The 57,671-nt window shown below is 74.0% G+C and carries 6 protein-coding genes and 1 pseudogene; all 7 read right to left on the reverse strand.

What is annotated here, in order from left to right:
* Positions 1-6,876, reverse strand: a 6,876-nt coding sequence (locus IE257_RS35535) for a type I polyketide synthase (RefSeq protein ID WP_189973979.1), incomplete at its 3' end; no start/stop codon positions are given.
* Positions 6,877-7,029: 153 nt separating this feature from the next.
* Complete coding sequence (locus IE257_RS35540) at positions 7,030-18,810, reverse strand: type I polyketide synthase (RefSeq protein ID WP_189973980.1); 11,781 nt, start codon at positions 18,808-18,810, stop codon at positions 7,030-7,032.
* A gap of 5 nt (positions 18,811-18,815) precedes the next feature.
* Positions 18,816-33,128 (reverse strand): annotated as a pseudogene (locus IE257_RS35545) (type I polyketide synthase); the annotation flags it as partial.
* 25 nt (positions 33,129-33,153) lie between these two features.
* A complete protein-coding gene (locus tag IE257_RS39050; protein WP_189973982.1) occupies positions 33,154-51,477 on the reverse strand; it encodes a type I polyketide synthase in 18,324 nt (6,107 codons plus the stop codon).
* A 252-nt stretch (positions 51,478-51,729) separates the two neighbouring features.
* Positions 51,730-52,923, reverse strand: coding sequence for a cytochrome P450 (locus IE257_RS35555; RefSeq protein ID WP_189973983.1), 1,194 nt, complete (start codon positions 52,921-52,923; stop codon positions 51,730-51,732).
* Between the two features lie 351 nt (positions 52,924-53,274).
* Positions 53,275-54,483 (reverse strand): cytochrome P450, encoded by a 1,209-nt coding sequence (locus IE257_RS35560; RefSeq protein WP_189973984.1) that lies wholly within the window; start codon positions 54,481-54,483, stop codon positions 53,275-53,277.
* Positions 54,484-54,725: 242 nt separating this feature from the next.
* A complete protein-coding gene (locus tag IE257_RS35565; RefSeq protein ID WP_268251454.1) occupies positions 54,726-57,530 on the reverse strand; it encodes a helix-turn-helix transcriptional regulator in 2,805 nt (934 codons plus the stop codon).
* Between the last annotated feature and the right edge of the window lie 141 nt (positions 57,531-57,671).

Raw genomic sequence — 57,671 nt, forward strand, 5'->3', positions numbered from 1 at the left:
CCGCGGGCTGATGTCCGCCAGCTCACGCAGCAGATCCTCATTGAGGACATCCACCTGCGCGGAGTGGGAGGCATAGTCCACCGCGATACGACGCGCCCGAACACCCTCCACCTCACACGAGGCCAGCAGCTCATCCAGTGCATCCGGCTCACCCGAGACCACCACCGAGGCGGGTCCGTTGACGGCCGCGACACCGATCCGGCCGTCGAACGAAGCGATCCGCTCCTCGACGTCCGCGACGGGCAGCGACACGGAGACCATGCCGCCCTTGCCGGAGAGCTTCTCCAGCACCAGACGCGACCGCACCGCGGCCACCCGGGCACCGTCCTCCAGGGACAGGCCACCCGCCACACACGCGGCCGCGACCTCGCCCTGGGAGTGCCCGATCACCGCGGCAGGCTCCACACCGAAGGAACGCCACACCGCAGCCAACGAGACCATCACCGCCCACAGCACCGGCTGGACCACATCCACCCGGCCCCACAGCGGATCATCCGCCTCACGGAACACCACATCCCGAAGCGACCAGTCCACCAACGGCGACAGCGCACGCTCACACGCCACCATCGACTCCGCGAACACCGCAGACGAATCCCACAACTCCCGGCCCATACCGACCCACTGCGAACCCTGACCCGGGAACACGAACACCACACCACTGGCCGAGGAGCTGCCACGGACCACGGTCGGTGCGTTGGTTCCCTCGGCGATGGACCGCAGGCCGTCTACGAGTTCGTCGCTGGTGCTTCCCACCACCACCGCGCGCTGATCGAACGCCGAGCGGGTCGTGGTCAGCGCATGCCCGACGCTCATCGGGGTCATGTCGGGGTTCTTGGCGAGGTGCGCGGCCAGCCGTGCGGCCTGGTCGCGCAGCGCGGCTTCGTTCCGGCCGGAGACCACCCACGGGACCGGCCCGCTCAGCGCGGGACGCCCCGCATCGGCGGCCGGCTCCGCCGGCTCCTCCTCGGGAGCCTGCTCCAGGATGACGTGCGCGTTGGTACCGCTGATGCCGAACGAGGACACGCCCGCACGACGCGGACGGCCCGTCTCCGGCCAGGCGCGGTTCTCCGTCAGGAGTTCCACGGCGCCGGCGGACCAGTCCACCTCCGGCGTCGGCTCCTGGACGTGGAGGGTCTTGGGCAGCAGTCCTTCGCGCAGGGCGAGCACGGACTTGATCACGCCGGCCACACCCGCCGCCGCGCCCGTGTGCCCGAAGTTGGACTTGACGGAGCCCAGCCACAGGGGCTGGTCGGCAGGGCGGTCCTGGCCGTAGGTGGCCAGCAGCGCCTGCGCCTCGATCGGGTCGCCCAGCGTCGTACCCGTACCGTGCGCCTCCACCATGTCCACGTCTGCCGCCGACAGTCCGGCGTTGGCCAGGGCCTGCCGGATCACCCGCTGCTGCGAAGGACCGTTCGGGGCACTCAGACCGTTCGAAGCACCGTCCTGGTTGATCGCACTGCCGCGCAGGACGGCCAGGACCTCGTGACCGTTGCGGCGCGCGTCCGAAAGGCGCTCGACCACGATCATGCCGACACCCTCGCCCCAGCCGGTGCCGTCCGCGTCCGAGGAGAACGCCTTGCACCGGCCGTCGCCGGCCATGCCGCCGAGATTGTCGAACTCGGCGAACGCGCCCGGCGTGGCCATGATCGTCACGCCGCCCGCCAGCGCCATGTCGCACTCGCCGTTGCGCAGGGACTGCGCGGCGAGGTGCAGGGCGACCAGCGAGGAGGAGCAGGCCGTGTCCACCGTGACGGCGGGACCCTCCAGCCCGAGCACGTACGAGACGCGGCCGGACATGATGCTGCCGAGGGCGCCGGTCATGCCGTAGCCGCTGTCGGCCTCGGCCGAGTTCATCAGGACCGTGGGGTAGTCCTGCGGCCCGCCGCCGACGAAGACACCGGTCGCACTGTTGCGCAGCGACCAGGGGTCGATCCCTGCGTGCTCGACGGCCTCCCACGAGGTCTCCAGCAGCAGCCGCTGCTGGGGGTCCATCGCGGCCGCCTCACGCGGCGAGATCCCGAAGAACGCGGCGTCGAACTCGCCCGCCTCGTGCAGGAATCCGGCCCGCCCGACTGCCGGCGCGCCCCAGCGCTCCCAGCCTCGGTCGGTGGGGAACTCCGTGAGCTCGTCTCGGTTCTCGACGACCAGCTGCCACAGGTCACCGGCCCCGCGCACCCCGCCGGGGTAGCGGCAGGCCATGCCCACGATGGCGAGCGGCTCGTCGTCGGCCGGGCGTCCGGCGGGTGCCACGGCGCCGATGGCCGCCGGGCCACCGGTCAGCTCGGTGTGGAGGTGCGTGGCGAGCTGGTTCGGGGTGGGGTAGTCGAAGACGAGGGTGGCGGGCAGCCGCAGGCCGGTGGCCCGGTTCAGCCGGTTGCGCAGGTCCATCGCCGTCAGCGAATCGAATCCGAGGTCCCGGAACGGGCGGCCCGCGGTGATTTCTGCGGTGGACCCGTGGGACAGCACCTGCGCGGCCTCGCCGCGCACCAGTTCCAGCAGCAGGGTCCGCTGTTCGGATTCGCCCATCTCGGCGAGGGTTTCCCGCAGGCCGACACCCGTCGGGTCCAGGACGTCCCCGCCCGCAGCGGTCCTGTCCAGGGCCTGCCCGACCTCGGGAATGTCCTCGATGAGCGGGCGTCGGCGGGCCATCGTGTAGCCCGGGGTGAACAGCTCCCAGTCCATGTCCGTGACGGTCAGCGAGGTCTCGTCCTGCTCCAGCGCCTGGCGCAGGGCCAGGGTCGCCTGGGCGGGGTCGAGCAGCCGCACGCCACGGCGCAGCAGCTGCTCGGCAGTGTCGCCTTCGGCCATCGCGGTGCCCTGCCAGCCGCCCCAGGAGACGGAGGTCGCGGTCAGACCGCGGCCCCGGCGCTCGCGGGCCAGACCGTCCAGGAACGCACCCGCGGCGGCATTGGCGCCGTTGCTCGCGCTGCCCCAGACCGCTGCACCGGAGGAGAACAGCACGAACGCGTCCAGCTCGACGCCCGGTTCGGATGTGATCTCGTCCAGGTGCCGCGCACCGCGGACCCGGGCGGAGAGGATCTCGTCGAAGTGTTCGGGGGTGGCCTGGACGAGTTCGGCGTAGCCGGATATGCCTGCGGTGTGGAACACGGCGGTGAGGGGGTGTTCGGCGGGAACGGCCTCGATGATCGCGGCGAGCGCGTCGCGGTCGGTGACGTCACACGCCACGACCGACACCTCGGCGCCCAGGCCACGCAGTTCCGCCGCCAGCTCGGCGGCGCCTTCGGCCGCCTCACCACGACGGCTCAGCAGCAGGAGGTGCTCCGCACCGTCCTTCGCCAGCCAACGCGCCAAATGGGCACCGATACCACCGGTACCACCCGTGACCAGGACCGTGCCCCGAGGGTTCCAGTCCTGCACCAGACCCGGGTTCGCCCCGAGAGGCGCACGGACCAGACGACGGGCGTACGCACCCGACGACCGGACCGCGACCTGGTCCTCACCCTCGCCCGCGGAAAGAACACCCGTGAACCCGGCGGCCACCCGCTCGTCCCACACCTCGGGAACGTCGACCAGACCACCCCACGTACCCGGCTGCTCCAGACCCACGATCTGACCCAGCGCCCACACCTGCGTCTGCGCCGGCCGGAGCACATCATCCGCACCCACCGCCGCGGCACCCCGCGTCAGCACCCACAGGGGCGCCGCCGCAGTGCTGTCCACATGCGCCTGCACCAGAGCCACGGTGCGCTCCGCACCGTTCTCCTCGTCCCAGCTCAGGAGGGAGACGACGCCCGCTGCGTCGGGAGTCTCCGCGAGCCGCGCGGCCAGCGCCGCACGGTCCGCATCCGCCCCGGCCACGAGAACGACCACCTCGGCCCCGGCCGCCACGAGGGCGTCCCCGACCTGCTCCACCGGAGCGTCATCACCCGGGGAGACGAGCAGCCAGGTCCCGGCCAGACGGCCGGACGACGGAACACTCACCGAACGCCACACCGTGCGGTATCGCCACGAGTCCAGAACGGAACGCTCCCGACGGCCCTTGCGCCACGCCGACAGCGCCGGAACCACCGGCTCCCACGCGTCGACCGCGCCACCGTCCACCAGCTCCGCCACACCCGCCGCGTCCGCGCGCTCGACCGCACCCCAGAACGCCGCGTCGACCGGGTCGACCGCCGTGCCCTGGCCGGGGATCACCGCGTCGTCGATCCAGTAGCGCTGGTGCTGGAAGGCGTAGGTCGGAAGGGACACCCGGTTGCCCGCGGTGAACAGCTGCTTCCAGTCGACCGGAGCACCCGCCACATAAGCCTCGGCCAGCGAGGTCAGGAAGCGCTCCGCGCCACCCTCCTCACGCCGCAGCGAACCCACCGTCACCAACGGACGATCCACCGCGTCACCGGTCTGGGCCACCGCCATCGTCAGCACCGGATGCGGACTCGACTCGATGAAGAGGGAGTTGCCCCTCTGGGCCAGCAGGCGGGTGACCGGTTCGAACTGCACCCGCTCCCGCAGGTTCCGTACCCAGTACCCGGCATCCAGACCAGCCGTGTCCATCCGCTCACCCGACACCGTCGAATAGAACGCGACGGGTGAGGACCGCGGGCTGATGTCGGCCAGCTCACGCAGGAGGTCTTCGTTGAGGGCGTCGACCTGGGCGGAGTGGGAGGCGTAGTCCACCGCGATACGACGGGCCCGAACACCCTCCGCCTCGCAGGAGGCCAGCAGCTCATCCAGGGCACCCGGCTCACCCGAGACCACCACCGAGGCGGGCCCGTTCACGGCAGCCACACCGATCCGGCCGTCGAAGGAAGCGATCCGCTCCTCGACGTCCGTGACGGGGAGGGACACCGAGACCATGCCGCCCTTCCCGGACAGCTTCTCCAGCACCAGACGCGACCGCACGGCCACGATCCGGGCGCCGTCCTCCAGGGAGAGGCCACCGGCGACGCACGCGGCCGCGACCTCGCCCTGGGAGTGCCCGATCACCGCGGCAGGCTCCACACCGAACGAACGCCACACCGCAGCCAACGAGACCATCACCGCCCACAGCACCGGCTGGACCACATCCACCCGGTCGAAGGACGGAGCGCCGGGCTCCTGGCGCAGCACCGCGAGCAGCGACCAGTCCACGAGGGGGCTCAGCGCCTCTTCGCACTCCGCAAGTCGGGCCCGGAAGACCGGCGAGGCGTCCGCCAGCTCGGCGGCCATGCCGAGCCACTGCGAGCCCTGGCCGGGGAAGACGAACACGGCACCGCCGGTGCTGGTGCGGCCGGACACCACACCGCTGCCCTCGCCGCCGTCCGCGACCGACCGCAGGCCCGCGACGAGCGCGTCCGGGGCGCCGCCCAGGACGACGGCCCGGTGCTCGAACGCCGAACGGGTGTCCGCCAGCGAAAGGCCCACGTCCACGGGGTCGAGGCCGGGGTTCTGGGCGAGGTGCGCGGCCAGCCGTGCGGCCTGGTCGCGCAGCGCGGCTTCGTTCCGGCCGGAGACCACCCACGGGACCGGCCCGCTCAGTGCGGGACGACCCGCATCGGCGGCCGGCTCCGCCGGCTCCTCCTCGGGAGCCTGCTCCAGGATGACGTGCGCGTTGGTACCGCTGATGCCGAACGACGACACACCCGCACGACGCGGACGGCCCGTCTCCGGCCAGGGACGGGCCTCGGTGAGCAACTCCACCGCGCCCGAGGACCAGTCCACCTCCGGCGTCGGCTCCTGGACGTGGAGGGTCTTGGGCAGGACGCCGTGCTGGAGGGCCAGCACGGCCTTGATCACGCCGGAGACGCCGGCGGCGGCCTGGGTGTGTCCGATGTTGGACTTCAGCGTTCCCAACCACAGGGGCTGGTCGGCAGGGCGGTCCTGGCCGTAGGTGGCCAGCAGGGCTTCGGCTTCGATGGGGTCGCCGAGCGTCGTGCCCGTGCCGTGCGCCTCCACCATGTCCACGTCGGCCGCCGACAGTCCGGCGTTGGCGAGGGCCTGCCGGATCACCCGCTGCTGCGAAGGACCGTTCGGGGCACTCAGACCGTTCGAAGCACCGTCCTGGTTCGCCGCCGATCCGCGGATGACAGCGAGGATCGGGTTGCCGTCCCGGCGGGCGTCCGAGAGGCGCTGGAGCGCGAGGACACCGGCGCCCTCTCCCCAGCCGGTGCCGTCGGCGTCGGCGGAGAACGCCTTGCAGCGGCCGTCGCCGGCGGAACCGCCGGTCGCCGCGAACTCGGCGAAGATCGAGGGGGTGACGAGCACCAGCACGCCACCGGCCAGCGCCAGGTCGCACTCGCCGGTGCGCAGGGACTTGATGGCGAGGTGCAGGGCGACCAGCGAGGACGAGCAGGCCGTGTCCACGGTGACCGCGGGACCTTCCAGCCCCAGGGCGTAGGAGATCCGGCCGGACAGCACGCTGCCCGGGGCGCCGGTCAGTGCGTAGCCGCCCGCGCCCTCGGCCGAGTTCATCACCAGGGCGCCGTATTCCTGGGGGGCGCCGCCGACGAAGACGCCGGTGCGGCTGCCCTTCAGTGAGGCGGGGTCGATCCCGGCCCGCTCGAGCGCCTCCCACGACGTCTCCAGCAGCAGCCGCTGCTGGGGGTCCATGGCCTTGGCCTCGCGGGGCGAGATGCGGAAGAAGTCCGGGTCGAAGTTGCCGGCGTCGTGCAGGAAGGCGCCGGTGCGGGCGGTGGGTACGTCCCAGCGTTCCCAGCCGCGGTCGGCGGGGAAGCCGGTCATGGCGTCGCGGCCTTCGGTGATCAGCTGCCAGAGGCCCTCGACGTCGTGGACGCCTCCGGGGTAGCGGCAACCGATACCGACGATCGCGAGGGGTTCCGCGGACGCCGTCGTGAGCCGCTGGTTCTGCTGCCGGAGACGCTCGTTCTCCAGCAGCGAGGCCCGCAGCGCGTCAACGACCTCCGAGATGGAACTGTCCATGTTCAACTCCCACTTGAATGTTGCGTCAACGCGCCGGGCACGGCTTTTTTCAGGCTATGGGGCCGGGGGGCGCACCCCGGCCCCAGACAAGGACCACGAGCACCCCTATTTCCTGGAGGTGCTCGTGGTCCTGGGCCCCTGTACTTCAGTCCGTCACGAGAGGCCGAACTCGTCGTCGAGCAGGGAGACGAGCTCCGCGGCGCTCACCGAGTCGAGGTCGATCTCGCCGTCCTCGTCCTCGTCCGCGGTGCTCTCCTCCAGCGTCGACAGGAGGACCCGCAGGCGGGTCGCCATGGCTCCCCTGTCGCCGTCCCCGGGCTTCAGGGCGCGCACGGCGCTCTCCAGCCCCTTCAGGGCGAGCAGGGCCGGGTCGGCCTCGGCGACGGCCCCCAGGTCGAGGCCGGCCAGCAGGTGTGCGGCGAGCGCCCTCGTGTTGGGGTGGTCGAAGACGAGGGTCGCGGAGAGCCGTACGCCGGTGATCGCCGTGAGCCGGTTGCGCAGGTCGACCGCCATGAGGGAGTCGAAGCCGAGGCTCTTGAACGCCTTGGTGACCGGCACCGCGTCCGCCGAGGGCAGGGCGATGACGGAGGCCACCTCGGTGCGTACGAGGGTCTCCAGGGCGGCGACGCGGTCGTCCTGGGCGAGGCGCCCGAGGCGTTCGCGCAGCGCCGAGGGTCCGGCGACGGGTACCCCTGTGTGGCGGCGGGGCTGCGGAGCCAGGGCCCTGAGCGCCTCCGGCAGGGCGGCGCGGTCGGCCGAGGAGAGCCCGGCGGGCTCGAAGTGGAACGGCAGCAGGACCGGTTCTCCGGCGGCGTGTGCCGCGTCGAACAGTTCCATGCCCTCGGCCGGGGTGAGCGGAGTCATGCCGGCCCGGGCGATGCGCCGAAGGTCGGCCTCTTCGAGCTGGGCGGTCATGCCGCCGCTGCTCTCCCAGGGGCCCCAGGCCAGCGCGAGCGCGGGCAGGCCGTCGGCCCGCCGCTGCCTGCACAGGGCGTCCAGGTAGGCGTTGGCCGCGGCGTACGCGGCCTGTCCGCCGCCGCCCAGCGCACCCGCGAGGGAGGAGCAGACCGCGAAGGCGCGCAGGTCGAAGGAGGCGGTGAGATCGTGCAGGTTCACCGCGGCATCGACCTTGGGGGTCAGGACCCGGTCCACCTGGTCGCCGGTGAGCGAGCCGAGCAGGCCGTCGTCCACGACACCGGCCGCGTGCACCACCCCTACCAGGGGTGCGTCCGCGGGGATCGTGCCGAGGACGGTGGCCAGGGCGTCCCGGTCGGCGGCGTCGCAGGCGACCACCCGTACATGGGCGCCCTCCGCCGTCAGTTCGCGCTGGAGGTCGACCGCTCCCGGCGCGGCCGAGCCGCTGCGGGAGGTGAGCACGAGGTGGCGGACACCGTGCACGCGGACGAGGTGCCTGGCCAGCAATGCGCCGATCATGCCGGTGGCACCGGTGATCAGGGTCGTGCCGTCGGCCGGCCACTGATCGGCGCGGGGCACGCTGTCCACGCCGTGCCGGACCACCCGCGGGACGAGGACGACCCCGTCGCGGATCGCGAACTGCGCCGCGTCGGTGGTGTCGACCCTGGTCAGCGCCTGCGCCTGGGCGAGGTCCGGGAGGGTGCTGCCGGCGTCGAGGTCGACCAGGAAGAGCCGGCCGGGGTGTTCGAGCTGGGCGCTGCGCGCGAGGCCCCACACCGGGCTGTGGGCCAGGTCGCGTACGCCTTCGTCGGGCAGTGCCTCGACGGCGCCCCGGGTGCACAGCACCAGGGTCGACTTGTCGAACAGCTCCTCCTCGGTCCAGGTGCGGACGAGGTCGAGCGCGGTGTGGACGGCGGTGCGGGCCGCGGCGGCGTCCGGATCCGCGGCGGGGGAGGCACAGGTGACCAGGACGTTGTCCGGTACCGGCGCGCCGTCGGCGAGGGCCTGCCGCAGCGCGGCGAGGTCAGGGTAGTGGTCGGCCTCGGCCGACTCCTGTCCCACCACGGCCCAGTGCAGGGCCGGAGCGCCGATCGGTGCCCCGGCCGGGGCGGCGGTCCAGTCCGCCCGGTAGAGGGACGACGTGGCGGTGGTGCCCAGCTGGCTGCGGGAGACCGTGCGGAGGCTGAGGCCGCCGACGGTCGCCAGGGGGCTGCCGTCGCCGGTCCACAGGCTCGCCGCCACCTCGTCGGTGCCGTCGCCTGCCGTGAGCCTGACCCGGCAGCTGCCGGATCCCTGCTGGTGGGCGGAGACCTCGCGCCAGGAGAACGGCAGGAAGGGGCCGTTGGAGTCCTGCGCGGAGGGCAGGAACGCGAGGGTGTGCAGGGCCGCGTCCAGGAGTGCGGGGTGCGCCCCGAACGCCTGGGCGTCGTCGGTCGCCTGCGGGGGCAGGGTGATCTCGGCGTAGACGTCGCCGTCCAGCCGCCAGGCGGCGGTCAGGCCCTGGAAGACGGGGCCGTAGGAGGTCCCGGAGGCGGCCAGGGCGGGGTAGAAGCCGGTCAGGTCGAGCGGCTGGGCCCCCTCGGGAGGCCAGACGGAGAGCCGTTCCGCTTCCCGGGCCCCGACGGGGCCGGCGGCGAGGTGTCCTTCCGCGTGCCTGGTCCATGCGGCCCCGGTGGCGGGGCGGGAGTAGACGGCGACGGGACGGTGTCCCGCCTCGGTGGCCTCGCCGACGGCGACCTGCACGGCGACGCTGCCGTGTTCGGGCAGGATCAGCGGGCTGAGCACGACGAGTTCCTCGACGTGGCCGGCTTCGAGCCGGTCGCCCGCCCAGAGGGCGAGCTCCAGGAAGCCGGTGCCGGGGAAGAGCGCGGAGTCCAGGATCCGGTGGTCGGCCAGCCAGGGCTGGGCGGTCAGGGAGATCTCGCCGGTGAACAGGACGTCGCCGCCGGAGGCCTGGCTGACCATGGCGCCCAGCAGGGGGTGCCCGGTGGTCTCGAGGCCGGCCGAGGACACGTCGCCGCGTTCGGTGCCGGACGAGGAGGGCCAGTAGGCCGTCCGCTGGAAGGCGTACGTCGGCAGGTCCGCGGGCCGGGCACCGGTCCCTTCGAAGACGGCGTTCCAGTCGACGGTGACGCCGTGCACGTGGGCCGCGGCCAGGGCCGTCAGGAGTGTCTGCGGTTCGGGCCTGTCCCGGCGCAGCAGTGAGGTGCGTACTCCCTCCTCGGGGAGGCCGGGGCAGTCCTCCGCCATCGTGGTGAGGGTGGCGTCCGGCCCGAGTTCCAGGAGGCCGGTGACGCCCGCGTCGGCGAGGGCGCCGATGCCGTCGGCGAAGCGGACGGTGTGCCGGGCGTGCCGCACCCAGTAGCGGGGGTCGGCGATCTCGTCGGCACCGAGGACGGCCCCGGTGAGGTTGGAGACGACGGGGATCTTCGGCGGGGCGAAGGTCAGCCCGTCGACCAGCTCGGCGAACTCCTCGAGCATCGGCTCCATCAGCGGGGAGTGGAAGGCGTGGCTGACGCTGAGCGCGCGGATCCGGCGGCCCACCCCGGCGAAGTGCGCGGTGAGGGCCGTGATGCCTTCGGCCGCGCCGGAGAGCACCACCGAGCGGGGGCCGTTGACGGCCGCGATGTCCACGGTGTGCGCCCGGTCGCCCAGGACTGCCGTGATGGCCGCGGCGGCCTCCTGCTCCTCGGCCTGTACCGCGAGCATGGCGCCGCCCGCGGGGAGCGCCTGCATGAGGCGGCCCCGGGCGGTGACGAGCCGGGACGCGTCGGCGAGGCTCAGGACGCCCGCCACGTGGGCGGCGCTGATCTCGCCGACGGAGTGGCCGAGGAGGTAGTCGGGGACCACGCCCCAGGACTCCAGGAGCCGGAACAGGGCCACTTCGAGGGCGAAGAGCGCGGGCTGGGTGACCGCGGTCCGGTCGAGTTCGTCCCGGCCGCCGCCGAACACGGTTTCGCGCAGCGGCCTGCCGAGCAGCGGGTCGACGTGCGCGCAGACCTCGTCGAAGGCACGGGCGAACGCGGGGAAGGCCGCGTACAGTTCCTGCCCCATGCCCGGCCGCTGGGAGCCCTGGCCCGGGAACAGGACGGCGAGGGCGCCCTCCCCCGCCGTGCCGCGCAGCACCTCCTGCGGGGTGTCGCCCGTCGCGAACGCGGCGAGCGCGGACATGGCCTCCTCGCGGTCGGTGGTCATGACCGCCGCCCGGAATTCGAGGGCGGCGCGACCGGTCGCCAGGGAGTGGGCGACGTCGGTGGTGGGTGCCTCGTGCCGGTCCCGGAGCCAGGTGACCAGCCGGTCGGCCTGGGCGCGCAGGGCGTTCTCGTCGTGCGCGGACAGCAGCAGCGGGGTGACCGGAAGCGGTGCGGTCGCCGGAGCGGCCTCGGGCTCGGGCTCGGGCTCGGGCTCGACAGCCTGCTCGAGGATGACGTGGGCGTTGGTGCCGCTGACGCCGAACGAGGAGACACCGGCGCGGCGGGGGCGGCCGGTCTCCGGCCACGGGCGGGTCTCGGTCAGCAGTTCCACGGCGCCCGAGGTCCAGTCGACGTTCGTGCTCGGCTCGTCGATGTGGAGGGTCCTGGGCAGCACGCCGTGGCGCAGTGCCTGCACCGTCTTGATGACGCCGCCGATGCCGGAGGCGGCCTGGCTGTGCCCGATGTTGGACTTCAGGGAGCCGAGCAGCAGCGGCTGGTCGCCGGTCCGCTCGCGCCCGTAGGTGGCGAGGATGGCCTGGGCCTCGATCGGGTCGCCGAGGGTGGTACCCGTGCCGTGCGCCTCGACCGCGTCGATGTCCGCGGCGGTGAGTCCGGCGCGCTCCAGGGCGTGCCGGATGACCCGCTGCTGGGAGGGGCCGTTGGGGGCGGTCAGGCCGTTGGAGGCGCCGTCCTGGTTGATGGCGGAGCCGCGCAGCACCGCGAGGACCGGGTGCCCGTTGCGGCGGGCGTCGGAGAGCCGTTCGACGAGGACCATGCCGACGCCCTCGGCCCAGCCGGTGCCGTCCGCCGCGTCGGCGAAGGCCCTGCAGCGGCCGTCGGGCGACAGACCGCCCTGCTTGGCGAAGTCGTCGAAGAGGAACGGGCTGGTCATCACGGCGATGCCGCCGGCCAGGGCGAGGTCGCAGTCACCGTCGCGCAGGGACTGGGCGGCGGTGTGCAGGGCGACCAGGGAGGAGGAGCAGGCGGTGTCGACGGTGATCGCCGGTCCCTCCAGGCCCAGGACGTAGGACACCCGGCCGGAGACCACGCTGGTGGCCGTGCCGGTCACGCCGTATCCGGCCAGCGCCTGCGAGCCGCGGGGGAAGAGGCTGGTGTAGCCGGAGGATGCCGCGCCGACGAAGACGCCGGTACGGGTGCCGCGCAGCGTGTCGGGGGCGATCCCGGCGCGCTCCAGCGCCTCCCAGGACGTCTCCAGCAGCAGGCGCTGCTGCGGGTCCATCGTGAGTGCTTCCCGGGGGGAGATCCCGAAGAACGCGGCGTCGAACTCCGCGACGCGTTCGAGGAATCCGCCCTGCTGCGGCACGGAGGCGTCGGCGGGCGCCTCGGTGGTCCAGCCGCGGTCGGCGGGGAAGCCTGCGATGGCGTCCCGCTCGTCGTGGACGAGGTCCCACAGCTGCTCGGGCGTGGTGACGCCGCCGGGGTAGCGGCAGGCCATGCCGACGATCACGAGGGGTTCGTCGTCCGTGCGGGCCGCGGCCGGGGCGCGGGTCGGCGCCGCCGGAGCCGTCGGGGCCGCGGGCTCGTCCAGGTCGCCGAGGAGTTCGCCGGCGATGTAGTCGGCGAGTTCGGCGGGGGTCGGGTGGTCGAAGACCACGGTGACGGGCAGCCGGAAGCCGACGACGTTGGTCAGCCGGTTGCGGAACTCGACGGCGGTCAGCGAGTCGAAGCCGAGTTCGCGGAACTGCGTGGTCGAGCCGACCGTGTCCGCGTCGGAGTGGCCGAGGACGGTCGCGACGTGCGACCGGACCAGCTGGAGGAGGGTCCGCGTGCGCTCGGTCCCGGTGAGCGGGACCAGACGCTCGCGCAGCGAGCCGCCCTCGGTCTCCGCTGCGCGGCGGCCGGCCCGGCGGGCCGGGGTCGGCACCAGGGCCCGCATGATGGGCGCCACCCGGCCGGAGGTCCCGGCGAGCGCCGCAGGGTTCAGCTTGATGGGTGCCAGCTGGGCCCGGTCGGTGCGGCAGGCGGTGTCGAACACCGCCAGGCCTTCCGCGGAGGTCATCGGCACGACGCCGCCGCGGCTCATGCGCTCCATGTCGCGCTCGTCGAGGTGGCCGGACATCTCGCTGCGCTGCTGCCAGAAGCCCCAGGCGAGGGAGATTCCCGGCAGGCCCTGTGCCTGCCGGTGGGCGGCCAGCGCGTCGAGGATCACGTTGGCGGCGGCGTAGTTGCCCTGTCCGGGGGCACCCATGGTGCCCGCCATCGAGGAGAACAGCACGAAGGCGCTGAGGTCGAGGTTCCGGGTCAGCTCGTGGAGGTTGAGCGCTCCGGTCACCTTGGGCCGCAGCACGGCCGCGGTCCGCTCGGCGGTCAGGGATTCGACGAGGCCGTCGTCCAGGGCCGCGGCGGTGTGCAGGACGGCGGCCAGCGGCCGGTCCGCGGGGATGCCGGCGAGCAGGGCGGCGAGTGCGTCCCGGTCGGCGACGTCGCAGGCGGCGACGGTCACCCGGGCGCCGGCGGCGGTCAGCTCCTCGGCGAGTTCCCGGGCGCCCGGGGCGTCCGGACCGCGCCGGCTGGTCAGCAGCAGGCTGGTCACGCCGTGCTCGACGACCAGGTGGCGGGCGAGCAGACCGCCCAGCGTGCCGGTGCCTCCGGTGATCAGGACGGTTCCCTCGGTGGGCCAGGGGGCGCCGGGGATGGTGAGGACGGCCTTGCCCACCAGGGTGGCCTGGCTCAGGGCCCGGAAAGCGGTCCGGATGTTGCGGACGTCCCACAGGTTGATCTTCGGGGGCAGCAGGGTGCCGCTCTCGAACAGGCCGACGAGGGTCTCCAGCATCTCGTGGATGCGGTCGAGCCCGGCCTCGGGCAGGTCGTACGCCTGGTAGGCGACGCCCGGGTAGGCCTCGGCGACCTGCGCGGGGTCGCGCTTGTCGGTCTTGCCCATTTCGAGGAAGCGGCCGCCGCGCGGCAGCAGCCGCAGGCCCGCGTCCACGAAGTCACCGGCGAGGCAGTCCAGGACCACGTCCATGCCGCGTCCCTCGGTGGACTCCATGAACCACTGCTCGAAGTCGAGTGTGCGGGAGTTCGCGAGGTGCGCGGTGTCCAGGCCCTGGTCGCGCAGGGTCTGCCACTTGCCGGGGCTCGCCGTGGCGTACACCTCGGCGCCGAGGTGCCGGGCCAGCTGGATCGCGGCGCTGCCGACGCCGCCGGCGGCGGCGTGGATGAGGACGGACTGTCCGGCCTCGAGACCGCCGAGGTCCACGAGCCCGTAGTAGGCGGTCATGTAGGTGACGGCGACGGAGGCGGCCTCTTCGAAGGACCAGCCGGTGGGCATCCGGTGCATGGTGCGTTCGTCGGCGACGGTCACGGGTCCGAAGACGTCGTCGGCGAGGCCGAAGACCCGTTCACCGACCCGGTGGTGGGTGACCTCGGCACCGACACCGGTGATCACACCGGCGACCTCGCCGCCCATCCCGGTCAGTCCGGGTACCAGGTCGAGGGCGACGACGACGTCCTTGAAGTTGATGCCCGCGGCGCGGACGGCGATGCGCACCTGGCGCGGGCCGAGCGGTTCGAGGGCCCGCGGGTAGGGAACCGCCTCGAGGCCCTCGATGGTGCCGGGCCGGGTGTTCTCGATGCGCCAGGCGGCCGTGTCTGCGGGCGGCAGGACACTCGTGCCCGGATCCCAGCGGGACAGGCTCGGGGTGCGCACCACGCCGTCGCGCAGGGCGAGCTGCTCCTCGCGGGTGGCGAGCGCGGCGCCGAGCCGGGCGCGGGATTCCGGAGCGTCGTCGAGGTCGACGAGGCCGAACCGTCCGGGGTGTTCGTTCTGCGCCGAGCGCACGAGTCCCCAGACACCGGCGGCGGCCAGGTCGTCCACGTCCTCGCCGGTCGCGGTGGCCACGGCTCCGCCGGTCAGGACGACGAGCCGGGTGTCCGCCAGGCGTTCGTCGGCGATCCAGGCCTGCAGGAGGGCGAGGGCCTCCACGACCGGGGCGCCGACCCCCTCGTGGGTGCCGTCGCCGCGGACCGGCCACAGCACGGTGTCCGGGGCTCCGTCGGCGGCGAGGTGCGCGAGGATCTCCTCGACGCCGCCGAGGACCGGGGTGCCGGGCAGTGCGTCGGCGATCCCCAGGGGGTCGGTACCGAGGACGAGGCAGCGGGGTGCCGGCTCCTCGGCCCGGACGGTCCTCCAGTCGAGCTGGTAGAGCGCGTCCGAGCGGACGGTGCGCAGGGCCGCCGCGGTCATCCGGCGGACGACGAGGGAGTTCACGGAGGCGACCGGCTCGCCTGTCTCGTCTGCGAGGAGGACGGTGAACTCGTCCTCGCCGCGACGGGTGATCCGTACGCGCAGACGGGCGCAGCCGGTCGTGTGGAGCTGTACGCCGGCCCAGGAGAACGGCATGCCGACTCCCCCGCCGTCGTCGCCGTCCCAGGTGAACATCGAGTGCAGGGCGGCGTCGAAGAGCGCCGGGTGCAGGCCGAACCGTTCGGCCTGGGCCCGCTGGTCGGCGGGCAGTGCGACCTCGGCGTACACCGCGCCGTCGAGGTGCCAGACCTGGCTCAGGCCTCGGAACTCGGGGCCGTACTGGTAACCGGCTTCGGCCATGCGGTCGTACATGCCGGTGATGTCGACGGATTCGGCGCCCTCCGGGGGCCAGGTGCCGGTCAGCGTGCCGGTCCCGTCGTCCGTCCCGGTCTCCGCGGCGAGCAGCCCGGAGGCGTGCCGGGTCCAGACGACGTCGGCGAGGGCGTCCTCGGGGCGGGAGTAGACGCTGACGACGCGTGCGCCGGTCTCGTCGGCGGCCTCGACATGGGCCTGCACCACAACTGCACCCCTGTCGGGCACCACGAGCGGCGTGTGCAGGGTCAGTTCCTCGATCCGGCCGCAGCCGACCTGGTCGCCTGCGAGCACGGCCAGCTCGACGAAACCGGTGCCGGGGAAGATCACCCGGTCGGACACGCCGTGCGCGGCGAGCCAGGGCTGTGCGCGCAGCGACAGCCGTCCGGTCACGAGGGCGCCGTCGCCGTCGGCCATCCGCACCAGTGCGCCGAGCAGCGGGTGCTTGACGGGTGCGAGGCCGACGGAACCGACATCGCCGGTGGGGTCGGTGACCTCGGTCCAGTAGCGCGTGCGCTGGAAGGCGTACGTGGGCAGTTCCACGGTACGGGCGCCGGTTCCGGCGAACACGGCCTGCCAGTCCACGCGGACGCCGCCGAGGTGGGCCGCGGCGAGCGAGGTCAGCATGCGGCCGAGGCCGCCCTGGTCGCGGCGCAGAGTCTCCACCACCGCGCCGTCCGAGCCTGCGGCGTCCATGGTCTGTTCGATGCCCAGGCGCAGGACCGGGTGGCTGCTGGTCTCGATGAAGGCGCGGTGGCCCTCGGCGAGCAGGGTTCGGACCGTGGGCGCGAACAGCACCGGCTGCCGCATGTTCTCGTACCAGTAGTCCGCGTCCATGGTGGCGGTGTCCAGCAGGGTGCCGGTGACCGTCGAGTAGAGCGGGATGTCTCCCGTGCGGGGGCGCACCGGAGCCATCAGGTCACGCATCCGGTCGCGCAGCGGCTCGACCAGCGCGCAGTGCGACGGCACGGTGGCCGGGACGATCCGGGCGCGGATCCCTTCGGCGTCGCACTCGGCGACGAACTCGGACAGGGCGGCGTCCTCGCCGGCGACGGCCACCAGACGGGGGCCGTTGATGCCGGACAGGGCCAGCCGACCCGCCCAGCGGCCGAGACGGTCCTGTACCTCGTCGGCGGAGAGCGACACCGACGCCACCGCGCCCCTACCGACCAGCGTTTCGGCCATCAGCCGGCTGCGGAGGGCGATCACGCGGGCCGCGTCCTGCAGGGACAGCCCGCCGGCGACGTACGCGGCGGCGGCCTCACCCTGGGAGCTGCCGACCACGGCGTCCGGTTCGATTCCGTAGGAGCGCCACAGCGCCGCCAGCGAAACCATGACCGTGAACAGCACGGGCTGGACGACCTCGATGTGGTCCAGGGAGGCCGCGCCGGGCTCGCCGCGCAGGACGTCGAGGACCTTCCAGTCCACGAACTCCTCTATGGCCTGGGCGCATTCGTTCGCCTTGGCGGCGAAGACCGGCGAGGTGTCGAGAAGTTCGCGACCCATGCCGATCCACTGCGAGCCCTGGCCGGGGAAGACGAACACGGTCTTGCCCTCGACCGGGGAGCCGTACAGGACTCCCTCGGCGGGCCGGTCCTCGGCGAGCGCCTCCAGGGCCTCCAGGAGGCCGTCCCGGTCGGCGGCGAGGATCGCGGCCCGGTGCTCCAGGCCGGTACGGGTGGTGGCCAGCGAGTACGCCACGTCGGCGGCGGACGGCTCCGGGTGGGTGAGGAGGTGCGCGCGCAGGGTGCGCGCCTGCTCGCGCAGGGCGGTCTCTCCGCGCGCGGAGAGCACCCAGGGCAGCAGCGGCGGGGCGGCTGCGGAGGCGGGAGCCTCGTCGTCGCTGGTGCCGGCGGCGGGCTCGGGGGCCTGTTCGAGGATGACGTGCGCGTTGGTGCCGCTGATGCCGAAGGCGGAAACGGCTGCCCGGCGCGGCGCGTCGGACTCGGGCCAGGCCCGTGCCTCGGTGAGGATCTCGACGGCGCCCGCGGACCAGTCGACGTTCGGCGTGGGCGCGTCGACGTGCAGGGTCTTGGGCAGCAGGCCGTGCCGCAGCGCCTGCACCATCTTGATGACGCCGCCGACACCCGCGGCGGCGCCGCTGTGCCCGATGTTCGACTTCAGCGAGCCCAGCCACAGCGGCCGGTCGGCGGTCCGGGCCTGGCCGTAGGTGGCCAGCAGTGCGTCCGCCTCGATCGGGTCGCCCAGTGAGGTGCCGGTGCCGTGTGCCTCGACCACGTCGACCTCGGCGGGCGACACGCCCGCGTCGGCCAGGGCCTGGCGGATGACCCGCTGCTGGGACGGGCCGTGCGGAGCGGTCAGGCCGTTGGAGGCGCCGTCCTGGTTGACGGCGGAGCCCTTCAGCACCGCGAGCACCGGGTGGCCGTTGCGCAGGGCGTCGGAGAGCCGCTCCACCGCGACGACGCCGACGCCCTCGCTCCAGCCGGCGCCGTCGGCCGCCGCGGAGAAGGCCTTGGAGCGGCCGTCGGGGGCCAGCGCACGCTGCTGGGACAGGGCGACGTGGACCGCCGAGGTGGACAGCGTGGTGGCACCGCCGGCCAGGGCGAGGTCGCACTCGCCGTTGCGCAGGGCCTGCGCGGCGAGGTGCAGGGTCACCAGCGAGGAGGAGCAGGCGGTGTCCACGGTGACCGCCGGGCCCTCCAGGCCCAGGACGTACGAGATGCGGCCGGACAGCACGCTGTTGGACGTGCCGGTGGAGCCGTAGGTGTCCATTCCGTCCGGGGAGGCGGCCAGCAGCGAACCGTAGTCCTGCTGGTTGAGTCCGGCGAAGACGCCCGTGCGGCTGCCGCGCAGCGCGTGGATGTCGAGGCCGGCCCGCTCCAGGGCTTCCCAGGAGGTCTCCAGCAGCAGGCGCTGTTGCGGGTCCATCGCCTGCGCCTCGCGCGGGGAGATCCCGAAGAACGCGGCGTCGAAGCCCGCGATGTCCTGGACGAATCCGCCCTCGCGGACGTGGCAGGTGCCGGGGTGGTCGGGGTCGGGGTGGTAGAGGCCGTCCAGGTCCCAGCCCCGGTCGGCGGGGAACGGGCCGACCGCGTCGGTCTCCTCGCTCACCAGCCGCCACAGGTCGTCGGGGGAACTGACCCCACCGGGGTAGCGGCAGGCCATTCCGACGATCGCGATGGGCTCGCTGCCCCGCGCTTCCACGTCGGCCAACCGCTGCCGGGTGCGGTGCAATTCCGAGCTGACCCTCTTGAGGTAGTCCCGGAGCTGCTGCTCGTTGTTCATCCGGCTCAGTCCTTTCCGAATTCCGCGTTGATGAAGTCGAAGAGCTCTTCATCCGTCGCGGAATCGAGCTTGCTGGTGATGTCGCCCTCGGACGTTTCGTCCTCGCGGCCGTTCCAGGCGGCGGCCAGGCCGCGCAGCCGGGTGGCGATCTGTTCGCGGGTGGCGTTGTCCGGGGGTGAGGCCGCGAGTGCGGCCTCGAGGTGGTCGAGCTGGGTCAGTACCGGCAGCGGTGCCCCGGCGACCGACCGCAGGATCTTGTTCTGCAGGTGCTCGGCGAGCGCGTTCGCGGTCGGGTAGTCGAAGACCAGTGCGGCGGAGAGTTGGACGCCGGTGGCCGCGATCAGCCCGTTGCGCAGTTCCACGGCGGTGAGGGAGTCGAATCCGAGCTCCCGGAAGGGACGCCTGGGGTCGAGTGCGACGTCGGAGCCGTAGTCGAGGACGCGCGCCACCTGCTGCTGGATCAGCTCCAGCAGCATGCTCTGCCGACCGCTCTCGGACTGGGCGGCCAGCTGCTGGGCGAGGGTCTGGGCGGGCGCCGCGGCAGCGGCTCCGGAGGCCCGGCGCAGCGGGGTCCGGACGAGACTGCGGAACGGGGCCGGGAGGGACCCGTCGCCCGCCTTCTTCCGCAGGACGGCCAGGTCCAGGCGCATCGGCACCAGGGTGGCCGCGCCGGAGGCCCAGGCCCGGTCGAACAGGGCGGCGCCCTGCTCGGGGGTGAAGGCCAGGACGCCTGCCTGCGCCATGCGGCGCCGGTCGCCGTCGGACAGGTTGGCCGCCATGCCGGAGGTGGTCTCCCACAGGCCCCACGCCAGCGAGGTGGCGGGCAGGCCGGCCTCCCGGCGGCGGTGGGCGAGCGCGTCCAGGAACGCGTTGGCCGCAGCGTAGTTGGCCTGGCCTGCGCCTCCGAAGGTGCCGACGCCGGAGGAGAAGAGCACGAAGTGGGACAGGCCCAGGTCCGCGGTCAGCTCGTGCAGGTTGAGCGCCGCATCGGCCTTGGGCCGCAGTACGGTGTCCACCCGCTCGGGCGTCAGCGTGGTCAGTACGCCGTCGTCGACGACGCCGGCGATGTGCACCACGGCGGTGACGGGGTGCTCCGCCGGAACGTCCGCGAGGACGGCGGCCAGGGCCGCGCGGTCAGCGGCGTCGCAGGACACGAAGGTCGCCTCGGCGCCCGACTCGGCGAGCAGTGCCGCCAGTTCGGCGGCACGCGGGTCCTGCGGACCCTTCCTGCTGAGCAGCAGGAGCCGGCGTACGCCGTGTCCGGTGGCCAGGTGCCGCACGATCTCGGTGCCGATGCCGCCGGTCGCGCCGGTGACCAGCACCGTGCCGTGGCCGCCCGCCGGTGCGGCGGGGATGTCCGGCCGCTGTTCGGTGACCGGGGCCAGCCGGGGCACGAGCACGTCCCCGGCGCGGATCGCGAGCTGCGGCTCGACGGCGGCCGTCGCGTGTGCCACGGCCGCGGCGAGGAGGTCCGCGTCGTCGTCCCGGTCGCCCAGGTCGACGAGCACGAACCGCTCAGGGTGTTCGGCCTGGGCCGAGAGCAGCAGGCCCCGGGCCGCCGCCTGGGCCGGGTCCACGGAGGCACCGTCGTCGGTCGCCGCGGCGGCCCTGGTGACGAACACCGTGCGGGTTCCGGTCAGGCGGGCGTCCGCCAGGACGTCCATGGACAGGGCCAGCGTGCGGTGGGTCGTGTGCCGTACGGAATCGAGCAGTTCGCCGGGGGCCGTGTCGACGGTGAGGACGACCAGGTCGGGGCCGGCCGTGCGGTCGGAGGCCTCGGCCAGCGCGGCGAGGTCCGGGTAGGTCTGCACCTCTCCGCCCTGGGTGTTGGCGAGGGCCTTGGCCAGGTCGTGCGGGTCGTCGCCGACGACCGCCCAGACGGGGGTGGCCTGGCCGGGGTCCGTCTGCGGGGCGGGCGTCCAGGTCAGCCGGTAGAGCGAGTCCGTGCCGGGGATCCCTGCCGGGGCCACCGTCGCGGTGCCCTCCCGCACGGCGATCCGGTCGACCGTGAGGACGGGTGCGCCCTCGGGGTCGGTGAGCCGGACGGCGACCGTGTCGGTGCCGGTCCGGGTCAGCCGGACGCGCAGCGCGGTGGCGCCGGTGGCGTACCGGGACACGCCGTCGAAGTGGACGGGCTCCCCGGCCAGTTCGGTCACGAGACCGGTCAGAGCGGTCAGCAGCGCCGGGTGCAGTCCGAAGCGGTCGGCGTCGGCCGCCTCTTCGTCGGTCAGCACCAGTTCGGCGAACAGCTCGCCCTCACGGCGCCACACCGCGTCCTGGGCGTCCGGCTCGGCGTCGGCCGGCGGCCACACCTCCGGATCGGACCCGGTCGGGGCCGTTTCGCCGCCGAGCACGCCGGTGGCGATGCGCTCCCACTGCTCCTGCGGGCCGTCGGCGGGTCCGGTGTGGAGGGTGAAGGCGCGCCTGCCGTCCTCGTCGGGGCCGGCCACCGCGAGTTGCAGCGGCGCGCCCGGCCGGGCGACGGCGGTGCTCAGGTCCAGACCGGCGATCCGGTCGCAACCGAGCCGGTCGCCCGCCCACAGCACCAGGTCCAGGACCTCGCCGGCGGGAAGGTCCCGGTCGGCGGCGTCCCGGGGCAGGGCTCCACTGAAGAGGAACCCGCCCGTCTGGGGCAGCGGTGCGGCCGCGGTGAGCAGCGGGTGCCCGGTGCCGGCCAGCCCGGCGCCGGCCAGCGCGTCGGCTCCGCCGGTCGGGGCGTCGATCCAGTAGCGCCGGTGCTGGAAGGCGTAGGTGGGCAGTTCCACCCGGCGGGCGCCCGTGCCCTCGAAGAAGGCGGCCCAGTCGACCCGTCCGGTACGGACGTGCGTCCGGCCGAGTGCGGTGAGCAGGGTCCGTACCTGGTCCCGCTCCCTGCGCTGGGTGGCGATGCCGGCCGCCGTCGCGGCCGCCGACTCCTGGGCCATGGCGGTCAGTACGCCGTCGGGGCCCAGTTCCAGGAAGGTGGTCACGCCGTCGTCGAGCAGCGTGCGCACCCCGTCGGCGAAGCGGACGGCGTGCCGGACCTGGCGCACCCAGTAGGCGGGGTCGCGCAGTTCCTCGGCGGTGGCGGTGAGACCGGTGACGTTGGAGACGACGGGCAGGGCGGGCTCCCCGAAGGTCACCTGCGCCAGTTCCTGCTCGTACGCGGCGAGCATCGGCTCCATCAGCGGCGAGTGGAAGGCGTGGCTCACGGTGAGCCGCTTGGTGCGCAGCCCCGCCGCGGCCAGGCGGGTGTCCGCCTCGGTGACGGCGGCCTCGGTGCCGGAGAGCACCACGGAGGCGGGGCCGTTGACGGCGGCGACAGCCAGTTCCGTGGTCGCGCCGAGGAGTTCGGACACCTGCGCCTCGGAGGCGGCGACGGACAGCATCGCCCCTCCCTCGGGCAGTTCCTGCATCAGCCGGGCGCGGGCGGTGACCACCCGTGCCGCGTCTGCGGTCGACCAGACGCCGGCCGCGTGTGCGGCGACGAGCTCACCGATGGAGTGGCCGAGCAGCGCGTCGGGCCGGACGCCCCAGTGCGTGAGCAGTCGGAACAGGGCGCTCTCCACGGCGAACAGGGCCGTCTGCGTGTAGAGGGTCTGGTCGAGCAGCGCGGCCTCGGGCGAGCCGGGTTCCGCGAACACGACCGTGCGCAGTGGGCGGGGCAGGTGGCGGTCCAGCTCCGCGCACACCTCGTCGAAGGCTTCGGCGAAGTGCGGGAAGGCCGCGTACAGCTCGCGGCCCATGCCGGCGCGCTGGGATCCCTGTCCGGTGAACAGGAAGGCCAGTCCGCCGTCGGCGCGTTCCTCGGTGGCCGCCCCGGAGGACAGGTCGGCGAGGGCGCCGCGCAGTTCCTCCGTGTCGGCGGCGACGACGACGGCCGCGTGGTCCAGGACGGTGCGGGTCGTCGCCAGCGAGTAGGCGAGGTCGGTGACGGCGGCCGGGTCCTGGCCGAGTCGCTCGGCCAGGCGGGCGGCCTGGCCGCCGAGGGCCTCGCGGGTCCGCGCGGAGAGGACGACGGGGACGGGTGTTCCCGGCTCCGCGGTCCGCGGATCGCCCTCGACCACGGCGGTGTCGCCGTCCGGTGCCTGCTCCAGGATCACGTGGGCGTTGGTGCCGCTGATCCCGAAGGCGGAGACACCCGCCCGGCGCGGCTCGCCGGTCTCGGGCCAGTCCCGGGCCTCGGCGAGCAGTTCCACCGCTCCGGCCGTCCAGTCCACGTGCGGGCTGGGGGCGTCCACGTGCAGGCTGCGCGGGAGCACTCCGTGCCGCATCGCCTCGACCATCTTGATGACCCCGGCCACACCGGCTGCGGCCTGGCTGTGCCCGATGTTGGACTTCACCGAGCCGAGGTAGAGCGGCCGGTCCGCGGGCCGGTCCTGGCCGTAGGTGGCCAGCAGGGCCTGGGCCTCGATGGGGTCGCCGAGGGTGGTGCCGGTGCCGTGGGCCTCGATCGCGTCGACGGCCGAGGAGGGCAGGTCGGCGTTGACCAGCGCCTGGCGGATGACCCGCTGCTGGGCGGGGCCGTTGGGCGCGGTGATGCCGTTGGAGGCGCCGTCCTGGTTGACCGCGGAGCCGCGGACCACCGCGAGTACGGGGTGGCCGTTGCGGCGGGCGTCGGAGAGCCGCTCCAGGAGGAGCACTCCGGCGCCCTCGCCGAGGGAGAACCCGTCGGCGGCGGCCGCGAACGGCTTGCAGCGGCCGTTGGCGGCCAGTCCGCGCTGCCGGCTGAACGCGACGAACGAGGTCGGGTCGGGCATCACGGTGGCGCCGCCCGCCATCGCCAGGTCGCACTCGCCGTTGCGCAGGGCCTGGGCTGCGAGGTGCAGCGCGACCAGCGAGGAGGAGCAGGCGGTGTCGACGGTGAGCGCGGGGCCCTCGAATCCGAGGGAGTAGGAGATCCGGCCCGAGGCGACATTGGCCGAGGCGGTGACGAGGAAGCCCTCCATGCCGTCCGTGGAGCCGCGCAGGCGGGTGCCGTAGGCCTGGTCGGTCAGGCCCACGTACACGCCGGTGCGGCTGCCGCGCAGGGCGGCGGGGTCGATACCGGCGCGTTCCAGCGTCTCCCAGGAGGACTCCAGGAGCAGCCGGTGCTGCGGGTCCATGGCCTGAGCCTCACGCGGCGAGATGCCGAAGAAGCCCGGGTCGAAGTTGCCGGCGGTGTGCAGGAATCCGCCCTGATCGACGTAGCTGGCGCCGGCCCGGTCCGGGTCGGAGTCCATGAGCCGGTCCAAGGGCCAGCCGCGGTCGGTGGGGAAGGGCGTGATGAGGTCGGCCTCGTCGCGCACGGCCCGCCACAGGTCCTCGGCGGAGGCGATCCCGCCGGGGTAGCGGCAGGCCATCGAGACGATGGCGATCGGGTCGTCCTGGTCGACCCGCACGACGGTGGTCGCCGGGACTCCCTGTGCGACGGCGTCGCCGCCCATCCGCTGGGCCAGGAAGCCGGCCAGCTCGATGGCGTTGGGGTGGTCGAAGACCAGGGTGGCGGGCAGTTTCAGCCCGGTGACGGTGCTCAGCCGGTTGCGCAGCTCGACCGCGGTCAGCGAGTCGAAGCCGAGCTCCTTGAGCGCGCGGGCCGGGTCGACGGCCTGTGCGTCGTCGTGACCGAGGACGGCGGCGGCGTGCTCGCGCACCACCTCGCGCAGGGCGGCGGTGCGCTGCGGACCGGTGAGCCCGGCCAGCCTCTGGGCGAGCGGGGTGCCCGCTTCGTCCGGGGCGCTCTCTTCCGCGTCCGTCTCGGTCCGGGCCTCGGGCAGCTCGTCCAGCAGACGGCTGCGGCGTTCGAAGGTGAACTGCGGGACGAACCGTGCCCAGTCCACATCGACCAGCAGCACCGAGGACTCGCCCTGGGCGAGGACCTCGGCGAGGGCGGAAATGCCCAGGTCGGGGTCGATGAGCGGCAGCCCCTTGCGGGGAAGGGTCTCGAACACCGGGTCGTCGGCCATGCCGCCGCCGGCCCACGGGGCCCAGGCGATGGACAGGGTGGGCACGCCGGCGGCGCGGCGTGCTTCGGCGCGTGCGTCGAGCACCCCGTTCGCCGCTGCGTAGACGCCGTGGCCGCCGGCGCCCCAGGAGGCGCTGATGGAGGAGAAGTAGACGACCGCGTCGAGTTGTTCGGGGTCCAGTGCCGCTTCCAGGTTGGCGATGCCGGTGACCTTGGCGGCGAGCGCCTCGGCGAGGTCCTCGACCCCGGCGTCGGCCAGCGGGCCGAGGCCGCCGGCGCCCGCGGTGTGCACCACGGCGCCGATGCGGTCGCCGTCGCGCTGGGCGTGGGCGACCATCTCGGCCACCTGGGCGGGATCTCCGAGGTCACAGGAGATCAGGGTGACCCTGGTACCGGCCGCGGTCAGTTCGGCGGCCAGTTCGTCCGCGCCGGGTGCGCGGGCGCCGCTGCGGCTGGTGAGGACGATGTGCTCGGCGCCTTCGCGGGCCAGCCAGCGGGCGACCCGTCCGCCGAGGGCGCCGGTGCCGCCGGTCACCAGGACGGTGCCGCGCGGCTGCCAGCCCGCGCCGGGGGCGGCGGGGGCGGGGACGGCGCGGACGATCCTGCGACCGAAGGTGCCGGAGGGACGCAGTGCGATCTGGTCCTCGCCGTCCGTCCCGGTGAGGACGGCCACCAGACGGTCGGCCGTCCGCTCGTCGACGGTGTCCGGGAGGTCGACGACACCGCCCCAGGTGTGCGGGGACTCCAGCGCGGCGACCCGGCCGAGGGCCCAGAGTCCGGCCTGCTCGGGGCGGGCCGGTCCGGCGTCGTCGGCGGTGGCGACGGCTCCGTTGGTCAGGTACCACAGCGGGGCCTGGATGCCGTTGGTGCCGAGCGCGCGGAGCAGGGCGAGGCTGAGGGCCAGCCCGGCGGGCACGACGGCCTCCAGCGGGTGCGCCGAGGTGTCCGTGCCGGTGAGCGAGACGACTCCGGCCGGGGTGGCGTCGCCGAGCACGCCGCGGATCGCGGCGGCCAGCGCGGCCTCGTCGGATCCGGCGTCCACGGCCAGGACGAGGAGCTCGCCGGCCCGCTCGCGCAGGGCGCGGACGGTGTCGGTGACCACCGTGTCGTCCCCGGCGCCGGCCGGTACGACCAGGAGCCAGGTGCCGGGCAGTGCGGAGCCCTGCGCGTCGGGCAGCCGCTTCCACTCGATGCGGTAGCGCCAGGATTCGATCAGGGCCCGGTCCTTGCGGCCCTGCCGCCAGGCGGACAGGGCGGGCACGAGCTCGCGCAGCGGCTGTTCGTCGGCCAGGCCGAGGGTGCCGGCGAGGGCGGGCAGGTCCTGCGCCTCGACGGCCTGCCAGAACCGCTCGTCCTGCGGGTCCTGGGCGGCCGCCCGGGGCGCCGGCCAGTAACGGGTGCGCTGGAAGGGGTAGGTGGGGAGCTCCACCGGTGTGCCGTGGTGGCCTTCGAAGGCGGGGGCCCAGTCCACGGACGCCCCGGTGGTCCACAGCTCGGCCAGGGCGGTGCGCATGCGCGTCAGGCCGCCCTCGTCGCGGCGCAGTGTGCCGGTGACCACCGGTTCGACGCCGGCCAGTTCGGCGGTCTCGGTGAGCGCTCCGCCGAGCACCGGGTGCGGGCTGACCTCCACGAACGTGTGGTGGCCCTGCTCGACCAGCGCGGTGACGGCCGGTTCCAGCAGCACCGGCCGGCGCAGGTTGCGGTACCAGTAGCCGGCGTCGAGTCCGGCGGTGTCCTGCCACTGGGCGGTGACGGTGGAGAAGAACGGGACGGGTGCGGCGCCGGGGCGGACCGGGCCGAGTGCGGCCATGATCTCGTCCTCGATGCGTTCCACCTGCGCCGAGTGGGAGGCGTAGTCCACGTCGATGCGCCGGACGCGTACGTCCTGGGACCGGGCGTGCGCCATCAGTTCCTCGAGGGCGTCCGGCTCGCCGGAGACGACCATGGCGGAGGGACCGTTGACGGCCGCGAGGGACACGCGTCCCTCCCAGCGGGGCAGCCACTGCTCGATCTCGGTGCGCGGGACGGCGACCGACACCATGCCGCCGTCGCCGGCGAGGGCGCACAGCGCCTTGGCCCGCAGGGTGACGACGCGGGCCGCGTCGTCCAGGGACAGGGCCCCGGCCACGCAGGCGGCGGCGATCTCGCCCTGGGAGTGGCCGACCACGGCGGCCGGTACCACTCCGTAGGAGCGCCACAGTTCGGCCAGCGAGACCATCACGGCGAACAGCACGGGCTGGACGACCTCGACCCCGTCGAGCGCCGAGCCCGAGCGCACGGTCTCGGTGATGGAGAAGCCGGTGTACGGGGTGAGCGCGCGCTCGCACTCGGCCCAGCGGGCGGCGAAGGCCGGTGCGGTGTCCAGGAGTTCGGCGGCCATGCCCGGCCACTGCCCGCCCTGTCCGGGGAAGACGAAGACGGGGCCGCGGGCTGCGGGGCGTACCGCGCCGGTGACCGTTCCGTCGGCGGGTTCACCGGCCGCGGTCGCCCGCAGTCCGGCGGCGAGCTCTTCGTACCCGGCGCCGAGGACGACGGCACGGTGCTCGAAGTCGGAGCGGGAGGTGAGCAGCGCGTGCCCGACGGCGTCGGCCGGGACCTGCAGCTCCGCCAGCCGCTCGGCCAGCAGGGCCGCCCGGGCGCGCAGCGCCTCGGGGGTACGGGCGGACAGGAGCAACGGGGTCGCGTCTGCGTCCGGGGAGTCGGCGGGGGGCTCCGCGACCGCATCCTGCGGTCCCTGTTCCAGGATGACGTGCGCGTTGGTGCCGCTGACACCGAAGGACGAGACGGCGGCCCGGCGGGGGCGGCCGGTGTCCGGCCAGTCGCGGTTCTCGGTGAGCAGTTCCACGGCGCCGGCCGACCAGTCCACCTCGGGGGTGGGCTCGTCCACGTGCAGCGTCCGGGGCAGGACGCCGCGGCGCAGCGCCTGCACCATCTTGATCACGCCGCCGACGCCGGCGGCGGCGCCGCTGTGCCCGATGTTGGACTTCAGCGAGCCCAGCCACAGCGGGTGGCCGTCCTCGCGGTTCCGCCCGTACGTGGCCAGGAGGGCCTGGGCCTCGATCGGGTCGCCGAGCGTGGTGCCGGTGCCGTGGGCCTCCACGGCGTCGACGTCCGCGGCGGTCAGGCCGGCCGCGGAGAGCGCCTGGCGGATCACCCGCTGCTGGGCCGGACCACTGGGGGCGGCGAGGCCGTTGGAGGCGCCGTCGGAGTTGATCGCGCTGCCCCGGACGGTGGCGAGGACGCGGTGCCCGTTGCGGCGGGCGTCGGAGAGGCGCTCCACGAGGAGGACGCCGACGCCCTCGGCCCAGTTGGTGCCGTCGGCCGCGGCGGCGAAGGCCTTGCAGCGGCCGTCCGCGGCCAGGCCGTTCTGCTTGCCGAAGTCGATGAACGCGCCGGGGGTCGAGATCACCGAGACGCCGGTGGCCAGGGCGAGGTCGCACTCCCCCTTGTGCAGGGCTCCGATGGCCATGTGCAGGGCCACCAGCGAGGAGGAGCAGGCGGTGTCGACGGTGACGGCCGGTCCGTGCAGGCCGAGGGTGTAGGCGACGCGGCCGGACACGACGCTGGCCGCGGTTCCGGTGGAGAGGTAGCCGTCGGCCTCGGGCGCCCCGGCCAACACCTGGCCGTAGTCGGAGCCCGCGGCACCGGCGAAGACGCCGGTCCGGCTGCCGCGCAGGGTGGCGGGGTCGATTCCCGCGCCTTCCAGTGCTTCCCAGGACACTTCCAGCAGCAGCCGCTGCTGGGGGTCCATCGCCAGCGCCTCGCGCGGGGATATGCCGAAGAAGGACGCGTCGAAGTCCGCGGCGTCGGAGAGGAATCCGCCCTTCATGGACAGGTCGGAGCGGCGCAGCCCGGCCAGGTCCCAGCCGCGGTCGGCGGGGAAGTCGCCGACGCCTTCCCGGCCGGAGTGGACCAGGTCCCACAGGTCCTCGGGGTCGTGCACGTCGCCGGGGTAGCGGCAGGCCATGCCGACGATGACGACGGGGTCGTCGTCGTGGCGCACCACGGCCGCGGTCTCTTCCTCCTCCTGGCCCACTCCGGAGAGTTCGGCGCGGAGGTACGCGGCGACGGCTTCCGGGGTGGGGTGGTCGAAGACCAGCGTCGCGGACAGCCGCAGGCCGGTCTCGGCGGCGACACGGTCCCGGAACCGTACGGCGGCCAGGGACTCGAAGCCCAGGTCGCGGAAGGGGAGCAGCGGGTCGATGGCATCGCCGGAGGCGTGGCCGAGGACGGATGCGGCGTGCGCGCGGACCAGGCCGAGCAGGTCGAGCCCACCGTCCGACTGGCGGGCCTCGCCCGCAGCGGCGGCCGGGGCGGGCAGCGCGCGGACGGCGGGCAGGTCGGCCACCAACGGGCGCGGGCCCCGTCCGGTGAAGACCGGGTGGAAGAGGGTCCAGTCGACGTCGGCGATCGCGCAGAGGGGCTCGTCCGCGTCCAGGGCCTGGGCCAGGGCGGACAGCGCCCGTTCCGGAGCCAGGGGAAGCAGCCCGGGGAGGGTGGGGAGATCCTCCGTGCCGGATGTCTCCCAGGGGCCCCATCCGACACACGTGGCAGGCCGGCCGGCGAGCACGCGGCGTTCGGCGACCGACTCGAGGGCGGCGTGCGCGAGGGTGTGCACGGCGTCCTCGGTCCCGCCCCAGGTACCGGCGACGGTGGACAGCAGGACGAAGGCGTCGAGCTCCGTGCCGTCGAGCAGTTCCTCCAGCCGCGTCACGGGCAGCAGCCGGTCCTCGACGGCTCGCGCCAGCGCGGCGGGGTCGGCGTCCTCCACGGTGGACAGACCGGCGGGGTCGATGCCGCTGAGGTGCACGACACCGGTCACTCCGAGCGGCGTGACCGGGTCGGCCGGACCGGCGGGGTCCCACTCGATGAGCGTGTACAGGTGTTCCGATCCGGCCGCGGGCAGCGGTGTGCCGGGGCGGTGCGCCAGGACGACGGTGTGTTCGCCGCCCTCGGCCAGGGTCTCCAGCAGCTCGGGCGTCACGCCCGCGATGTCACCGGTCACGAGGACGGTCCCACCGGGAAGCCGGGTGCGGCTGCGGCGGGGCGGCAGGGCGGGCAGCAGCCGGCGGGCGAACACCCCGCCCGGGCGGACGGCCAGCTCGTCCGCGTCGCCGGGGGCGGCGAGGACCGCGGCGAGGAGGCGTGCGGAACGCGCGTCAAGCTCTGCCGGGAGGTCGACGACTCCCCCGGCTCCGTGCGAAAGCCGGCCCAGGCCCCACAACGGTGCCTGGTCGGCTCCGGGCGCGGGCTCGGTGTCGACGGAGACCGCGGCGCGGGTGGCCGTCCACAGGGGGGCGGTGATGCCCGCGTCCGCGACGGCCTGCCGGAGGGTGAGAGCGGCCTCGAGGGCCTCGGCACCCGTACCCGAGGGCAGGGTGAGGATTCCTCCGAGGGGCTGGCCCTCGGGAAGGGCGGCCCGGATCCGCTCGGCGAGGGCGGTCCGGTCCTCGCCGGCCCGGTGGGCCGGCAGCGTCGCCGTCGCACCGAGCGCCTCGGCCACCAGGGTGGCGTCGGAACCCTCGGGCGCGAGGACCAGCCAGGGGTGGCGGGGGCGCGCACCGGTGTCGAAGCCGGTGTGGGGGGCCCACCCGACGCGGTACCTGAGGACGTCGGGTGTCGCGGCGGAGGTTTGGGTGCGGGGAGTGACGGGGGTGGCGGGCAGCCAGTAGTGCTCGCGCTGGAAGGCGTAGGTGGGGAGGTCGGTACGGCGGGTGCCGCCCCGGGCCGCCAGCATCGCGCCCCAGTCGACGCCCACACCGTGGACGTGCAGTTCGGCCAGGGCGGTCAGCAGGGTGTCGGCCTCGGAGCGCTGGCTCTGGAGCACCGGCACCATGGCGACCTCGCGGCCGGTTTCCTGGAGGCAGTCGCGGGCCATGGCGGTCAATGCACCGCCGGGGCCGAGTTCGAGGGTGGCGGTGACGCCCTGGGCGTCGAGCCAGCGGACGCCGTCCTGGAAGCGAACCGTCTCGCGGATCTGCCGGGCCCAGTACTCGGGCCAGCTGATCTCCTCGGGCGAGAAGGGCGCACCGGTCAGGTTGGACACCATGGGGATGTGGGGCCGGTGGTACTCCAGGCCTTCGGCGATCCGGCGCAGCTCCTCCGTCATCACTTCCATGTGGGCGGAGTGCCCGGCCTGGCTGATGCGCAGCATGCGGGTGCGGTACCCCCGCTCCTCGCACACGGCGCGGACGCGTTCGACCGGCTCAGCGTCCCCGGAGAGGACCACGGCACGCGGCCCGTTGACGGCGGCGAGGCTGACCCGGTCGCCGACGCCGACCTCCGCGACGACTGCGGTCAGTTCCTCCTCGGTCATCTGTACGGCGGCCATGGCGCCGTCGGTGCGCAGGGTCTGCAGCAATCGGCCGCGGGCGGCGACGAGCGTGCAGGCGTCCTCCAGCGAGAGCACGCCCGCGCAGTGGGCGGCGGCCAGCTCGCCGGTGGAGTGGCCGAGGACGAAGTCGGGGGTCACGCCGGCGTGCTCGACGAGCCGGAACAGGGCTACTTCCAGGGCGAACACGGCAGCGAGGGTGTACCCGGCCTGCTGGATCAGCGGTTGACCGTCCTCGACCCGGCCGCCGACGATGTCGGCGAGCGAGTAGGGCAGTTGCGGGTCGAGCGAGGCCCGCACCTCGTCGAAGGCCCGGGCGAACACGGGGAAGGTGTCGTACAGCTCCTGACCGACTCCCACGCGCTGGGATCCCTGGCCGGTGAAGAGGAAGGCGAGGGGGCCGCTCGGCGCACAGCGGCCGCGTACGACGCGGGGATGGACCTCCCCGGCGCCGAGGGCGGCAAGCGCGGCCACCAGTTCCTCATGGCCGTCGCCGAGCAGCACCGCGCGGTGCGTGAGCTGGGCGCGGGTGGTGGCGAGGGACTGGGCGGTGTCCAGGGCCGGCACGGGGCGCGTGTCCTGGGTGTGGCGGTGCAGGCGTCGCGCCTGGGCCTTCAGGCCGTCGGCGGTCGCCGCCGACAGCACCCAGGGAACGGGAGCGCCGGACGAGGGGTCCGCGGGGGCGTCCGCGTCAACGGGCTCGGCCGCGGCCGTGTCGTGTTCGAGGATGACGTGCGCGTTCGTTCCGCTGATGCCGAAGGAGGACACGGCCGACCGGCGCGGCCGGCCGGTCTGCGGCCACTGCTGCTCTTGCGTCAGTACCCGGACGGCGCCGGACTCCCAGTCGACCTGGGGGGTCAGCTCGTCCACGTGCAGGGTGGGCGGGAGTACGCCGTGGCGCATCGCCTGCACCATCTTGATGACACCGGCCAGGCCGCCTGCGGCCTGGGTGTGGCCGATGTTGGACTTGATGGATCCCAGCCAGACCGGTTCGTCGCCGGGGCGGTCCTGGCCGTAGGTGGCAAGGAGCGCCTGGGCCTCGATGGGGTCGCCGAGACGGGTGCCGGTGCCGTGGGCCTCGACCGCGTCGACCTGTCCGGTGCTGAGCTGGGCGTCCGCGAGCGCCTTGCGGATGACCCGGCGCTGGGCGGGACCGTTGGGGGCGGCCAGGCCGTTGGAGGCACCGTCCTGGTTGACGGCGGTGCCACGGACCGTGGCCAGGATCGGCAGCCCCTGCTCCCGGGCGGTGGACAGCGGCTGGAGCATGAGCATGGCGACGCCCTCGCCCCAGCCCGTGCCGTCGGCGGACGAGGCGAACGCCTTGCAGCGGCCGTCGCCGGACATGCCTCCCTGTTCGGCCACCTCGGCGAACAGGTTGGGCTCGGCCATCACCGCGGCGCCGCCGACCAGGGCGAAGGAGCACTCACCGGAGCGCAGGGCGCGCACGGCGAGGTGCAGGGCGACCAGGGAGGAGGAGCAGGCGGTGTCGATGGTCATCGCGGGCCCCTGCAGGCCGAGCGAGTACGAGATCCGGCCGGAGGCGACGCTGCTGGTCGTTCCGGTCAGAACGAGTCCCTTGACCTCGTCGAACAGTTCACTGTCACGCGGCCCGTACTTCTGGTCGGCCATGCCGATGAAGACGCCGCCTTCTGTGCCCCGCCGGGCGGTGGGGTCGAGTCCCGCCCGCTCCAGGGCTTCCCAGGCGGTCTCCAGCAGCAGCCGCTGCTGCGGGTCCATCGCCAGCGCCTCGCGCGGGGAGATGCCGAACAGTCCGGCGTCGAACGCACCGGGGTCGGTGAGGAAGCCGCCCGCCAGCCGGAAGTTCCCGCGGAGTTGGTCGGTCCGCCAGCCACGGTCCGTGGGGAACCCCGCGATGGCGTCGCCGCCGCCGTGGACGAACTCCCACAGGTCCTCGGGGGAGGCGATGCCGCCCGGGAACCGGCAGGCCATCGAAACGACGGCGATGGGCTCGCAGGCGTCTGCTTCCAGCTCCTGTACGCGCTGTCGGGTCCGCTTCAGGTCTGCGGTGACCCGCTTGAGATAGTCGACGATCTTGTCGTCAGTCGCCACTGGGATCAACTCCATGGTCTTAGGCGAGATCGCCGAATTCGCTGTCGATGAACGCGAGTACTTCTGCCGCGGTGGCCGTTTCCAGCGAGGAGTCCCCGCTGTCGGTACTGGCCGGGGCCGAACCGGCCTCAAGCTTTCGGAGGATGCGGCGCAACCGGTTGACCACCTCGTCGTGCCTGCCGTCGCCGAGGTCCGGCCCGATCGTCTCCACGCCCGTTTCGAGGCGTTCGAGCTCGCCCATGACCTGGAGCACCGGGTCATGCCGCGGCGGCGCGGCGAGTTCGAGCAGGTGCTCGGTGAGCGCGGCCGGCGTCGGGTGGTCGAAGACCAAGGTCGCCGGGACGGTCAAGGAGGTGGCCGTGCGCAGGTGGTTGCGGAGCTCCACCGCGGTGAGCGAGTCGAAGCCGAGCGCCTTGAACGCCTGGTCGGAGTCGATCTCGTCGGCAGAGCCGTGGCCGAGGACGGCCGCGGTGTGCTCGCGCACCAGGTCCAGGACGAGCCGGTGCCGCTCCGCGGGGGACAGCGGGGCCAGCCGCTCCGTGAGTGACGCCGGGGCTGCCTCGGCCACCCTGCGCGTCACCGCACCCGTGGCCGCCGAGCGCCGCACCCGCACGAGTTCGCGCAGCACGGCCGGAACCGGCCGGTCCGCGTGGTGTGCCCGCAGCCCGGCCAGGTCGAGCTTGACGGGGACGAGCGCCGGGATGCCGCTGAGTACACCGGTGTCGAAGAGGGCGAGGCCCTCCTCGCTGCCGAGCGGGGCGACGCCCGTACGGCTCATGCGCTGGAGGTCGCGCTCGTCGAGGCGTCCGGTCATGCCGCTGGCCACACCCCACAGGCCCCAGGCGAGGCTCGTGGCCGGCAGGCCCTGCGCGTGCCGGTACTCGGCCAGCGAGTCCAGGAAGGCGTTGGCGGCCGCGTAGTTGCCCTGGCCCGCCGCGCCGAGCGTGGCCGACGCGGAGGAGAACAGGGCGAACATCCGGGGTGCCAGGCGCTCGGTGAGACGGTGCAGGTTCCAGGCACCGTCCACCTTCGGGTGCAGTACGGCGTTCAGCCGCTGCGGGTCCAGGGCGGACACGACCCCGTCGTCGGTGACGCCGGCGGCGTGCACGACGCCGGCCAGGCGGTGTTCCGCGGTGATCGAGTCCAGGAGCAGTCCGAGGGCTTCCTCGTCGCCCGTGTCGCAGGCCGCGACCCGTACGCCGGCGCCCAGTTCGGCCAGTTCGGTGCGCAGCCGCTCCACGGCGGGAGTGTCCGTGCCCCGCCGGCCGGCCAGCGTCACGTGGCGCAGGCCGTGTTCCGTGACGAGGTGCCGGGCCAGCAGGGTGCCGAGGGTGCCGGTGCCGCCGGTGATCAGTACGGTCTCGCCCGCCTCGAAGGAGGTGGTGGGGAGGGTCAGTACCGCCTTGCCGGTGATGGTGGCCTGGCTCAACGCGCGGAAGGCACTCCCCGCGTCCCGGATGTCCCATGTGGTGATCGGAAGCGGAGTGAGCGAACCGCGGTCGAAGAGGTCGGCGAGGTGGGCGAGGATCTCGGCGATGCGGTCCGGGCCCGCGTCACCGAGGTCGAAGGCCCGGTAGCGCACGCCGGGGTGCTCGTGGGCGATCCGCTCGGGGTCGCGGGGATCGGTCTTGCCCATCTCCACGAAGCGGCCGCCGCGCGGCATCAGGCCGAGGGAGGCGTCGATGAACTCTCCCGCGAGCGCGTTCAGTACGACGTCCACACCGGCGCCGTCCGTCGCCGCCCGGAAGCTGTCGGCGAAGTCCAGCGTCCGCGAGGACGCGATGTGCGCGCGGTCCAGTCCGCTGCCGAGCAGGGTGTCCCACTTGGGTTCGCTGGCGGTGCCGAACACCTCGGCACCCAGGTGCCGGGCCAGTTGCACCGCCGCCATGCCCACGCCGCCGGCGGCGGCGTGGACGAGTACGGACTCGCCGGCGCTCAGCCCGGCCAGGTCGACCAGGCCGTAGTAGGCCGTCAGGAAGGCGACCGGCGTCGCGGCCGCGGATTCGAAGGACCATCCCTCCGGCATCCGCACGAGCACCCGCCGGTCGGCGACCGCGGTGGGTCCGAACGCACCGGCGACCATGCCCATCACGCGGTCGCCCGGCGCCAGCCCGCTCACGCCGGGTCCTGTCTCCAGGACCACGCCGGCGCACTCCGTTCCGAGCTCGGCCCGACCCGGGTACATGTCCAGGGCGATCAGCACGTCCCGGAAGTTCACGCCTGCCGCACGGACCGCGATGCGCACCATGCCCTCGGCGAGCGGGGTCTCGGCCTCGTCGCAGGGCACCAGGGCCAGGTTGTCCAGCGTGCCGCGCCCGGTGCTGTCCAGCCGCCAGGGGCCGGTGGGCACCGTCAGGGAGGCGCCCGTGGAGGGACGTGTGAGCCTGCGGGCGTACAGCACGCCCCGGCGTACGGCCACCTCGGGCTCTTCCCGGTGCACCGCCTCGGCGACGTGTGCCGGATTCGGCGCGGCGTCGTCGAGGTCCATCAGGAGGACGCGGTCGGGGTTCTCCGTCTGGGCCGAGCGGACCAGGCCGGACACCGTCGCGTGGGCGAGCCGGACCGGACCGGGGGCACCCGGCACGGCAGCGGCGTGGCGGGTGGCGATCACCAGTCGGCTGTCGGCCAGCCGGTCGTCGGCCATCCACCGCTGGAGCAGGTCGAGGGCCCACTCGGCGGAGCGGCGCGCCGCTCCGGCGGCGTCGGCGCCGTCCGTGCCCTCCTCCGGGCACCGGGCGAGCACCGGGCCGGGCTCCTGCGTGCCGTCCGCGAGCGCCGCGGTGAGTGCCGCGAGGTCGGGGTGGTGGCGCCAGGGGCCGTCCAGCGGTTCGCCGAGCAGCACGCAGTCCGCCGGTTCCGGCGCGTCGAGGGAGCCGTCCAACGGCACCCAGCCGGTGGCGAACAGCGCGTCGCCCGCCATGGGCGCCGTCGCTCCGCCGCCCAGCCGCTCCGGAGAGACGGAGCGCATGACCAGCGAGTCGATGGACACGACCGGGTGGCCGTCCGCGTCGGCGGCGTGCAGGGTGATGGTGCCGTCGTCGGAGCGGACGAGCCGGACCCGCAGCAGGTCGGCGCCGACCGCGTGGACCCGTACGCCGCCCCAGGAGAAGGGCAGGCGGGCCGATCCCGGCTCGTCCTCGGCCCGGGCGGCCGGGCCCAGTGCGTGCAGGGCCGCGTCCAGCAGGGCCGGGTGGACACCGAAGCCCCGGGCGTGGCCGCCGTCGCCGGGCAGGCGCACCTCGGCGAATACCTCTTCGCCGCGCCGCCAGGTCCCGTACAGCCCCTGGAAGAGCGGGCCGTAGTCGAAGCCGGCCTCGACGAGTCCGTCGTAGAAGCCGTCCAGGTCGACGGGCTCGGCGTCGGCCGGCGGCCAGACGCCGAGGCCGCCGTGCGGGGTGAACGCGGCGTCGGCCGGGGCGAGCAGGCCCTCGGCGTGCCGTGTCCAGGCGGACTCGTCCTCCTTGGTGTCCGGCTGCGTGTACACGGCGACCGGGCGGCAGCCGGTGGCGTCGGGCGCCTCCAGGACGAGCCGCAGCCGTACGGCCGCATTTTCGGCCAGCGCCAGCGGCGCCGCCAGCGTCAGCTCCCGCAGCTCGCCGCAGCCGACCCGCTCGCCCGCCCAGCAGGCGAGGTCGACGAAGGCGGTGCCCGGCACGAGCACGGTGCCCAGCACCGTGTGCTCGCCCAGCCAGGCGTGCGTGGTCAGGGACAGGCGGCCGGTGGCCAGCACCTCGTCGCCCTGCGGGGAGGGGAGCCAGGCCGTCAGCAGCGGGTGGCCGGCCTCGGCCAGACCGGCCGCCGCCAGGTCACCGGCGGGCCGGTCCGGGAGCGGCCAGAAGTGCTTGCCCTGGAAGGCGTAGGTCGGCAGTTCCACCGTCCGCGCGTCGTGTCCGGTGAACGCGGCCGTCCAGTCCACGTCGGTGCCGTTCACCGACACCGTCGCCAGCGCGTGCAGCAGCGAGGCGGCTTCGGGCCGGTCGGCCCGCAGCACGGGGACGCAGACGGCGGCGCTCGCACCCGCCTCGTCGAGGATCTCCTCGGCCATGGCGGTCAGCGCGCCGCCCGGGCCGAGTTCCAGGAAGGTTCCCGTACCGGCTCCGCGTGCGGTCGCGACGCCGTCGGCGAAGCGGACGGCTTCGCGGACGTGCCGGACCCAGTAGTCCGGGGTGGTCAGCTCGTCGCCCGCGATCGCGCCCGTCAGGTTCGACACGACGGGGACGGCCGGCGCCCGGAACTCCACCGCTGCCAGCACCTCGGCGAATTCGGCCAGCATCGGCTCCATCCGGGCCGAGTGGAAGGCGTGGCTCACCGTCAGGCGCTTGGTGCGCCTGCCCTCTTCGGCGAAGGTCCGGGCCAGTGCGGCCACCGGCTCCTCGTCGCCGGACAGCACGACCGAGCGGGGGCCGTTGACCGCGGCGACGGACACTCCCTGCGGCAGTTCGGGCAGCTCGCCGTCGGCCGCCTGCACCGCCAGCATCGCGCCGCCCGTGGGCAGCGCCTGCATCAGCCGGCCGCGCGCGGCGACGATCCGGCAGGCGTCCGGCAGGCTCCACACCCCGGCCACGTAGGCCGCGGTGAGCTCGCCGATCGAGTGCCCGAGCAGGATGTCCGGCCGCACGCCCCACGAGCGCACGAGCTCGGTCAGGGCGACCTCCAGCGCGAACAGCCCGGCCTGGGTGTGGACCGTCTCGGCCAGTGCGGCTCCGTCGGTGAACACGACCTCCTTCACCGGACGGTCCAGCAGCAGGTCGAGCTGGGCGCAGACCTCGTCGAACGCCGTGGCGAACACCGGGAAGGCCTCGTACAGTTCCCGGCCCATCCCCTCGCGCTGGGAGCCCTGCCCGGAGAAGAGGAACGCCGTCCCGCCCTCGGTGGCGGTGCCCCGCACCACGCCGGCGCCGGAGGTGCCGTCGGCGAGCGCCGTCAGGGCGGCCACGAAGCCGTCGCGGTCCTCGGCGCTCACCACCGCGCGGTGCTCCAGCTCCGCCCGCGTCGCCGCCAGGGAGAAGCCGATGTCACCCACCGGCAGGTCCGTGGCGTTCACGTACGCGGCCAGCCGCCGGGCCTGGGCCCTCAGTCCGTCCTCGGAGCGGGCGGAGACGGACCACGGCACCGGGCCGGTGGTCTGCGGCGTCTGCTCGGGCCGCGGGAGTTCCGCGGTGGCCGGAGCCTGTTCCAGGATCACGTGCGCGTTGGTGCCGCTGATGCCGAACGCCGACACGCCCGCCCGGCGGGGCCCGTCCGTACGGGGCCAGGACCGGCCTTCGGTGAGCAGTTCCACCGCGCCCGAGGACCAGTCGACCTCGGGGGTCGGCTCGTCCACGTGCAGCGTGGTCGGCAGCATGCCGTGCCGGAGCGCCAGCACCGACTTGATCACACCGGCCACGCCCGCGGCGGCCTGCGTGTGACCGATGTTCGACTTCACCGAGCCGAGGTACAGCGGCCGGCCCTCGGCCCGGCCCTGGCCGTAGGTGGCCAGCAGCGCCTGCGCCTCGATCGGGTCGCCCAGCGAGGTGCCCGTGCCGTGCGCCTCCACCAGGTCCACATCGGTGACGGACACGTTCGCGTCCGCCAGCGCCTGCCGGATCACCCGCTGCTGCGAGGGGCCGTTGGGCGCGCTCAGGCCGTTGGAGGCTCCGTCGGAGTTGACCGCCGAGCCGCGCACGACGGCCAGCACCTCGTGGCCCCGGCGGCGCGCCTCGGAAAGCCGTGCCAGGACCAGGACGCCGACGCCCTCGCCCCAGCCGGTGCCGTCCGCGCCCGCCGCGAAGGCCTTGCAGCGTCCGTCCGGGGCGAGACCGCCCTGCCGGGCGAACGCGTCGAAGGCATTGGGGGTGGCCATGACGGCCACGCCTCCGGCGAGGGCCAGCTCGCATTCGCCGTTGCGCAGGGACTGCGCCGCCAGGTGGAGTGCCACCAGCGAGGACGAGCAGGCCGTGTCCACGGTCAGGGCCGGGCCCTCCAGGCCCAGGGTGTAGGCGATCCGGCCGGAGAGCACGCTGCCGACCGCTCCGGTCAGCGCGTAGTCCTGCCCGCCCTCCATGGAGGTGAGCAGGGTGCCGTAGTCGTGCGATCCCGCGCCCACGAAGACACCGGTGCGGCTGCCGCGCAGGGACCGTGCGTCCGCGCCGGTCCGCTCCAGCGCCTCCCAGGAGGTCTCCAGCAGCAGGCGCTGCTGCGGGTCCATCGCCAGGGCCTCGCGGGGCGAGATCCCGAAGAAGGCCGCGTCGAACCGGGCCGCATCCGGGAGGAAGCCGCCGGTCTGGGAGAACGCCGCGTCGGCGGGGACGTCCCAGTTGCGGTCGGTGGGGAAGTCCCCGATCCCGTCCTTGCCGGCCGCGACCAGGTCCCAGAGCCCTTCGGGAGAGTTCGCCCCGCCGGGGAACCGGCAGGCCATCCCGACGATCACCACGGGGTCGCTCTCGGGGGCGGCGGACGGCGCGGACACCGTCTCTGCTGCCCGGTCCTCGCCCAGCAGCAGGGTCCGCAGCTCGGCCGCGGCCGCGAGCGGCGTGGGGTGGTCGAAGACGAGGGTGGCGGGCAGCCGTACCCCGGTGGCCGACGCGAGCCGGTTGCGCAGGTCCACGGCGGTCAGCGAATCGAACCCGAGGTCCTTGAACGGCTTCGCCGGCGCGACGGCCTCGGCTCCCGCGTGCCCCAGGGCCAGTCCCGCCGAGGTCCGCACGAGGTCCAGCAGGACGCGGTCGCGCTCTCCGTCGGTCAGCCCGGCGAGCCTCTCCGCCAGCGGGGACCCGCCGGCGGCCGGTTCCGCGGCGACGGCACGGGCCGCCTCCGGGATCTCGTCGAGCAGGGGCCGCCGCCGGGCCGCGGTGAAGGTCTCGGTGAAGCGCCCCCAGTCCATGTCGGTGACGGTCAGGGCGGTTTCGTCGTGGTCGAGTGCCTGCTGGAGCGCTCCGATCGCCCGGTCCGGGTCCATCGAGAGCACTCCGCCGCGAGCCAGTTCCCGCGCCAGGTCGTCGTCGACCATGCCGCCGCCGGCCCAGCTGCCCCAGGCCACCGAGGTGGCGACGAGGCCGCGCCTGCGGCGGTCGGCCGCGAGCGCGTCGGCGTAGGCGTTGGCGGCCGCGTAGGCGGCCTGTCCGGCACTGCCCCAGACCGCGGCTCCGGAGGAGAACAGCACGAAGGCGTCGAGGTCGTGACCGGCCAGCAGTTCGTCCAGGTGGCGAGCGCCGTCGGCCTTCGCGGCCACGACCTCCGCCCACTGGGCGAGGGTGGTGTCCGTCAGCGCGGCCACACGGTTGACGCCCGCGGTGTGCACCACGGCGGTGACGGGGAATCCGTCCGGGACGCAGGCCAGTGCCTCGGCCAGCCCGTCGCGTTCGGCGACGTCGCAGGCGGCGACGGTGACGTCGGCCCCCAGCTCGCGCAGCTCGGCGACCAGGTCGTCCGCACCGTCGGCGGCCATCCCCCTCCTGCTGGTCAGCAGGAGGTGTCCGGCGCCCTCCCGGGCCAGCCAGCGGGCGACCCGGGCGCCGAGGGCACCGGTGCCACCCGTCACCACGACGGTGCCGTCCGGGCGGGGCCGCCAGCGGCGGTTCGGCTTCGCGCGGTCCAGCGGGGCGCGCACCAGCCTGCGGACGTAGAGTCCGGCGGCGCGCAACGCGTACTCCTGCTCGTCGCCGCTCGCGTCGAGCACGGTGCGCAGCAGTCCGGCGGCCCGCTCGTCGAGTACGGACGGCAGGTCGACGAGTCCGCCCCAGGCGTCGGGGCTCTCCAGCCCGGCGACCCGGCCCAGGCCCCAGAACTGGGCCTGGTGCGGTGCGGACACCTGGTCCGACCGCCCGGTGCCGACGGCGCCGCGGGTCAGGCACCACAGCGGTGCGCCGATACCGGCGTCCCGCAGCGCGTTCAGCAGGGCCAGGGTCCCGGCGACGCCCGCGGGGACCGCGGGGTGCTCGGGGTGCGGCCGGGCGTCGAGTCCCAGCAGGGACACCACGCCGGTCCATGCGGTGCCCTCCGAGGCACGCAGTACGTCCGGGGAGAGCGACGGGCCCGACGGCACGACGGTGACGTGCTCGCCGAGGGCCGAGCGTGCCCAGCGGGCCTCCTCGCCGTCCGGGTCCGCGGTCACCAGCAGCCAGGTACCGGACGGGGCCGGCGCGGCGGCAGGTGCCACCGGCGTCCAGGAGACGCGGTAGCGCCAGCTGTCCGCCAGCGCGGAGTCCTTGCGCCTGCGGCGCCAGCCGGAGAGGGCCGGGAGCAGCGACTGGAGCGACTGGCCGTCCTGGACGTCGAGTTCGGCCGCCACGGCGTCCACGTCGCCGCGTTCGACGGCCTGCCACAGCGCGGCGTCGTCGTCCGCCCCGCCCCGACCGGCCGCCGTGGCGACGGAATCGGGCCAGAACCGGCTGCGCCGGAAGGGATAGGTCGGCAGTTCGGCGCGGGGGCCGCCGGTGGCGCCGAGCACTGCGGTCCAGTCGACGCGGGTGCCGCGTACGAAGGCCTCGGCCAGTGAGGTGGCGAAGCGGTCGGGTCCGCCCTGGTCCCGACGCAGGGTGCCGACGGCGGCGGCGGTGGCGCCGACCGCGTCGATGGCGTCCTGCACGGCGGGAACGAGCACCGGGTGCGGGCTGACCTCCACGAACACGTCGTGGCCCTGGGCGAGGAGGTCCTCGACGACCGGCCCGAACAGCACCGGGCGGCGGAGGTTGCGGTACCAGTAGCCGGCGTCCAGCCCGGCCGTGTCGAGCGGACCGCCCGTGGTCGTGGAGTGGAAGGGGATCTCTCCCGTGCGCGGTGCGATGCCGGCCGTCAGCTCGGCCAGCCGCTCCTCGATCCGCTCCACGTGGGCGGAGTGCGAGGCGTAGTCGACGGGGATGCGGCGGGCGCGTACGCCGTCGGCCTCGCAGCCGGCCAGCAGCTCCGCGAGCGCCTCCGGGTCGCCGGAGACGACGGTGGACCTGCGGCTGTTGTTCGCCGCGACGGAGATCCGGCCGTCCCAGCGGGAGATCCGCTCGGCCGTGTCGGCCGGAGGCAGGGCCACGGACACCATGCCGCCGTGCCCGGAGAGTTCTTCGGCGATCAGCTTGCTGCGCAGGGTGACGAGAGCGGCGCCGTCCTCCAGCGAGAGCGCACCGGCCACGCAGGCCGCGGCGATCTCGCCCTGGGAGTGGCCGACCACGGCGGCCGGCTCGACACCGCAGGAGCGCCAGAGGCCGGCGAGCGAGACGCCCACGGCCCACGAGGCGGGCTGCACGACGTCCACCCGGTCCAGCCCGGGGGCGCCGTCGGCGCCGTGGATGACCTCGGCCAGCGACCAGTCGGTCAGGGGCGCGAGCGCCCCCGCACAGCGGTCCATCCACTGCGCGAACACCGGCGAGGACTCCCACAGCCCGGCGGCCATGCCGGCCCACTGGGCGCCCTGACCGGGGAAGACGAAGACGGTCCGGCCCCGCGTGTCGGCGGTGCCGCGCACCACGCGCGGGTCGCCCTCGCCGCGGGCCAGCGCGCCGAGCGCCGGCAGGTGTCCGCCGGTGGCGTCGGCGAGCACGACCGCCCGCTCGTCCCAGGTCGCCCTGGTGGTGACGAGGGCGCGGCCGATGTCCGCCGCGGGCGCGTCGGGCATCCGGTCGAGCAGGCGCTCGGCCTGCTCGCGCAGGGCCTCTTCGGACGTGGCGCTCAACGCCCAGGGAAATACGGCGGTGGTGAGGACGGACGGCTGCTCGTCCGGCAGTTCGGCGGGCTCGGCGACGAGAGGCGCCTGCTCCAGGATCACGTGCGCGTTGGTGCCGCTGACGCCGAAGGCGGACACGGCCGCACGGCGCGGGCGGTCCTGCGCGGGCCACGGCCGGGTCTCGGTGAGCAGCTCGACGGCGCCCCCGGACCAGTCGACCTCGGCGGTGGGCTCGGTGGCGTGCAGCGTGGCCGGGAGCTGTTCGTGGCGCAGCGCCAGGAGCAGCTTCAGCACGCCGGCCATGCCGGCCGCGGCTTGGGTGTGCCCGATGTTGGACTTGACCGAACCGAGGTAGAGCGGGCGGTCGGCGGGCCGGTCCTGGCCGTAGGTGGCCAGCAGCGCCTGCGCCTCGATCGGGTCGCCGAGCGCCGTACCCGTACCGTGCGCCTCCACGGCGTCGACGTCGCGGGGGGCGAGGCCGGCCTCCGCCAGTGCCTGGAGGATCACCCGCTGTTGCGCGGGCCCGTTGGGCGCGCTGAGTCCGTTGGACGCGCCGTCCTGGTTGACGGCGCTGCCCCGTACGACGGCCAGCACGTCGTGGCCCCGGCGGCGGGCGTCCGAGAGCCGCTCCACCAGTACGGTGCCGACGCCCTCGCCCCAGCCGGTGCCGTCCGCGCCCGAACCGAACGCCTTGCAGCGCCCGTCCACGGCGAGACCGCGCTGCCGGGAGAACTCCACGAAGATGTCCGGGGTGGACATCACCGTCACGCCGGAGGCCAGCGCGAGGTCGCACTCGCCGGCGTTCAGCGCCTGGATGGCGAGGTGCAGCGCCACCAGGGACGAGGAACAGGCGGTGTCCACGGTCATCGCGGGGCCTTCGAGGCCCAGGGTGTAGGCGATGCGCCCGGACAGCACGCTGGAGGCGGTGCCGGTCAGTACGTGCCCCTCGACCTCCGCCGAGCCCAGGAGGGTGGCGTAGTCCTGGCCGTTGGTGCCGACGAACACGCCCGTGCGGCTGCCCGCGAGGGTCGTCGGGTCGATCCCGGCGCGCTCCAGGACTTCCCAGGAGGACTCCAGCAGGATCCGCTGCTGCGGGTCCATCGCCAGGGCCTCGCGCGGCGAGATCCCGAAGAACGCGGCGTCGAAGCCGGCCACGTCCGCAAGGAAGCCGCCCTCGCGGACGTAGCTGGTGCCCGCCCGGCCCGGGTCGGGGCTGTAGAGACCGTGGAGGTCCCAGCCGCGGTCCGACGGGAAGGGGCCGATGGCGTCCCGCCCGTCGAGGACGAGCTGCCACAGGTCCTCGGGGGTGCGGACGTCGCCGGGGAACCGGCAGGCGGCCGCGACGATCACGATCGGATCGTCGTGGTCGCGCACCGCCGCCGTGCGCTCCACGGCTGCGGCGGACGTCCCCTCGATCCCGGCGGCGAGGTGCTCGACGAGCCGGCCGGGAGTGGGGTGGTCGAAGACCAGACCGGGCGACAGCCGCCTCCCGGTGGCGGCGGCGAGCCGGTTGCGGAACTCGACGCCGATCAACGAGTCGAAGCCGAGGTTCCGGAAGGTCCGGTCCTCCTGGATCCGGGCGGTGGCGGGCAGGCCCAGTACGGCCGCGGCCTCGGCGGTGACCAGCTTCGCGAGTGCGCCGCGCAGCGCCTGCCCGGCGAGGCCGGCGAACCGGTCGGCGGAGGCGTCCGTGCCGGAGCGGCGGGGCTCTCGCTGCCGGGCCCGGCGCACTTCGGCGACGCCGTCGAGCAGCGGGTTGGGCCGGCCGGTGCCGGAGCCCTCCGCGAAACGCTCCCAGTCGACGTCGGCGACGGTGACGGAGTTCTCCCCGTCGTCCAGGGCGCGGCCGAGCTCGGCCAGCGCCCGGGCAGGATCGAGCGGGACCAACCCGGTGCGCGCCAGCTGGCGGCGTGCGGCCTCCGTGTCGGCCGCCATTCCGGCGCCGGCCCACGAGCCCCAGGCCACCGCGGTGGCGGGCAGACCGAGCTGGGCCCGGTGGACGGCGAGGGCGTCCAGGTAGGCGTTGGCAGCGGCGTAGTTGCCCTGTCCGGCCAGGCCCACCGAGCCCGCGAAGGAGGAGAACAGGACGAAGGCGGTCAGGTCGAGGTCGCGGGTGAGCTCGTGCAGGTGGCGTGCGCCGATGGCCTTGGGGCCGGCGACGGTGGCGAACCGGTCGGGGGTGAGCGCATCGAGGACCCCGTCGTCCAGCACACCTGCGGCGTGCACGACAGCGGTCAGCGGCCGGTCCTCCGGCAGCCCGGCGAGCAGTGCCGCGAGGGCGTCCCGGTCGGTGACGTCGCAGGCGGCGACGGTGACCTCGGTGCCCGATTCCCTCAGGCGGGCGGCCAGTTCGACCGCACCTTGCGTTTGCGCGCCCCGCCTGCTGGTCAGCAGTACGTGCCGGGCGCCCGCTTCGGCGAGCCAGTGGGCGATGTGCGTGCCCAGTGCGCCGGTCCCGCCGGTGACCAGAACGGTCCCGTCCGAGAGCGCGGGGTGGTCCCCGCGGGCGTCGCCGCCCCGGGTGGTGACGCGGCCGAGCCGCCGCGCGAGCAGGCCGGCGGCACGAAGGGCCACCTGGTCCTCCCCGCTCGTGCCGGTCAGGACGGCGCACAGCCGGGCACGGGCCCGGTCGTCCAGGGCCGCGGGCAGGTCGGCGAGACCGCCCCAGCGTTCGGGGTGTTCCAGGGCGGCGACCCGGCCCATGCCCCACAGCTGCGCCTGCTCGGGGGCGTCGAGCGGGTCGGAGGGGCTCACCGCGACGGCGCCGCGGGTCAGGCACCACAGGCGGCTGTCGCCGCCGAGGTCGCCCATCGCCTGGAGCAGTACGGCGGTGGCGGCCGTTCCGGAGGCGGGCGAGCCGTCCAGCGCGAGCAGCGACACGACGCCGGCGCCGTCCTCGCCGAGCGCCGTGCGCAGCGCGTCGGCGACCTCGGCACGGGTGGGCCCGGCCGCGTCCAGCGCCACCACGACGGGCTGTGCCCCGTACTCGCGCAGCGCGTCGGCCACGGCCTGCGCGGTGGTCTCGTCGGGCCCTGCGGAGGGAACGACCAGTGCCCAGGTCCCGGTCAGTACAGGGCGGGGGCCGTCGGGTACGGCGGCCCAGGTGACGCGGTAGCGCAGGGAGTCGGCCGGGGCGGAGGAGGAGCGCGTGACCGGGTCGACCCAGTAGCGCTCGTGCTGGAAGGCGTAGGTGGGCAGATCGATCCGCCGGGCTCCGTACGGAGCGAACAGGGCGGGCCAGTCCACGTCCGCACCGGCGGCGTGCAGGCGGCCGGCCGCGGTCACGGCGGACCGGGCCTCGTCGCCGCCACCCCGCAGGACGGGTACGGCGGTGACGTCCGCGTCGCGGCCCGCGTCCGCGAGGACCTCCTCGGCCATCGCGGTCAGCGGGCCGCCCGGGCCGAGCTCGAGCAGCTTGTCCACTCCCAGGCCCAGCGCCGTGGTGACGGCGTCGGCGAAGCGGACGGTCTCGCGGGCATGGCTCACCCAGTAGGCCGGCGTGAGCAGTTCGTCGCCCGCGACGGCCCCGGTCAGACCGGAGACGACGGGCATCCTCGGCCGGTGGAACTCCACCGAGGCGAGCACGTCGGCGAACTCCGCCAGCATCGGGTCCATCAGGGACGAGTGGAAGGCGTGGCTGACGACCAGCCGCTTGGTGCGGCGCCCCTGCCCGGCGAAGTCGCGGACGAGCGCGTCCACCGCGGTCTCGTCGCCCGACAGCACGAGCGACCGGGGGCCGTTGACGGCGGCGACGGACACGCCCTCGGGCAGCGGCGGCAGTTCGTCCTCGGTGGCCTGCACCGCGGCCATCGCGCCGCCCGCGGGCAGCGCCTGCATCAGCCGGCCGCGGGCCGCCACGACACGGCAGGCGTCCGACAGCGTCCACACCCCGGCGACGTGGGCGGCCGCCAGCTCGCCGATCGAATGGCCCAGCAGCACGTCCGGGCCGATGCTCCAGGAAGCGACCAGCTCGAACAGCGCCACTTCCAGCGCGAACAGCGCGGGCTGGGCCCACTCGGTCCGGTCCAGCGCCTCGGCGTCGCCGAACACGACGTCCTTCAGGGAGCGTCCCAGCAGCGGGTCCAGATGTCCGCACACCTCGTCGAACGCCGCGGTGAACACCGGCTGGGTCTCGTACAGTTCGCGTCCCATCGCGACACGCTGCGAACCCTGTCCGGTGAAGAGGAACGCGGTCGATCCGTCGCCCCGCGCGACGGCGCGCACCACTGCGGCGGCGCTCTCGCCCGCGGCGAGAGCGCTCAGCCCGGACAGGAACTCGTCCCGGTCCGCGGCCGTCAGCAGCGCCCGGTGCTCCAGGCCCGCCCGGGTGACGGCCAGCGACAGGCCCACGTCCGCCGGACGCGGCTCCCGCGCCCGGACGTGATCGGCCAGCCGCAGCGCCTGGGCCCGCAGCGCCTCCTCGGAACGGGCCGAGAGCACCCACGGGACGATTCCGGCCGGCTCGTCCGTGGGCTCGTCCTGCACCGCAGCGGGTGCCGCCTGCTCCAGGATGACGTGGGCGTTGGTACCGCTGATGCCGAACGAGGACACGCCGGCCCGGCGCGGGCGGCCCGGCGCGGGCCAGGCACGCGCCTCGGTCAGCAGCTCCACCGCGCCCGCGGACCAGTCCACGTGCGGCGAGGGCTCGTCGACGTGCAGGGTCCGCGGCAGCGTCCCGTGCTGCATGGCGAGTACGGACTTGATCACACCGGCGATACCGGCGGCGGCCTGCGTGTGCCCGATGTTCGACTTGACGGAGCCGAGCATCAGCGGAAGGACCCGGTCCTGGCCGTAGGTGGCCAGCAGCGCCTGCGCCTCGATCGGGTCGCCCAGCTTCGTGCCCGTACCGTGCGCCTCCACCATGTCCACGTCGGCGGCGGCCAGCCGGGCGTCGGCCAGCGCCTGCCGGATGACGCGCTGCTGAGCGAGGCCGTTGGGGGCGGTCAGACCGTTGGACGCGCCGTCGGAGTTGACGGCGGAGCCGCGTACGACCGCCAGGACCCGGCGGCCGTCGCGTACGGCGTCGGAGAGGCGCTGGACGGCGAGCATGCCGACGCCCTCGCCCCAGCCGGTGCCGTCGGCCGCGGCCGAGAAGGCCTTGCAGCGGCCGTCGCCGGCCAGGCCGCCCTGGCGGGAGAACTCCACGAACGCCCCGGGGGTGGCCATCACGGTGACACCGCCCACCAGCGCGAGGTCGCACTCGCCGTCGCGCAGGGCCCGCACCCCGAGGTGGAGCGCCACCAGCGAGGACGAGCAGGCCGTGTCCACGGTCAGCGCGGGGCCCTCGAGGCCCAGGACGTAGGCGATGCGCCCGGACAGCACGCTCGGCGCCGTACCGGTCATGACGTGGCCGTCGGACTCCGAACTCTCGTGCAGCCGGGGCCCGTACTCCGAGGGGCTGGCGCCGACGAACACGGCGGTGCGGCTGCCCCGCAGGGACAGCGCGTCCACGCCCGCCCGCTCCAGCGCCTCCCACGAGGTCTCCAGCAGCAGCCGCTGCTGGGGGTCCATCGCCAGGGCCTCGCGCGGCGAGATCCCGAAGAATCCGGCGTCGAAGCCGGCCGCGTCCGGAAGGAAGCCGCCCTCGCCGGCGAACCCGGCGGGCAGTTCCCAGCCGCGGTCGGCGGGCAGCGGCGAGATGGCGTCGCCCTCGGCGGACACGAACCGCCAGAGTTCCTCGGGCGAGTCGATGCCGCCCGGGAAGCGGCAGCTCATGCCGACGATCACGATGGGGTCCTCCCCCGCGGCCCGGGCGACGGCCCGGTCCTCGGAGGCGGCCGCCTGCGGCGCGTCCGCCTGCAGCCGCCGGGCGAGGGCGTCCGGCGTGGGGTGGTCGAACAGCAGCGTGGTCGCGATGCGGCGGCCGGTCGCCTGCGTCAGGCGTTCGCCGAGCTCGGCCAGCATCAGGGAGCTGAAGCCGAGCTCCTTGAAGGCGGAGTTCATCGCGATGTCGTCCGGGGACTCGTGGCCGAGCACCAGGGCCGTGACGGAGCGCACGAGCTCCGCCACCGTGGGGCCGGACTCCGTCCCGTCGGTCTGCGGAGCCGCCTCGGGGGCCTGCTCCTGGGGCCGGACGCCCCGGCCCGGCGCGGGGCGCGCCGCGCCGGCGGTCCGCTGCGCCCCCTCCGCCAGCCAGTGGCGCCGGCGCTGGAACGCGTAGGTGGGCAGTGCCGCCCTGCGGGCGCCGGCCTCCGTGGCCAACCGCGCCCAGTCCATCGGGACCCCGCGGACGTACAGCGCCGCGAGCGCGGCGAGCGCCGCTTCCGGCTCCTGCCGGTCACGGCCCCGGAGCAGGGGAACGCACACCGCTTCGGCGCCGCGCAGGCAGTCGCGGGTCATCGCCGACAGCACGCCGTCGGGGCCGAGTTCGAGGATGGTGGTCACGCCCTGGTCCTCGAGGAGGCGCACTCCGTCCAGGAAGCGGACGGAGCCGCGCACGTGCCGGACCCAGTAGTCCGGCGAGCAGGCCTCGTCCGCGGTGAGCAGCCGGCCCGTCTCGTTGGAGACGACCGGGATCCGGGGGGCGTGGAAGGTCAGGCCCTGCGCCACCGCGCGGAACTCGGCGAGCATCCCGTCCATGTGCGGGGAGTGGAAGGCATGGCTGACGCGGAGCCGCTTGGTCTTGCGACCCTGTTCCGCCCAGTGTGCGGCTATCCCCAGTACCGCGTCCTCGTCACCGGCGATCACCGTGGAGGCCGGTCCGTTGAGCGCGGCCACGGCGACCGAAGCGCCGTCACCGAGGAACGGCAGCAGTTCCTCCCCGGTGGCCTGGACGGACACCATCGCGCCGTTCGACGGCTGGGCCTGCATCAGCCGGCCGCGCGCCGCGACGAACGTGCACGCGTCCTCCAGGGACAGGACGCCCGCCACGTGCGCCGCGGCCAGTTCGCCGACGGAGTGGCCCAGCAGGAGCTGGGGGGCCAGGCCGCAGTGCTCGGCCCACCGGAAGAGGGCGACCTCGACCGCGAACAGCGCGGGCTGGGTGAACTCCGTACGGTCCAGCAGGTCCGCCTCGGGCGAGCCCTCGCCGGCGAACAGCACGTCGCGCAGGGGAAGCCGCAGATGCGGATCCATGGCGGCGCACACCTCGTCGAGCGCCGCCGCGTACTCCGGAGAGGCCTGGTAGAGCGAGGCCGTCATGCCGGGCCGCTGGCTTCCCTGGCCGGAGAAGAGGAAGGCGAGGGAGCCGTCGGAGACGGAGCCGCGCACGGTGTCGGCCCCCGGCGAACCGTCGGCGAGGCGGCCCAGAGCGGCCGTGGCCTCGTCCGGTCCGGCGGCGAGCAGCACCGCGCGGTGTCCGAAGGCGGTCCGGCTGGTGGCCAGGGCGTGGGCGACGTCCCGGAGCGGTCGGCCCGGGTGGGCTTCGAGGTGTTCGCGCAGCTTGCGGGCCTGGGCGCGCAGCGCCTGCTCGTCCCGGCCCGAGACGAGCAGCGGGAAGGGCGTCGCGGACGGCCGGACGCCGGCCCCGGACGGTGCGGGGGCGCCGTCCCATTCGGTGAGCACGGCGTGGCAGTTGGTGCCGCCCATGCCGAAGGAGCTCACGCCGACGACGAGCCGGCCGGCCCGCTCGGGCCAGGCCGTGAGCTCGGTGTTGACCCGCAGGCCCAGCTCGTCCAGCGGGATGGCCGGGTTGGGGGACCGGTAGTTGAGGCTGGCGGGGATCTCGCGGTGCCGCGTGGCCAGTACGCCCTTGAGGAACCCGGCGATGCCCGCGGCGCCCTCGAGGTGCCCGATGTTGGTCTTCACGGAGCCGACGAGCAGCGGCCGGTCGGCCGGGCGTCCCGCGCCGAGCACGGCGCCGACGGCCGCGGCCTCGACCGGGTCCCCGGTAGGGGTGCCCGTACCGTGCAGCTCCACGTATGCGACGTCGCCCGGGGCGATCCCGGCCTGCTCGTACGCGGCGGTGATCACCGCCTCCTGGGCGCTGCGCTCCGGCACCGTGAGGCCGTCGCCGCCACCGTCGTTGTTGACCGCGCTGCCGGCCAGCACGCAGTGGATGTCGTCCCCGTCGGCCACCGCGTCGGCGAGGGGCTTCAGCACGACGAGGCCGCCGCCCTCACCCCGTACGTAGCCGTTGGCCCGGGCGTCGAAGGTGTAGCAGCGGCCGTCCGGGGACAGCGCGCCGAAGCGTTCCACGGCGAGCGTGCTGTCCTCGGAAAGGATCAGGTTGACGCCGCCGGCCAGGGCGACGGAGCACTCGCCGCGCCGCAGGCTCTCGGCTGCCAGGTGGACGGCGACGAGGGACGACGACTGCCCGGAGTCCACGGTGAAGCTCGGCCCGCGCAGGCCCAGTGCGTAGGAAACCCGGTTGGCGATGAGTGCGCGGCTGAGCCCGGTGGTCGTCTCGGGGGTGACGGCCTCGTCGCCGATGGAGCGCACCAGGGCGGCGTAGTCGTCGGCGATGGCTCCGACGAAGACACCGGTCCGGCTGCCCTGCAGGCGACCGGGCACGATCCCCGCGTCCTCCAGCGCCTCCCAGCCCAGTTCGAGGGTGAGCCGCTGCTGCGGATCCATCGCCGCGGCCTCGCGCGGGGAGATTCCGAAGAACCCCGCGTCAAAGGTGTCCACGGACTCCAGGAAGCCGCCCCGCGCGGGGGTGTGGGGGCGCTCGTGCGAAGCCGCGGTCACCGCGTCCCCGCCGCCTCTCAGGAGGCTCAGCAGTTCGTCCGGGCCGGCCGCTCCCGGCAGCCGGCACGCGATTCCCACCACCGCGATGGGTTCGGAAGATCCTGCCTGGAGTTCAGCGGCCTTTGACTCGGACCGACCCGCCATGTGCTTCCCTTTACGTCACGAGGATTACGCGAAGCGCGCTCGAAGCGGCACGTGGCCGCAGTCCACTGCGAATATCCGGTCGGGCCGCCCCTAGCCCCAACCACTAGCCGACCCCTTAGCCCCGAGCCTTTCGGACCGGGCCCGGCAGGGCGCAGTACAGGCCCTGCGCCCTGCCTTCGGAACACCCGGTCACCAGAGGACCGGCAGCTCCTTGATTCCGTAGATCCCGGACCCGTCGCGGAACTTCAGCTCCTCGAAGGGGACGGCCAGCCGCAGGTCGGGCATCCTGCGCAGCAGCGTCTCCAGGGCGATCTGGATCTCGGCGCGGGCCAGCGACTGGCCCACGCACTGGTGCAGGCCGTATCCGAAGGCCATCTGGCCGCGCGCGTCACGCGTCACGTCCAGCGTGTCCCCGTTCGCGAACATGCGGTCGTCGCGGTTGGCGGAGGACAGCATGCACAGCACGCCCTCCCCTTCCTTGACGAGCTGCCCGGCGATCTCGACGTCCTCCAGGGCCACCCGGCCCAGTCCGTGCTGCGCGACGGTGAGGAAGCGCAGCAGCTCCTCCACCGCGCCCTTGACCAGTGAGGGGTCGTTGCGCAGCAGGTCCAACTGCTCGGGGTGGCGCAGCAGAGTGAGGACGGAGAGCGCGACCATGCTGGCCGTCGTCTCGTGCCCGCCCAGGAGCAGCAGCAGACCGCTGCCGGTGACCTCCTCCACGGTGAGATCGCCGGTCTCCAGGAGCTGGCTGATCAGGCCGTCGTCGGGCTGCTCCTGCTTGGCCAGCGTGAGCTTGTACATGAATTCCATGAGTTCCTGGCGCGCGGTCGCCATCTCCTCGGGGCTGGCGTCGTAGTCCAGCAGAACCCGGCCCCGCTCTTCGAAGAACTCGTGGTCCCTGTAAGGCACACCCAGAATCAGGCAGATGACCGCGGAAGGAACCGGCAGGGCGAACGCGGCCATCAGGTCCGCGGGGCCGCCGTCGGCGATGATCGTGTCCAGCGCCTCGTCGACCAGCTTCTGGATCTCCGGGCGCAGGGCATCGACGCGCTTGGCCTTGAAGTCCGGGGTCAGCATGCGGCGCCGGCGCAGGTGCTCCTGCTCGTCGATGAATTCGGCCGAGCTTCGGGACGCGGCGGCCAGCGCCTTGAGTTCCGCGCTGACGAGCGGGAAGCCGGGGCGGGTGGCGTCCGCGCTGAAACGCCTGTCGGTCAGCACGCTGCGGACTTCCTCGTAACCGGCCACCATCCAGCATTCGTCGCCGAACGGCAGATCCACCCTGATGATCGACGCGTCCTTCGTCGACTCCCGGTAAGCGGGCGAGGGGTCCATCGGACAGCCGGTCCGCGGGGCGGGCACCGCCAGATTCTGCGAGATGGTCATACGGGTCTCCTTCGTCGTCCGCCCGTCGGTGCGGCTGTGGAATGAAGTGCCGGTCCGACCAGCCGCGCAGGGGTCCCTGGACCGGGCGCGAGGGCCGGGCGGGAAGCGGCGGGACGGCAGCGGGGGCTCGACGGGCACATGGCCGCATTGCAGTTCGAATATCCGACCGGGCCGCCCCTAACCTCAACCACTATCCGGCCCCTCAAGGCCTCGGCGGGCGGGCGCCCTTCGGCGCGGCACGGCGGCCCCTGCGGGCATGGGCCCCGCGGCCCGGTCGCGGGGTGGCGTGCGGGACCGCGGCGGCCCTGCACGGCCGCCGCGTCCGGTTCCGCGATCAGCCGTGTGCGACGGTCACCACGTGACCGGCAGCGCTGCGGGTGCGTACGCCCCGGCCCGGTCGCGGAAGGTCACTTCCTCGAGCGGCACGGCCAGCCTCAGCCCAGGAAGCCTGCTCAGCAGTGTCCCGAGGGCGATCTGCAGCTCGGTGCGGGCGAGCAACTGACCGATGCACTGGTGCGGCCCGTGCCCGAAGGTGACGTGGCGGCGGGCCTCGCCGCGCGTCAGGTCCAGGTCGTCCCCACCGGGGAAGACCGCCTCGTCCCGATTGGCCGTGGACAGCATGCACAGCACACCCTCTCCGGCCCTGATCAGCTGCCCGCCGATCTCGACGTCCTGGAGGGCCACCCGGGGAAGCCCGTTGGACGCGAGGGTGGCGTACCGCAGCAACTCGTCCACGGCCCCCTTGATCAGCGAAGGATCCTGCTGCAGCAGGGTGATCTGCTCCGGGTGCTGCCGCAGGGCGATCACCGAGAGAGAGATCATCCCGGCCGTCGTCTCGTTCCCCGCGAGCAGGAGCAGCAGGCCCGTTCCGGCGATCTCCTCGACCTTCAGCTCGCCCCGCTCCACGAGATGGCTGATCACGCCGCCGTCCGGGTTCTGCTGCTTGGCCAGCGTGAGCTTGACCAGGTATTCCATGAGGTCCTTCTGCGCCATCATCATGGCCTCGGGACCCGCGGCCGCGTCGAGCAGGACGTGGCTGCGCTGCTGGAAGAACTCCTGGTCCTCCACGGGCACTCCGAGCATCAGGCAGATGACTCCCGACGCCACGGGCGCGCCGAACCGGGACACCAGGTCGAGCGGCCCGCCGTCGGCGATCATCCCGTCGAGCGCCTGGTCGACGATGCGCTGCATCTCCGGACGCAGGGCATCGATCTCCGATGCCTTGAACTCTGCGGTGAGCATGCGGCGCCGGCGGGAGTGCTCCTGCTCCTCGAGGTAGTCTTCCGCTTCTCGTTCCGTGCTGCGGTTCACCGCCACCAGTGCCTTGACCTCCTCGTTGGTGATCGGGAACCCGGGGCGCGTCGCGTCCGCACTGAAGCGCGTGTCCGTCAGGACGGCGCGGACCTCCTCGTAACCGGTCACCATCCAGCATTCGTCGCCGAACGGCAGGTCGACCCGGATGATCGATGCGTCCTTCGTCGCCTCGCGGTAGACGGCCGGAGGGTCGATCGGGCAGCCGGTCCTCGGGGCGGGCACCGCCAGGTTCTGCGAAGTGTTCATGCCTGTTCTCCTTGATTTGGCGCCTCGTCCGGGCACGGCAGCAACGGGCGTCCCCGTCGGACGGCCCATCTGAGGGAAAGCGCGGCCGCGCGAGACCGCGCCGGCCGTCAGGGGAAGGGGGGTGGCGATGGATTCGACGGACGCACCGTCGAAGACCCGGATCGAGGATCCCGGCGGTACCACCCCTACCAGCAACCGATATCCAACCCCTCAGGGCTTGGCCCAGGGGGTCTTGACGCCACTCAGGACGTGTTGGCCAGTCCCGAGGTACCCGCAAGGTTCGTCCCTGCGAACAGGTCACCGAGGTCGGCACGGCTGCGGACACCGAGCTTGCGGTAGACACGGGTGAGGTGCTGCTCCACGGTGCTCTTGGTGATGAACAGCTTGCGCCCGATCTCGCGGTTGGAGTGGCCGACCGCGGCCAGGGCCGTCACCCGGCGCTCGGCCGCCGTCAGGCTCACCGACCCCTCGTCCTCGTCCTGGCTGCAGTCCGATCCGCCCTCACCTTCGCAGGACTCGTCGCGGAACAGTCGGCGGAAGAGCGCGTCCGCAGCGCAGTTGTCGGCCACGGTCCGCGCATGGCGGGCCACCATGCGCGCCTTGGCCGGTGCACCGAGGTCGTGCAGCGCACGGCTGCGGTCGGCCAGCGCCCGGATGAGTTCAATCTGACTCCCGCAGGACTCCAGCAGGTTGACCGACTCCCTGAGCAGTGCGGAGCGCTGGTCCAGCTCACTCGACGCCGCCATCAGCCGCAGTGCGACACCACGTGCCCGGGGTGTGCTTCCGCCGGGCCTGCCCAGCTGCTCCCGTACGAGGGCACGCGCCTGGGTGGGGTTGCCCAGAGCGAGGTGGGCCTGAGCGGCGGAACTGCGCCACGGAAGGAAGGTGGGTGTGTCCGCTCCCCACTTCTTGGCGAGTTCGCCGCAGGTCAGGAAGTCGTCGAGGGCGGCGGCCGGCCGGTCGACAGCGAGGTGGTAGTGGCCGCGGGCGTGGGTGTAGAGCAGGCCGTGACGGGTCTCGAACATGCCGACGGGTACGTCGTGGTTGAGCCATGCACCCGCCAGGCCGCTCTTCCCCGAGGCAGTCGCGGCCAGGACCAGAGCGGAGAGCGGTGAACCGATCGCGACGCCCCAGCCCGAGTGGGAGATCGCCGAGAGTGCGTCGCGGGCGTACTGCTCGGCGACCGGGAGCGCCCCCTGATGGAGCGCGACTTCCGCCCGGATTCCTGCCAGGATGGCTGCGACCGTCCCCCGCACGTGCGAACCGGCCTGCTGGAGCAGCACGTCGCACCAGAAGAGCGCCCGGTCCGGCCTGTCGCCGTAGACCAGAGTCAGCAGCGCCGCCTCCAGCGCCTCGACGCCGGTCGTGCTGGAGCGGCACCCCCGCAGGATCTCCTCCGCCATGGCCAGCGCGTGCTCGTCAGGCCCTTCCGCCATGACGGTGCCGAGCAGTTCGAGGGCGTACGAGGACGGGCTGACCTGGCGGGGCTGGAGCCCTCGGCGGGGCGGGCGGCGCGGGCCGCCGGACACCGTTCCCCCGTCCAGCGCCGGAACGGTGTGCCGCAGCCAGTGCCGCACGACGTGGAGTTCGTCCTCGACACGCGGGTCTTCGGCGTAGGGACCCTCGGACAGTGCTACGAGGGCCTCCCCCGCCTCGTCGAACTGCCCGTGCCACGCCAGGTATTTGACGGTCCAGGCAGCATCGGCGCCCTTGAGGTGGCCGGCCCGGAGGGTGTCTACCAGTGCGTCGAGCCACGGAGCGACCATCCGGGGGTCGATCTGCCAGCCTATCTTCACGCGCGCCATCAGCACTGCGGCCCGGTCGCGTTCGGTGCATGCGCTCTGGCCGGCCAGGCGCAAGCAGTCGAGACTCATTTCCTCGTGGCCCGCCTCCATCGACCGGTACGCCGCGTCGAGCAGCGTGCGGCCCGCCCACGGCTCGGTCACCGAGGCCGCCAGGAGGTGCTGTGCCACCACGGTCGCAGGTGCTCCGTCGTCGTGGAGCAGCCGGGCTGCACGGCGCCGCAGGTCCGCCTTGGCCACCGCGTCCACGTGCTCCAGGATGGCCTTGCCGACGGCGGCGTCGCGCAGGGTGCCGTTCTCCAGCAGGCCCGCCGTGTCCAGCGCCGTCATGACCTGGTCGACCACGTCGGCGCCCCGACCGACCAGGCAGGCCACCAGTGAGGGCGTGGCCGACTCCCCGAGGACGGCGACACCGGCCGCCACGTCGAAGAGCTCGGCCTCGTCCCGGTAGGCCCAGGCGAGGGCGGCCTTGGTGAAGGCGGTGCTCGCCACCGCTTTGGAAGGCTGCTGCGGGTCGAGGCGGCGCGCGTCACGGCTGTCCGCCAGCAGGGCGTGCACGAGCAGCGGGTTGCCTCCGCTGACGGCGTGGAAGTCCGCCACCAGGTCGGGCGCTTCCACGGTGTCCACATGGTGCTCGATCACCCCGGCGATGCCGTCCCGCGACAGGGGCAGCAGCCGGAGCTGGCGAGCCTGGGGGTGGCGCAGCAGTTCGGCGTGGAAGGCCGGAGGGAGCATCTGCGGGCCCGTGGACTCGCAGAGCACCATCATGAGCGGCGCCGTACGGAGCCTGCGGACGAGGTAGAGCAGGCAGCGCAGGGAAGCGGCATCGGCGAGCTGCACGTCGTCCACCGCTACCACGACGAGCTGGCTGCGGGTCTCCCGGCACATGGCGGCGAAGAGCCGGTCCTCGAACTCGGCGGCCCCCTTGCTGCTGCGGGTGGCCGCGCGGATCTCCTCTTCGTCGTCCGACCCCAGGAACAGCTCCTTGATGACCGCGAGGTCGACCCCCGACGCGGAGACCGAACCCGAGGCGCTGAACACCTGGGCCCCGGCATCGGCCGCGCGACGCAGGAACACGTCGAGCAGTGCGGTCTTGCCTACCCCCGGCCCTCCGCCGATGAGGACGACACCGCCTTCGCGCCGCTGGACGCCTGCCAATACGTCCGCGAGCAGGTCCATTTCCTCATCACGTTCGAAAAGCTCCGCGACAATACCGCCAGCCACAATCCCCACCCGTTTATCCATAATCAATTGAGAACCGCTTGAGCATCACTAGAATTCGAATGCAATTTCAATTGATTCGACTGTACCGAGATGGGCCCCTGCCTCCAACCCCTACCTTCGCGCCGCAACCCCCTACCCCTCTCTGACCTGCATTTTCACTCG

Origin of the sequence: Streptomyces avidinii (genome assembly GCF_014650695.1) — a bacterium.
Taxonomy (GTDB): domain Bacteria; phylum Actinomycetota; class Actinomycetes; order Streptomycetales; family Streptomycetaceae; genus Streptomyces; species Streptomyces avidinii.

Excerpts from the sequence above, each read along its gene's own strand:
- IE257_RS35540 (WP_189973980.1), bottom strand. The coding sequence starts at position 18,810 with ATGAACAACGAGCAGCAGCTCCGGGACTACCTCAAGAGGGTCAGCTCG.
- IE257_RS35555 (WP_189973983.1), bottom strand. The coding sequence starts at position 52,923 with ATGACCATCTCGCAGAATCTGGCGGTGCCCGCCCCGCGGACCGGCTGT.
- IE257_RS35560 (WP_189973984.1), bottom strand. The coding sequence starts at position 54,483 with ATGAACACTTCGCAGAACCTGGCGGTGCCCGCCCCGAGGACCGGCTGC.
- IE257_RS35565 (WP_268251454.1), bottom strand. The coding sequence starts at position 57,530 with ATGGATAAACGGGTGGGGATTGTGGCTGGCGGTATTGTCGCGGAGCTT.